Annotated in this window: 47 protein-coding genes, 3 tRNA genes, 1 other RNA gene and 1 pseudogene (1 of these 52 only partly in view); 23 read left to right on the forward strand and 29 right to left on the reverse strand. The window is 48.0% G+C overall.

Annotated features, from left to right (window positions below; all coding sequences use genetic code 11):
• The 12 genes and pseudogenes from mltG to cysK form a co-directional block, all read right to left on the reverse strand.
• Window positions 1-378, reverse strand: the start of a protein-coding gene (gene mltG / locus KRX19_10840) for an endolytic transglycosylase MltG (protein MBV7435519.1). 654 nt of this gene lie to the left of the window's left edge; only the first 378 of its 1,032 coding nucleotides appear in the window; it begins with the start codon at window positions 376-378; its stop codon lies beyond the left edge, outside the window.
• A gap of 9 nt (window positions 379-387) precedes the next feature.
• Complete coding sequence (gene fabF, locus KRX19_10845) at window positions 388-1,650, reverse strand: beta-ketoacyl-ACP synthase II (GenBank protein MBV7435520.1); 1,263 nt, start codon at window positions 1,648-1,650, stop codon at window positions 388-390.
• A 234-nt stretch (window positions 1,651-1,884) separates the two neighbouring features.
• A complete protein-coding gene (gene acpP, locus KRX19_10850) occupies window positions 1,885-2,121 on the reverse strand; it encodes an acyl carrier protein (protein MBV7435521.1) in 237 nt (78 codons plus the stop codon).
• A 98-nt stretch (window positions 2,122-2,219) separates the two neighbouring features.
• On the reverse strand, window positions 2,220-2,957 hold the full coding sequence (fabG, locus tag KRX19_10855) for a 3-oxoacyl-ACP reductase FabG (GenBank protein MBV7435522.1): 738 nt from the start codon (window positions 2,955-2,957) through the stop codon (window positions 2,220-2,222).
• On the reverse strand, window positions 2,954-3,886 hold the full coding sequence (gene fabD, locus KRX19_10860) for an ACP S-malonyltransferase (protein ID MBV7435523.1): 933 nt from the start codon (window positions 3,884-3,886) through the stop codon (window positions 2,954-2,956). The genes fabG and fabD overlap by 4 nt, the downstream gene beginning before the upstream one ends.
• A gap of 221 nt (window positions 3,887-4,107) precedes the next feature.
• Entirely contained in the window at window positions 4,108-5,073 is a 966-nt protein-coding gene (locus KRX19_10865; GenBank protein ID MBV7435524.1) for a ketoacyl-ACP synthase III, read from the reverse strand.
• Window positions 5,074-5,082: 9 nt separating this feature from the next.
• Entirely contained in the window at window positions 5,083-6,144 is a 1,062-nt protein-coding gene (gene plsX, locus KRX19_10870; protein MBV7435525.1) for a phosphate acyltransferase PlsX, read from the reverse strand.
• 9 nt (window positions 6,145-6,153) lie between these two features.
• Window positions 6,154-6,357 (reverse strand): 50S ribosomal protein L32, encoded by a 204-nt coding sequence (gene rpmF, locus KRX19_10875; protein ID MBV7435526.1) that lies wholly within the window; start codon window positions 6,355-6,357, stop codon window positions 6,154-6,156.
• Window positions 6,317-6,887, reverse strand: a pseudogene (locus KRX19_10880) (DUF177 domain-containing protein). The gene rpmF and the pseudogene KRX19_10880 overlap by 41 nt, the downstream one beginning before the upstream one ends.
• A 103-nt stretch (window positions 6,888-6,990) precedes the next feature.
• Window positions 6,991-7,866 carry a class A beta-lactamase-related serine hydrolase gene (locus tag KRX19_10885; protein MBV7435527.1) on the reverse strand — a complete coding sequence of 292 codons (876 nt, stop codon included), beginning with the start codon at window positions 7,864-7,866 and terminating at the stop codon, window positions 6,991-6,993.
• Between the two features lie 61 nt (window positions 7,867-7,927).
• Entirely contained in the window at window positions 7,928-8,506 is a 579-nt protein-coding gene (ampD, locus tag KRX19_10890; protein ID MBV7435528.1) for a 1,6-anhydro-N-acetylmuramyl-L-alanine amidase AmpD, read from the reverse strand.
• Between the two features lie 486 nt (window positions 8,507-8,992).
• On the reverse strand, window positions 8,993-9,940 hold the full coding sequence (cysK, locus tag KRX19_10895) for a cysteine synthase A (GenBank protein ID MBV7435529.1): 948 nt from the start codon (window positions 9,938-9,940) through the stop codon (window positions 8,993-8,995).
• Between the two features lie 272 nt (window positions 9,941-10,212).
• On the opposite strand from cysK, the gene KRX19_10900 reads away from it, so the two are divergent.
• The 4 genes from KRX19_10900 to KRX19_10915 are packed head-to-tail and all read left to right on the forward strand — an operon-like array spanning window position 10,213 to window position 13,805.
• Window positions 10,213-11,181 (forward strand): LysR family transcriptional regulator, encoded by a 969-nt coding sequence (locus tag KRX19_10900; GenBank protein ID MBV7435530.1) that lies wholly within the window; start codon window positions 10,213-10,215, stop codon window positions 11,179-11,181.
• Window positions 11,169-11,783, forward strand: a complete 615-nt coding sequence (locus KRX19_10905; protein ID MBV7435531.1) for a 5-formyltetrahydrofolate cyclo-ligase — start codon at window positions 11,169-11,171, stop codon at window positions 11,781-11,783. Before KRX19_10900 ends, KRX19_10905 begins: the two co-directional genes overlap by 13 nt.
• A 1-nt stretch (window position 11,784) precedes the next feature.
• Window positions 11,785-13,239, forward strand: coding sequence for a pyruvate kinase (gene pyk / locus KRX19_10910; protein ID MBV7435532.1), 1,455 nt, complete (start codon window positions 11,785-11,787; stop codon window positions 13,237-13,239).
• Window positions 13,239-13,805: a hypothetical protein gene (locus KRX19_10915; protein MBV7435533.1), complete on the forward strand. Its 567-nt coding sequence runs from the start codon at window positions 13,239-13,241 to the stop codon at window positions 13,803-13,805. The genes pyk and KRX19_10915 overlap by 1 nt, the downstream gene beginning before the upstream one ends.
• A 107-nt stretch (window positions 13,806-13,912) precedes the next feature.
• Here the strand turns inward: KRX19_10915 and KRX19_10920 are convergent, their stop codons facing one another.
• From KRX19_10920 to coaBC, 7 genes are all read right to left on the reverse strand, one after another.
• The gene (locus KRX19_10920) at window positions 13,913-15,043 is read right to left on the reverse strand and encodes an AFG1 family ATPase (protein ID MBV7435534.1); all 1,131 of its coding nucleotides are present in this window, start codon (window positions 15,041-15,043) and stop codon (window positions 13,913-13,915) included.
• Window positions 15,040-15,699 (reverse strand): YdcF family protein, encoded by a 660-nt coding sequence (locus tag KRX19_10925; GenBank protein MBV7435535.1) that lies wholly within the window; start codon window positions 15,697-15,699, stop codon window positions 15,040-15,042. The genes KRX19_10920 and KRX19_10925 overlap by 4 nt, the downstream gene beginning before the upstream one ends.
• Window positions 15,696-16,604, reverse strand: a complete 909-nt coding sequence (locus tag KRX19_10930; protein MBV7435536.1) for an HAD hydrolase-like protein — start codon at window positions 16,602-16,604, stop codon at window positions 15,696-15,698. Before KRX19_10930 ends, KRX19_10925 begins: the two co-directional genes overlap by 4 nt.
• Window positions 16,605-16,627: 23 nt before the next feature.
• Window positions 16,628-17,401: an acetylglutamate kinase gene (gene argB, locus KRX19_10935; protein ID MBV7435537.1), complete on the reverse strand. Its 774-nt coding sequence runs from the start codon at window positions 17,399-17,401 to the stop codon at window positions 16,628-16,630.
• Entirely contained in the window at window positions 17,401-17,862 is a 462-nt protein-coding gene (gene dut / locus KRX19_10940; protein ID MBV7435538.1) for a dUTP diphosphatase, read from the reverse strand. Before dut ends, argB begins: the two co-directional genes overlap by 1 nt.
• An 85-nt stretch (window positions 17,863-17,947) precedes the next feature.
• Complete coding sequence (locus tag KRX19_10945; GenBank protein ID MBV7435539.1) at window positions 17,948-18,244, reverse strand: hypothetical protein; 297 nt, start codon at window positions 18,242-18,244, stop codon at window positions 17,948-17,950.
• Complete coding sequence (gene coaBC, locus KRX19_10950) at window positions 18,237-19,430, reverse strand: bifunctional phosphopantothenoylcysteine decarboxylase/phosphopantothenate--cysteine ligase CoaBC (GenBank protein MBV7435540.1); 1,194 nt, start codon at window positions 19,428-19,430, stop codon at window positions 18,237-18,239. The genes KRX19_10945 and coaBC overlap by 8 nt, the downstream gene beginning before the upstream one ends.
• 51 nt (window positions 19,431-19,481) lie before the next feature.
• Here coaBC and radC point away from each other — a divergent pair, with 51 nt between their 5' ends.
• From radC to KRX19_10965, 3 genes are read left to right on the forward strand one after another with little or no spacing between them, the layout of a single operon-like run.
• Entirely contained in the window at window positions 19,482-20,165 is a 684-nt protein-coding gene (gene radC, locus KRX19_10955; GenBank protein ID MBV7435541.1) for a DNA repair protein RadC, read from the forward strand.
• 51 nt (window positions 20,166-20,216) lie between these two features.
• The gene (locus KRX19_10960) at window positions 20,217-20,918 is read left to right on the forward strand and encodes a response regulator (GenBank protein MBV7435542.1); all 702 of its coding nucleotides are present in this window, start codon (window positions 20,217-20,219) and stop codon (window positions 20,916-20,918) included.
• A 15-nt stretch (window positions 20,919-20,933) separates the two neighbouring features.
• On the forward strand, window positions 20,934-22,247 hold the full coding sequence (locus KRX19_10965) for a DUF3329 domain-containing protein (protein ID MBV7435543.1): 1,314 nt from the start codon (window positions 20,934-20,936) through the stop codon (window positions 22,245-22,247).
• Window positions 22,248-22,328: 81 nt separating this feature from the next.
• On the opposite strand, the gene KRX19_10970 is transcribed toward KRX19_10965, so the two are convergent.
• A complete protein-coding gene (locus KRX19_10970) occupies window positions 22,329-22,493 on the reverse strand; it encodes a hypothetical protein (protein ID MBV7435544.1) in 165 nt (54 codons plus the stop codon).
• A 313-nt stretch (window positions 22,494-22,806) separates the two neighbouring features.
• Between KRX19_10970 and KRX19_10975 the strand changes: the two genes are divergently transcribed.
• Complete coding sequence (locus tag KRX19_10975; GenBank protein MBV7435545.1) at window positions 22,807-23,007, forward strand: hypothetical protein; 201 nt, start codon at window positions 22,807-22,809, stop codon at window positions 23,005-23,007.
• Window positions 23,008-23,181: 174 nt separating this feature from the next.
• Here KRX19_10975 and KRX19_10980 read toward each other — a convergent pair.
• From KRX19_10980 to KRX19_11000, 5 genes are all read right to left on the reverse strand, one after another.
• Window positions 23,182-23,258, reverse strand: a tRNA-Asp gene (locus KRX19_10980).
• Window positions 23,259-23,337: 79 nt separating this feature from the next.
• Window positions 23,338-23,414 (reverse strand) — tRNA-Asp (locus tag KRX19_10985).
• Between the two features lie 4 nt (window positions 23,415-23,418).
• A tRNA-Val gene (locus tag KRX19_10990) sits at window positions 23,419-23,494 on the reverse strand.
• Window positions 23,495-23,622: 128 nt separating this feature from the next.
• Entirely contained in the window at window positions 23,623-24,957 is a 1,335-nt protein-coding gene (locus KRX19_10995; GenBank protein ID MBV7435546.1) for a HAMP domain-containing protein, read from the reverse strand.
• A gap of 94 nt (window positions 24,958-25,051) precedes the next feature.
• A complete protein-coding gene (locus KRX19_11000; GenBank protein ID MBV7435547.1) occupies window positions 25,052-25,741 on the reverse strand; it encodes a response regulator transcription factor in 690 nt (229 codons plus the stop codon).
• Between the two features lie 107 nt (window positions 25,742-25,848).
• Here KRX19_11000 and KRX19_11005 point away from each other — a divergent pair, with 107 nt between their 5' ends.
• From KRX19_11005 to KRX19_11060, 12 genes are all read left to right on the forward strand, one after another.
• The gene (locus KRX19_11005) at window positions 25,849-27,225 is read left to right on the forward strand and encodes a DegQ family serine endoprotease (protein ID MBV7435548.1); all 1,377 of its coding nucleotides are present in this window, start codon (window positions 25,849-25,851) and stop codon (window positions 27,223-27,225) included.
• A 136-nt stretch (window positions 27,226-27,361) separates the two neighbouring features.
• A complete protein-coding gene (locus KRX19_11010; GenBank protein ID MBV7435549.1) occupies window positions 27,362-28,945 on the forward strand; it encodes an inorganic phosphate transporter in 1,584 nt (527 codons plus the stop codon).
• Window positions 28,946-28,987: 42 nt separating this feature from the next.
• Window positions 28,988-29,168: non-coding RNA, 6S RNA (gene ssrS / locus KRX19_11015), on the forward strand.
• A 238-nt stretch (window positions 29,169-29,406) separates the two neighbouring features.
• The gene (gene rpsF / locus KRX19_11020) at window positions 29,407-29,736 is read left to right on the forward strand and encodes a 30S ribosomal protein S6 (GenBank protein MBV7435550.1); all 330 of its coding nucleotides are present in this window, start codon (window positions 29,407-29,409) and stop codon (window positions 29,734-29,736) included.
• A gap of 10 nt (window positions 29,737-29,746) precedes the next feature.
• Window positions 29,747-29,959 carry a 30S ribosomal protein S18 gene (gene rpsR, locus KRX19_11025; protein MBV7435551.1) on the forward strand — a complete coding sequence of 71 codons (213 nt, stop codon included), beginning with the start codon at window positions 29,747-29,749 and terminating at the stop codon, window positions 29,957-29,959.
• Between the two features lie 12 nt (window positions 29,960-29,971).
• Complete coding sequence (gene rplI, locus KRX19_11030) at window positions 29,972-30,421, forward strand: 50S ribosomal protein L9 (protein ID MBV7435552.1); 450 nt, start codon at window positions 29,972-29,974, stop codon at window positions 30,419-30,421.
• A 219-nt stretch (window positions 30,422-30,640) separates the two neighbouring features.
• Window positions 30,641-32,020 (forward strand): replicative DNA helicase, encoded by a 1,380-nt coding sequence (gene dnaB / locus KRX19_11035; protein MBV7435553.1) that lies wholly within the window; start codon window positions 30,641-30,643, stop codon window positions 32,018-32,020.
• Window positions 32,021-32,022: 2 nt separating this feature from the next.
• A complete protein-coding gene (gene alr, locus KRX19_11040) occupies window positions 32,023-33,096 on the forward strand; it encodes an alanine racemase (protein ID MBV7435554.1) in 1,074 nt (357 codons plus the stop codon).
• Complete coding sequence (radA, locus tag KRX19_11045) at window positions 33,089-34,465, forward strand: DNA repair protein RadA (GenBank protein ID MBV7435555.1); 1,377 nt, start codon at window positions 33,089-33,091, stop codon at window positions 34,463-34,465. Before alr ends, radA begins: the two co-directional genes overlap by 8 nt.
• 17 nt (window positions 34,466-34,482) lie before the next feature.
• On the forward strand, window positions 34,483-35,361 hold the full coding sequence (gene galU, locus KRX19_11050; protein MBV7435556.1) for a UTP--glucose-1-phosphate uridylyltransferase GalU: 879 nt from the start codon (window positions 34,483-34,485) through the stop codon (window positions 35,359-35,361).
• A gap of 3 nt (window positions 35,362-35,364) precedes the next feature.
• Window positions 35,365-37,188, forward strand: a complete 1,824-nt coding sequence (glmS, locus tag KRX19_11055; GenBank protein ID MBV7435557.1) for a glutamine--fructose-6-phosphate transaminase (isomerizing) — start codon at window positions 35,365-35,367, stop codon at window positions 37,186-37,188.
• Between the two features lie 234 nt (window positions 37,189-37,422).
• Window positions 37,423-37,977 carry a ComF family protein gene (locus KRX19_11060; GenBank protein MBV7435558.1) on the forward strand — a complete coding sequence of 185 codons (555 nt, stop codon included), beginning with the start codon at window positions 37,423-37,425 and terminating at the stop codon, window positions 37,975-37,977.
• A gap of 65 nt (window positions 37,978-38,042) precedes the next feature.
• Here KRX19_11060 and KRX19_11065 read toward each other — a convergent pair whose 3' ends face one another.
• The 3 genes from KRX19_11065 to KRX19_11075 form a co-directional block, all read right to left on the reverse strand.
• Window positions 38,043-38,585 carry a YceI family protein gene (locus tag KRX19_11065; GenBank protein ID MBV7435559.1) on the reverse strand — a complete coding sequence of 181 codons (543 nt, stop codon included), beginning with the start codon at window positions 38,583-38,585 and terminating at the stop codon, window positions 38,043-38,045.
• 120 nt (window positions 38,586-38,705) lie between these two features.
• Window positions 38,706-39,194: a cytochrome b gene (locus KRX19_11070; GenBank protein ID MBV7435560.1), complete on the reverse strand. Its 489-nt coding sequence runs from the start codon at window positions 39,192-39,194 to the stop codon at window positions 38,706-38,708.
• Window positions 39,195-39,359: 165 nt separating this feature from the next.
• On the reverse strand, window positions 39,360-41,042 hold the full coding sequence (locus KRX19_11075; GenBank protein MBV7435561.1) for a chloride channel protein: 1,683 nt from the start codon (window positions 41,040-41,042) through the stop codon (window positions 39,360-39,362).
• 157 nt (window positions 41,043-41,199) lie between these two features.
• Between KRX19_11075 and KRX19_11080 the strand changes: the two genes are divergently transcribed.
• The 3 genes from KRX19_11080 (at window position 41,200) to KRX19_11090 (ending at window position 43,459) form a co-directional block, all read left to right on the forward strand.
• The gene (locus tag KRX19_11080) at window positions 41,200-41,769 is read left to right on the forward strand and encodes a copper chaperone PCu(A)C (GenBank protein ID MBV7435562.1); all 570 of its coding nucleotides are present in this window, start codon (window positions 41,200-41,202) and stop codon (window positions 41,767-41,769) included.
• The gene (locus tag KRX19_11085) at window positions 41,769-42,962 is read left to right on the forward strand and encodes a hypothetical protein (GenBank protein ID MBV7435563.1); all 1,194 of its coding nucleotides are present in this window, start codon (window positions 41,769-41,771) and stop codon (window positions 42,960-42,962) included. Before KRX19_11080 ends, KRX19_11085 begins: the two co-directional genes overlap by 1 nt.
• A gap of 113 nt (window positions 42,963-43,075) precedes the next feature.
• Window positions 43,076-43,459 (forward strand): DUF883 family protein, encoded by a 384-nt coding sequence (locus KRX19_11090; GenBank protein MBV7435564.1) that lies wholly within the window; start codon window positions 43,076-43,078, stop codon window positions 43,457-43,459.
• A gap of 42 nt (window positions 43,460-43,501) precedes the next feature.
• Here KRX19_11090 and recD read toward each other — a convergent pair whose 3' ends face one another.
• Window positions 43,502-45,097: an exodeoxyribonuclease V subunit alpha gene (gene recD, locus KRX19_11095; protein MBV7435565.1), complete on the reverse strand. Its 1,596-nt coding sequence runs from the start codon at window positions 45,095-45,097 to the stop codon at window positions 43,502-43,504.
• Window positions 45,098-45,308: the final 211 nt, after the last annotated feature.

Genomic DNA, 45,308 nt, shown 5'->3' on the forward strand with positions numbered 1-45,308 from the left:
GTCGGCATATGTTGTGCCTTCTACGATAGTGATGCTGTGGGTGATGACGTCACCTTCTACCATACTTTGGTACAGCTCAGCAGGGGTATCCTGCATTTTGAGGCGATAGTCGCCAGCTTTTAGCAGCCCAGCATCACCGCGCAGCCGACCGTAAATCCGCAGTGGCCATGCTTGCTGGATAATGCCACGCGACTCAAGCTCATTAGCAATTTGCTTGAGATTGCTGCCGTTAGCCACATGAATAATGGTACCGCCATGTACGCTGGGCGCAAGATGCGCATCCATGACTTGGCAGTATTGCCAGTAACCCAATGCGGCGATACCGATGCCGATAATCAGCAGCAGTATAAATAGGCGGCGAAAGATCTTGCCAAACATCGGCTGTGTTTAAATTGCTTTAAAAACGAGACTGGCGTTCGTGCCACCAAAGCCGAATGAGTTCGACAGTGCTGCACGAATAGGCATTTGCTGCGCTTGATGCGGCACGTAGTTCAAATCGCAATCTTCACTTGGGTTATCAAGGTTGATCGTTGGTGGCGCTACTTGGTCGCGCAAAGCAAGCAGAGTGAAAATGGCTTCCATACCACCTGCGGCACCCAGAGCGTGTCCGGTCATGGATTTGGTGCTGCTGACCGCAAGGCGGTAAGCATGATCGGCGAATGCTTTTTTCATGGCGAGTGTTTCGGCAACGTCACCCGCTGGTGTGGATGTGCCGTGGGCGTTGATGTAGTCAACATCTTCAGGGTTGAGCCCGGCATCTTTTAAAGCTTGGGCCATACAGCGAGCTGCACCACTACCATCTGTTAAAGGAGCAGTCATATGATGTGCATCGGAAGTCATACCAATACCTACCACTTCGCCATAAATATTTGCACCGCGTTTTTTGGCACTTTCAAGTGTTTCCAAAACCACAACACCAGCGCCATCGCCTAGAACAAATCCGTCACGATCTTTATCCCAAGGACGTGATGCCGCTTGTGGGTCGTCGTTGCGGGTTGAAAGTGCTTTAGCCGCAGCAAATCCGGCGATGCCCATCGCATTGCCCGCCATTTCTGCACCACCGGCAATCATGACATCAGCGTCGCCCATTTGGATCATACGCACCGCTTGACCAATACTATGAGTACCAGTAGCACAAGCGGTTGCAGTGGCCAAATTTGCACCTTTGATGCCGTAGCGGATCGAAAGGTTGCCAGAGATCATATTGATGATATTTTTAGGAACGTAAAATGGTGAAACACGCCGCGCACCACGATCGATTAACGTTTGGTAGCCATCGAGCATACCAGGTAAGCCGCCAATGCCTGAGCCAATAATGATGCCTGTACGCTCAGCCAGAGCTTCATCGCTGAAATCCAGACCGCTATCAGTAATTGCATCAATACCTGCGGCCATGCCGTAATGGATGAATACATCCATTTTACGTGCTTCTTTGGCATCGAAATATTGCGTAGAGTCAAAGTCTGTCACTGAGCCACGAAAGCGCACCGGTAGCTCACTGGCGTCATAGTCTGTAATAGGGGTAATGCCACTTTTTCCAGCAAGGATATTTTGCCATGCCTGCGTTAACTTGCAGCCAACCGGACTGATGATGCCCATGCCGGTCACGACGACGCGCGGTACTGAGCGGATGGAATGCGTTTCACTCATAGTTTTTCTCTTCAAAATCTCTGAAAGTTGGTTAACTGCCTCAAAGCTAAGGCATGTGTGTGGTTAGATTTTACATGGGAAAGAAATAGGGTCAATGCCAACGTGTTTTGCGCATGGTCAGCCGTCTATTCTTTGTAAAAGTGTTGCTGTATTGAGCTGTATATCAGTGATGAATCTAAATATAAAAAAAGCCACAGCAGTGGGACTACCGTGGCTTTTTTGACTCAGTCAGTCTCAAGTATTGGATTTGACGTAGTCAATCGCAGTTTGGACAGTCGTGATTTTCTCTGCTTCTTCGTCAGGAATTTCGCAATCGAATTCTTTTTCCAGAGACATAACCAGCTCAACCAGATCAAGCGAGTCAGCGCCGAGGTCGTCAATGAAGTGTGCTTCAGGCTTGACCTGCGACTCGTCAACGCTCAATTGTTCTGCGATGACGCTGATAACGCGTTGTTCAATGTTGTTGCTCATGTGTGTTTTCCTTTGTTGGGTGAAAGCGCTATTTTAAGAGGTTTAAGCAATAATTACCAGTCACTTTTTAATTTGCCCGATAGTTCTGCTTAACTCTATTAAATCATGTACATGCCGCCATTGACGTGCAGTGTCTCACCGGTGACGTATCCGGCTTGGGCGAGAAATACAGCTGCTTGGGCGATATCTTCAGGCTGACCAAGCTTCGCCAAGGGGACTTGCTCGACCAATGCCTGCTTTTGTGCTTCAGGCAATTGTTCCGTCATATCAGTGGCAATGAAGCCAGGGGCAATGGTGTTAACAGTAATTCCGCGAGAGCCTATTTCCCGCGCTAAGGACTTGGAAAATCCAATCACGCCGGCTTTTGTCGCAGCATAGTTTGCTTGACCTGCATTTCCCATAACGCCGACGACTGAGGCGATATTGATGATGCGGCCAAAGCGCGCTTTCATCATATCCCGCATGACGGCTTTGCTCAGGCGGTAAACGCTGGACAAGTTGGTGTCGATGACACTGTCCCACTGCTCAGCTTTCATTCGCATAAGCAGATTGTCGTCAGTAATACCGGCATTGTTAATCAGGATTGAGACCGGGCCAAATGTGTCACGGATGGTTTTGATGGTTGCGTCAATTGCCTCAGCATCATTGACGCTGAGTACCATACCTTGACCTTTCCAGCCATTTTCCGTGATATGGGCGCTGATTTTTTCTGCACCGCTGTCACTGGTTGCAGTGCCGATGACGGTCGCACCTGCTTCGGCAAAGCTATTTAGCACCGCACGGCCTATGCCGCGGCTAGCGCCTGTGACGAGTACGATTTGCTCATTCATCTTCATACAGACTCCAGAGTTTCAATAATAACTGGTAATGCAGAGGGTTGATCGAAAGCTGTGGTTTTGAGTTCTTTGTTAATACGCTTGTTCAGTCCGGTTAAAACTTTGCCTGGGCCGGCTTCGACGCAATAGGTCACGCCTTCAGCAACCAGCTTGTCAATACACTTGACCCACTGAACTGGCTTGTAGAGCTGTGCACCCAAAGCAGATTTGATTCCATCTACGTTGTGACGCTCTTGACCGTCGACATTGTGAATAATGGTTGTATTGGGCATTTTCCAGTGAGCGTGATCCAAAGAAAGGCTCAGCTTGGCTGCAGCGCCTTTCATCAGGCTGCAATGTGAAGGTATGCTGACCGGCAGCTCAATAGCGCGTTTGGCACCATGCTTTTTGGCACTTTCAATTGCTGCGGCAACGCCGGCAACTGTACCTGCAATCACGACCTGACCCGGGGCATTGAAGTTGGCTGCCTGTACGGTCTCATCAACCATGGCGCAAATTTCAATCACGTCCTGATCTTCCAAGCCAAGAATAGCAGCCATACTGCCTTCACCATATGGCACAGCTTCCTGCATCAATTCACCGCGTTGGTGGACGAGGTCGATTGCTTCAGCAAAGGAGATTGCTTGAGCAGCACATAGTGCGGTGTATTCACCAAGAGAGTGGCCAGCCATAAATACTGGATTGATATCAGTTTCGGCCTTGAGAATATCGAAGCAGGCGATACCTGCAGCAAGTAATACTGGTTGGGTAATTGCTGTTTGATTGAGTTCCGCGTTGTTATTTTCTTGTACGATTTGCCAAAGGTCTTTTCCGATGACTTCGGAAGCTTCGTCAAAGCGCTGCTTTACAATCGAAAATTGAGCGGCCATTTCACTCAGCATTTGCTGGCTTTGTGAGCCTTGTCCCGGGAAAATAATTGCTGTCGTCATCCTGTTTCTCCTAGATTATTCTGTTCTCAATACACTCTATTATGCCCAAACTGGAAATGAAATGGGACATGTCGCTAGGACTGATTAATATCGCATTACAGATTATGCTGGAGTTATAAGGCTTCACTCGACGGTGCTATATCTGTATAGACGTGACCTATAGAATCAGTTGTTAACCCGCATGTATAATCTAGGGGCTATACCGATATATCAATCAGAACCTAGAATTTCAGGATGCAGCCGCCCCAAGTGAAACCACCGCCAAATGCTTCGAGCAATAAATTTTGTCCACGTTGTATTTTGCCACTGCGAACGCCGTGGTCAAGCGCCAGTGGAACAGATGCAGCTGAGGTATTGGCGTGTTTGTTGACCGTGACGATAACTTTATCCATCGACATACCTAAATGCTCTGCTGTAGCGCTGATGATGCGTAAGTTGGCTTGATGCGGTACGAGGTAGTCAATGTCGTCGGCTTTGAAATCACAATGTTTAAGCAATTCTCCAACCAGGCTGGACAATGAACGCACTGCAACCTTAAATACTTCACGGCCTTGCATCTGAATGAAACGTTCACGTTCCTTGTAATCATTTGCAGAAGATCCAGGGCCTTGGGGAGCCCATAGTAATTCTTTGAAGTTTCCATCACTGTGTAACACACTGCCATAAATGCCCGGTTCATCACTTGCACCGACAACAACTGCACCAGAACCATCACCGAAGAGAATGGCCGTGGTACGGTCATCCCAGTTGAGGGCGTTGGTGAATAGTTCGGTGCCGACGACGAGGATGTTTTTGTAACCGCCACACTTGATGAATTTATCTGCAGTGCTCAGGGCGTAAATAAAGCCTGAACACACAGCCTGCATGTCAAAAGCGGGGATATTGTTGCATCCCAGGCGTGCTTGCAACTGTGTTGCGTTGCTAGGGAATAGGTGTTCTGGTGTTGAGGTCGCGACGATGATCAGATCAAGCTCAGCTGGCGTTATACCTGCGCTGTCTAATGCGCGTCTTGCCGCTTGCTCGGCCATATCGGTTGAGCTTTCGTTTGGTGCGGCCATGTGTCTTTGCTCTATTCCAGTACGGGCACGAATCCATTCGTCTGTGGTATCCATTTGAACGCTGAGTTCATCATTGCTGACAATGCGTTCGGGCAGGTAGCTGCCAGTACCGAGAATTTTGCTGTAGATCATGGGATATTATTCACTGCTGGTTTGAGGTTGGCTGCGCTGCTCAGTATTTTTCTGATTATGGCTTTCGAGGTGTGTGCGGATTTTCGCGATGACGTGGTTTTTGGTCTCCAGTCGCGCGATGTTAATCGCATTTGCGTAGGCATAGGCGTCAGCATTGCCGTGGCTTTTGATGACGATGCCTTGCAAACCAAGTAAGCTTGCGCCATTGTAATTGCGTGGATCAACACGCTTCTTGAGATTTTTTAAAACAGGGTAGGCAACAACTGCAGCCAGTTTGCTGAGTATATTGCGCTTAAATGCTGCTTCTGTTTGAAGCTGCAAAAATTTTGCGATCCCTTCAACGGTTTTTAATGCAACATTCCCAACAAAGCCATCACAGACAACGACGTCAATTCCTTTTTTAAGGAAGATGTCGTTGCCTTCAACAAAGCCAATATAGTTGAGCTGGCTTTGCTCAAGCAATTTACCGGTTTCTTTGACCGTTTCATTGCCCTTGATCGCTTCTTCGCCAATGTTGAGCAAGCCAACTTGTGGTGCAGATGTACCATCAACCGCACGAGCAAGCTCTGAACCCATAACGGCAAATTGCTCTAGTTGTTCTGGCTTTGCATCGACGTTTGCGCCGAGATCAAGCCAGTGGACATGGCCATGTGCAGTCGGTAGGGTGGCGCAAATCGCTGGTCGTGAAATGCCGGGTAGCATTTTGAGAATATAGCGTGCAGATGCCATCAGTGCGCCAGTATTACCAGCGCTGACGCATGCATCAGCTTTACCTTCTTTGACCAGCGTTATAGCTTGCCACATTGATGAGTCATTCTTGTGGCGTAGTACATTAGCTGGTGCTTCATCCATTTCCACAACTTGTGTGCAGTGGTGAATTTTACTGCGTGTTGCGTCAATTTCACTAAAGCGTTTGTGTGCCCGGATTGTCGCTTCATCACCAACGAGGATGATAGTGAAGTCTGGGCTCTGCGTCAGTGCGTGTGCGGCGGCTGCAAGCGTTGTATCCAGACCAACGTCACCGCCCATTGCATCAATTGCAATGACCGGCATGTGCTCAACAGTCATGGTGATGACTTATTCTTCGTCTTCGAAGTCGACGACTTCAGCAGGACGTACGATGGCTTGGCGGCCACGGTAGAAACCGTCTTTTGAAACGTGGTGACGCAGGTGACGCTCACCGCTTTTGGTTTCAGTTGTGACAGTGGCATAGCCCAATGCGTCGTGAGTACGGCGCTTGTCACGCTTTGATGGGGTTTTTCGGTTTTGCTGAACGGCCATGATTAATGCTCCTTGGATTTCATCATCTCTTTTAGTGCTGCAAATGGGTGTTGTCTATCATCATCGGTTTCTTCTTCCGGTGAGGCGACTAAATCCACTGGCGGCGTGCAATCGTCATGTTTGGCGATCATCGGCATCGCTAACAGGACTTCCTCTTCTAAAAACCATGCCACGTCAAGTTCATCGTCGGCGCAAATCAATGTTTCTACAGGGCCTTCAACGCGGTCTTCGAATTTTTGATCACGAATGACAACGTAATCAAAATCCCGATCAACCGGCATTTCCATTGCCTGTAGGCAACGCTGACATTGCATGTTTAGCAACACACGGACGCGACCATAGACGTGTGTCTGGCCGTGTTCATCTAAATCTCCGCTAAGTTCGCCGTATAGCGTCTCACCGGGTTCAGCCCATTGTTTCAGGGTGTGTGTTGCCACCAGCGGGAGGCTGCCTTCGCAGCTTCGCCGTGACCGGGCATAGGCCCATGGATCAATTTGGCGTGGCAGTGTGTCAATTGGATGGCGCATCATACTCTCAACTATTTGAAGTGTCAAAAATCCTACCATATCTGTACCAGATACAAGCCTTTGTGATGGTGAGATCTGGTGATAGTCTGGTTATCTATTGTCGTTGCTATACAGGCAAACTGTAGCGTTTGGCGAAATACAGGTAGACCTGATCAGAAACATCGCGCATGACATCGCTGCGCTCGCTGATCCAGTTGCCATAATTACTCGCGCGGCGGCTTTTTTCTATTATACCGGTGATGGTGTAGGGTACGGTTCCACCAAATTTATCTTTACAAGCAATGATGCCAGTGTCTCCACAAAGCATGGAGGTTGAGCCGGTTTTGTCGTAAACAGTGGCATTTTTGGAAACGAACTTGGTTGCGCTGCGGATACGGTCGTGATTAGGAATACTCATCATTTTTTTGAGGATATTCGAGCCGGGTAATTCGTTGCGCCATAAGGCAAGCAAGAAACGGTCATAATCAGCAGCAGATGCCTGGTTCTTATAGGTACGGCCATTTTCGGGAATGTATTCGACGATATTGATGTTGCGGAATATGTGTGGCGCTTCTTTTTTCAGCATCCATTGCACACCTTGTGGGCCGCCAAGTCGTTTAATGATGTGGTTGGTGAATTCATTATTAGACTTGACGATCATTCCGCGCATTTCTTCCATAACCCTTGGAGAAAGAGGGTAAAGCTTGCTGTCTTTGGTGAAGTGGCACATCAGGTATGCCTGAATGACCATGTGTTTGACCATGCTTGCACATTGCATGGGGCGATCAGCATTGATCGAAACGATTCTGGCACCTGATTGAATGTCTGTCACCGTCCATGCGGTCCGTTCATCTGCACTGACCCGGCCTTCGCGGCGCATTTGGGTTACTACTTGCTGGATACGTTGTTCGAGCGTGGTGTTTGTACGCGCAAGTAGTGGCGTTGTTGTAAGGCCAGTGGTGGTCAGCGCTAAGGCGCTTTGGAGCAAGGCGCGTCGTTTCATGGGGGTAGTCTGGTCATTGCAAAGCGAGGCATTCTAACAAATCTTACGTCAATGGAAAGGGTTATAAATGATCAAGGCGCTGTATTAGGTGTTTGAAATAACGCATATTGAATGCTGGCCCTGGGTCAGTTTTGCGCTGTGGGGCGATGTGTTGGTGTGTCGTGATGCGTTCGGCATTAATTTGCGGATGACGGATCATAATGGCTTGAGTGAGTAAGGCGAGGGATAAATATTGGCGGTGTGTGTAGGGATGGTGGTCACAACCGTTGAGTTCGATGCCGATTGAAAAATCATTGCAGCCACTTTGTCCCTCGTATTCTGATGCGCCTGCGTGCCATGCGCGGTCACAAGTTGAAACATACTGGGTAATGGCGCCGTCTCTTGTGATCAGGAAGTGGGCGCTTACTTGTAAATCCATGATGCTGTCAATAAATGGGTCTTCTCCTTGGTGCTGAGCGATATTGCCGGCGAAGAGTGCGTCAATATGTGTGGCGCCAAATACTCCGGGTGGCAGGGATATATTGTGCAAGACAAGTAAATTAATTGGCGCTGATGTGGGGCGTTGGTTCTGAAATGGAGAGTGGATATGGCGCGCGTTTAGCAGCCAGCCTTGGGTATCTATCAGCAATGGTTGTTTCATTGTATTGGCTAAGCAATTGGGTGGGATGTTTGACAGTATAGATGATGATTGGCTGTTGGGTTTTTACACATTTATTTATTGACATCGGCGTTTTTTCTCGAATCAGTATAGCTGAGTTATACACAATTGCAGCAGTGGTGCGCATTTGCACAAATGCAAGTTTAAAAATTACTTACAGAACAAATGAATCTGTTAATAGTTTGTTTTTTAAGAATATTTAAATATCTGCTTAAATTCTGGGCAACTTGGTAAGTGACGATTTTTATTGTGAAAAAGAAGTAACGCAGAGGTTATTCACAAAGTTTTCCACAAGGAATGTGGATAAATCATTGGCGGTATTTGAAGGGCTTTTTGCTAGAAATTGATGTGCCATGTATGTCATGTCATTGCTACAAAAAAAAGTGCCACAACCAATGTGACGGTGGCACTTTATTTGACATCATATTACGACCAACGGCAGAGGTTTGGTCGTTGATTCAGTTTGGTTTAAGGCAGCAGATGGTCATCCGAGCCTTCGTTAATACTTTCAAATAGGAAGGTGGACATGTAGCGCTCTGATGTATCTGGCAACATGGCGAGAATGACGGAACCTTCGTCTGCTTTTTGGGCAAATTGCAGGGCCGCATTGAATGTTGCGCCGCCGGAAATGCCGGTCAGGATGCCTTCCTGTGAGGCGAGCGCAAGTGCGGTATCACGCGATTCTTCATCACCAACCGGAATGAGGTGGTCATAGATTTGCTTGTTCATGGTGTCGGCGACGAAGTCTGGTGTCCAACCTTGAATCTTGTGTGGTGTCCAATCTTTGCCGGCAAGCAACTGGGCATTGAGTGGCTCGGTAGCAACGATTTCCAGCCCTGGGCGTGCGGCCTTAAGTACTTCGCCAGTGCCGGAAATAGTACCGCCAGTACCGTAGCCGCTAACGAAGTAGTCCAGTCGTTCACCTGCAAAATCGCGCAGTATTTCTGCTGCTGTGGTTTCGCGGTGGTATTGCGGGTTGGCTGGGTTGGCGAACTGATTGGCGAGGAACCAACCATTTTTTTCCGACAGTTCTTTGGCAACGCGTACCATGCCGAGGCCTTTTTCAGCGGCTGGGGTAAGAATGACAGTACCACCAAGGCTGCGGATCAGCTTACGGCGTTCAATGGAGAACGTCTCAGTCATGACGGCGACAAAAGGATAACCTTTGGCGGCACAAACCATCGCCAATGCGATGCCGGTATTACCTGAAGTTGCCTCAACCACGGTTTGCCCGGGCTTGAGTAGGCCGCGCTTTTCAGCATCAGTGATGACAGCGTATGCCAAACGGTCCTTGACCGAACCACCCGGATTGAAGGATTCGACCTTGACGTACATGTCAACGTGCTTGGGCGCAAGACGATTAATGCGGACAATCGGCGTGTGACCAATGGTGTCAAGAATAGAGTTGTATTTCATGGCTAAGCACTCCTTAAAGTGATCAAAAATTATGTACTCAGTGTAGGGCATGATGATGGATAAATTAAATAACCAATGGTTATAGGAGCATAACCATTACCGAGATTGGCTTGAATTGATGCGCAGATATGTAAATTGTAAATTAAAATCAATATTTTGGTTTTGTGCGATGTAGGTAGTTTACCGGCTTGTTGTTGCGTGATCGTCAGAGGAATTAGCCCACGCAACGGGAGCTTTGCGGTAGAATAGCGCCAAAATTCATTGGGTAGGACATGAAGATCAAGCAATTCCAATGCGTGTTGGCTGTGGTAGAGAGTGGCTACAGCGTTACAGCAGCAGCGGAACGTTTATTTTTGTCTCAACCGGCGGTCAGTAAGCAAATCAAGTTGTTCGAAGAAACCTTGGGTAAACCGATATTTCGTCGTCAAAGTAAGCAGTTTGTGGGTTTGACCGAGATCGGTGAGGCTATTTTGCCAGAACTGAAGCGCATCATGCAGAGTGTCGAGTACCTGCGTTCTTTGGCACACAATCCGTATAGTGGCAGTGCGCCGACCATGACCATCGCTACAACCAATACCCTCGCCACGTACCGCCTCGCACCATCATTGGCTGCGATTCGAGGCACGCACCCACAGTTGCAGCTCAATGTCATTGAAAGTACCAACGCACAGGCATTGCAGATGGTGCAGGAATATGAGGCTGATTATGCGTGGTTCTCAGCGACTGATTTGGCACCGTATGCAACGGCTATGCGTGGCTTGATGTCGGTCAGTGGTGCGCCTTGGTCGCCAGTATTGGTTGTGCCCAAAGATCACGAGTTCAATAAACGCTCTTTTGATCACATTGGGCTATTGGCAAATTATCCGTTGGTAACGTATGTGACTTCTCATAAAGGGCTTTCCGGCCTTGCATCGGCGATGGAAAAATATGGCTGCCATGCCAATGTCGTACTGACTGCGCGCAATGCCGACTTGATCAAAAGCTATGTCCGCCAAGGTATCGGCCTCGGCGTGATTGCTGATATGGCATATGACGAAGTGATGGATAAGGATTTGGTGCGTTATCCACTAGAAGAGTGGATGCCCGTTTTTAATACTTATTTGGTGTGGCAAACAGAGCGCCATTTGCGTAATCACGATTATGATTTTATCGCAACCTTGATGCCTTCAGTTGATGCGAAATCAGTGCGCGCGCAAATTGCTCAGCAGCGGGCGCAGGAGGAGGGTATGTGGACGATTTAAATCTCAGCTATAGCGCAAGATTGCGCCAGACACTGCGCGAACAGCGCCGTGCTGTGGCAGACAGTGAACGAGAGGCAGCCTCGATACTGGCGGCTAAACATGCTTATGATTGGTTAAAAGACAGGCTTGGCAATATGTCTAAACGGCGTGTTGGGGTCTTTTTGTCTTTACCCGAAGAGCTGAATACGCAGCCATTGATTTTGCGTTTGTGGCCGGCTGGAACAAAAGTGTATTTGCCAGTTGTTCACGCGAAGCAGGCGCCGCTGCATTGGCAACCCTACGACCCGGATACCCTGCTTACTTACGATACCTTGGGCATTGCTTCCCCTCAAGACCATCAGGCAACGCGCTTGTCCGGTATGGCGCTTGACGCAGTGGTCGTGCCGTTGGTTGGCTGGGATCGCTATGGCTACCGTATCGGTATGGGCGGTGGATTTTATGACCGTACCTTTGCCGCTAAAATAGCGGGTAAGTCCCCGAATTTATTGGGCTATGCCTATGCATGCCAAGAAGTACCGCAAGGCATTGCCCCCCAATCATGGGACGTTCGCCTCGATGGCGTGGTGAGCGAACTTGAATCTTTATCTTTTACAGGAGTTTAACATGGCAAAACATCGTGATCTAACCCGAGTCTGTCACCACACAAAAATTGTTGCGACTTTGGGTCCGGCAAGTAATGATGTCGAAATGCTGGAGCACATGATTCGCGTCGGTTTGAATGTCGTGCGCCTGAACTTTAGCCACGGTACACCAGAAGTACACGAAGAAAATGCCAAGCGTGTGCGCGAGGCATCTCAGCGTGCCGGCCGTGAAGTAGCAATTATCGCTGACTTGCAAGGCCCTAAAATTCGCGTAGGCAAAATCAAAGATGGCAAAATCAGCCTCAAAGAAGGCGATGCATTGATCCTTGATGCCGGGCTGGAGGAAGAAGGCAATCAGGAGCGTATCGGCCTTGATTACCGCGACCTGCCAAAAGACGTCACTAAGGGCGATGTCTTGCTGCTCGACGATGGCTTACTGACTTTGGTCGTTACCCGCGTTGATGGTGATGAGATTCACACAGAAGTGCAAAATGATGCTGTGCTGAAAAGCAACAAAGGCATCAACAAGCAGGGCGGTGGATTATCAGCCGCTGCATTGACCGATAAAGACCATCGTGACCTCAAGACTGCGATCGCTATTGGCGCGGATTACTTGGCGATCAGCTTTGTTAAATCAGCTGCTGACATGGAATTGGCACGCCAGCTTGCGGCACAGGCTGCGAATGGTAACCACCGCCCAGGTCTGATTGCTAAAATCGAGCGTACTGAAGCGATCACCAACCTTGAAGAAATCCTCAAAGCCAGTGATGGCGTGATGGTCGCGCGTGGTGACTTGGCGGTCGAAGTTGGGAACCCGGCAGTACCGGCGCTGCAAAAGCGTATCATCAAGAAAGCGCGTGAAATGCGCCGCTTTACCATCACTGCGACTCAAATGATGGAGAGCATGATCACCAATCCGGTGCCGACTCGTGCAGAGGTTAGTGACGTCGCTAACGCAGTACTCGATGGCAGTGACGCAGTTATGCTTAGCGCGGAAACGGCTGTTGGTGCTTACCCATTTGAAACCATTCACACCATGGCACAGGTTTGTGCGGCTGCAGAAAATGCCCAAGACCCACTGACCAGTGCTGATATTCATATTCAGCATTCGAGCCGAATTGATCACACCATCGCCAGTGGCGCAGTCTTTACAGCGCGTCAGCTGGATGCGAAGGCAATTGTTGCCCTGACTGAAAGTGGCTCGACTGCATTCCAGATCAGCCGATTTGGCATCAATATTCCGATCTATGCGTTGACCAGTGACCAGCTCGTACAGCGTAAGATGTGTATCTATCGTGGTGTTCAGCCGTTGATGGTCGGTACCAGTAGTGATCACAACACGGCTATTCAGGAAGCAGAAGCACACCTGCAATGGCGTGGTGTGGTTAGTAGCGGCGATCTCTACGTTATTACCAGCGGTATGAACATGGGGCAGCCGGGCTCGACCAATACCTTGCAAATCAGTCGTGCCAAATAATGAATTTGCTGTTCTATAAGCAGCGCTTTGCTAAAGGCGCTGCTTTAATCATTGGCATGATGGCGGTGAACTCGATAATGGCACAAGATACGACAAGTAATACAGCAGCGCCTCAAGCTACTGACCAAGCATCGCAACAGGCGATGCTCGACATGCAGTACGCTGATGAACTGGGCTGCTTTATTATTCATGGTGATGAAGTACGCCCGGTAATGCCTTTGCTGGTTTCCAGTGATGGTTTGCCGGATGTGGCGCATGACCACGTTATTGCGGCGCTTGATGATGCGCTTGCGCGAGGCTGTGATATCAATCAGCCGGACTTGAATGGCCTGTCGCCACTGAATACCGCTATTTTACAAAGCAATGTTGCACTGGTCGCTTATCTTATAGAGCATGGTGCGGATGCTGCTGCGCCAATCAGTAGCACGAGCGAAGAAATTGATGGTCTGGATAGTCTGGGGCTGCTGGACATACTCTCCGAACGTGCACCTGAGCAAGAGGCCATTTGGCAGCAGATACGCGATATTCTCGACGCTGATAGCGCTGGGCATTTGGGTACAGCTTAATTACAGGTATTGATAACAGCCTGATATGCTGGCAGAAAAAATACTTTGGCTAAACATAAACCCCGCATTTTGCGGGGTTTATTTGTATGGATTATTGATTCGCTTGCTTAGAGCAGATGAGGTTCTTGCCAGTAATTTTGGCTTTGCATCTCGAACAGGCGGCTTTGCAGTCGTTCGAATTCAAAGGTGAGGCGTTTGCCTTGGTAGAGCTCGCTGACTGGCTGCTCCGTGGTCAACATCAGCTTGACGCGGCGATCGTAAAACTCATCGATCAGGACGAGGAATCGACGTGCCGCATCTTCTGAGTATTCATCGAGAACAGGAACGCCAACGATACCGACATGCGGGAAGCGTTTGCCGATGGTGATGTAGTCTTTCTGTGAGTAATTACCACCGCATAGGACGTTAAAATCAAAGATCACTGCATGTTCGTTGCGGTGCAGCAGGGGAATTTCACGGCTGCCAGCGCGTAGTGGTAGTGGTGTGTGGCCGTTGTCTATGGTTTCGCCGGTGATGTTGGCGAGGTCTGTACACATGGCGGCACGATTTTCTGCATTATCCGGGTTGCGGAATACGGTTTCTTGGCTGAAATGGCGATGGCGATAGTCTTCACCATCGTCAATGTGGTGAATGACGAGGTTTTCCTTGATCCACGCGATGGCTGGCAGGAATTGCTCGCGTTGTAGGCCTTTTTTGTAAAGATCGTCTGGCGGGATATTTGAGGTGGTGACGATGGTGATGTTGTGGTCTTTCATGGCGCGCAGCAGACGCGAGAGCAACATGGCATCGGTAATATCTGAGACAAAAAATTCATCGAGGCAGATGATGTCGATGTCTTTTTTCATATTGGCGACAATGGTGTCAATCGGGTCTTCAATCTTACCGGCTTCATTGAGTTTATCGTGAAGCTCGAGCATGAAGCGGTGGAAGTGGCGGCGTAATTTGCGTTCATTTGGCAGGCAGTCGACGAATAAATCCATCATGAATGTTTTGCCGCGCCCTACGCCACCCCAGCAGTAAAGACCTTGTATCCAGTGTTCTTCCGTTTGCGTTTCTTCATTGCCTCCAAATAGTTTGGAGAAAAAGCCTTTGCTTTCTTTTGGTGCTTTGGTGGCCTGCGGGGTATTTTGCAGGGCTTCAGCAATGCGCTGCATTTCAGCGATGACGCGGAGTTGTGCTGGGTCTGATTGATAGCCTTTGGCAGCGAGGGCTTGTTGGTAGCGTTCAGTGAAGTTCATGGCGTGTCCTGTGTGCTGTGCGGCGGGAAGGGAATAGGGTCGCCGTAGTATTTGGCTTCCTTGTCGGTGATGTGCAGATCGAGCAGCGCTTTCAGGCGCGCACCAAATTCACGGATGCGGGTCTTGATGCTGCTTTTTAATGACACATCGCCAGCGTTGTACGCGACGACATCATGCCCTTGATGGCGGGCGATATAAACGGCGCGGGCATTATGGAAAGGTTGTGAGACGATGGTGTAGCGGGTTTGCCCGAAGATGTGCTCTGCGCGCAAAATGGAATCAAGCGTACGCAACCCTGCATAGTCCGGCTGGATACGTTCGGCGGGTATGCCGGCGGCGATTAGGTCCGCTTTCATTTGTGCGGGCTCGTTGTAGCTGCGGCTGGGGTTGGCACCGCTGACGATGATGTAGCGGACTTTGCCAGCGTGATAGAGCTCAGCGGCTGCTTTGATGCGTGAAGTATAGAATAGGTTGGTTCTACCGCCAGCGAGATACTTGGCAGTACCGAGCACAATTGCAACGTCGCGTTCTGGGATATCGGCTGTCTGGTCATAGAGATAGTCACGACTTTGCAGCTCTATCCATAAATATGCGCTGATCGGGATGATGATCAGCGCGAGTAAGGCGAGGACGAGTAGAATCATCAAGCGCTTCATAGCTGGGGCAGGATGAAGTCCGGCACAATAGCACTTTCGTCGATATATGGTTGTGGGTCCAGGCCGCGGAAAAATCCGTGATCGGTGACTAAGCCTGTGGCGATACCGTATGCATTTCCGCCCAGGATATCGGTGTGTAAGGTATCTCCGAGCATGAGAGTACGTGCGTGATTGAGTGGTTTGCCGAGTTTAGCTAGGCGTTTTGCTGCAATGTCGTAGATGCTGTGGTAGGGCTTGCCAAAGACTTTAGCGTGGTCAAAGAGGTGATCCTCAAGCAAGAGAACGTAGCTACCCGGTTCGGTGGAGCTATGCCCGCCCATTGGGGCGATGAGGTCTGGGTTGCCGAGCAGGATTGGCCGAGGGCGATGATGTAATGCTTCGACGAAAGCCTTTTGGCGTTGGTCATCCCACGCGATGCTGGATAAAAACAGGAAGCCGTCGGCGTCGTGGAAGCCTGGCCGATCTTGAAAGGTGATATTGAGGCCGAGCGCTTCTAGGTCACTTTGTCCTTCTTCACTGGCGACGACGCCCCAGTGCATGTTGTCAGGATATTCGTGCAGGCCTGCAAGTAACGTGTCGCGGCTGGTGACGATTTCATCACCACTAAAATCGAAGCCAAAGCGGCGGAATTTTTCAATGACGACGCTTTTTTCATAGCTGGCGGCATTGGATACGATCATCACATTTTTGCCCAGCTTGCGTAGCTTCGTTACTTGGTCAACAGCATTAGGAATAGCCTGCTGACCGACGTTGAGTACGCCAAATGCATCAAAGAAGAAAGTGTCATAGTGCTCTGCAACTGCCATGATGTCGGGTATATGGCGCGGTTGATGGTTGCATAACGGCGATACCGGTAAGCGATGGCGGAGATTTTGGTAGTGGTTGAAAGCAGCTATTGCAGGCATGGTTATTCCTTTGATTCGTTGAGTCAGGCAGTGATTAGTGTGCCGATGGTGCCGGGATTGGTCGTCGCATGGGCGAGATTGGCTGGGTGAGTGCCGTCGATGATACTGGCATGTTTACAGCCACCACGCAAAGCGACCAGTGCGCAATCGACCTTAGGCAGCATCCCGCCGTAAATTGTGCCTTGTGCGATGAGAGTGTCGATGTCTTCTGCGCTGGCAGTGGCGATACGTTTGCCGTCAGCATCGAGTAGCCCGGCAACGTTGGTCATCAGGATAAAGTCGTCGGCATTAAGGGCAGCCGCAATATGTGCTGCGCTGTAATCGGCATTGATGTTGAGCACGTTGTGCGCATTGTCGCAGCCGAGTGGCGCGATGACTGGTGTGTAGCCGTTGCTGAGCAGGGTATGCAGTAGCGCTGGTTCGACATGCTCAATGATACCGACAGCCCCCAGATCAGGGTTGGCTGTAGCGTGGATCAGATTAGCGTCCTCACCACTAATACCAACGCTGTTTAGGCCTACACGTTGTAATGCACGTACGATGGCTTTGTTGACATGGCCGCAAAGTGCCATTTCGACGACATCAAGCGCAGCTTGGTCCGTAAAGCGCTGGCCGTTGACGAAATGGCTGGTGGTGTTGGTTTTATCCAGCCAATGATTGATTTGTGGGCCACCACCGTGCACGACAACTGGCGCAATATTTTGCGCTTTGAGCTCGGCGATCGCTGCGGCAAAATCTTCAAGTGCGTGAATGTCAGCGATGGCGTTGCCGCCGTACTTGATAACAGCGAGACGCATCAGCGTGTGCCTGTGTGACCGAAGCCGCCATCGCCGCGCAGGCTGGTGTCGCTGAAGTCATCGACACGATTGAGCTGCGGGCGCAGTACCGGGGTGATCATCATTTGCGCAATGCGTTCGCCGAGTGTGATTGTGTAGGGTTTGTCGCTGCGGTTCCAGCAAGGAATTTTCAGTTCACCCTGATAATCGCTGTCGATTAGCCCGACGAGGTTACCGAGCACGATGCCGTGCTTGTACCCCAGCCCCGAACGGGGTAGGACCAGAGCGCAGTAATTTGGGTCGCCAATGTGGAAGGCAAGGCCGGTTCCGATCAGAATGCAATCACCAGGATTGAGGGTTATTTCATCGGCGTCGAATACGGCGCGCAGGTCCATAGCGGCACTGCCATCAGTGGCGTAGGTTGGTAATTCGATACTGTCGCCGACACGTGGGTCGAGAATTTTGTAATTGAGAATATGCATATTGGCTCTATTGGTTTGTTTTGCTGCTCAAATGGGCGCTTATTGTATCAAAGGCAGGTGATAGTGGTAGTTTGCCGCCGCGCGCTTATTGCTTGTTGATCAATGTAATGACAAGTAGGGTTTCACAGTCAAATTCACCGCTGATGTGGTGTTCACCGTCAAAAATCAGGACGTCTCCACTGTGTAGGTCGTGATTTTCGCTGTCATCAAGGCGTAGTTGCGCATGGCCGTGCACGACGGTAAGTACAATTTGCTGGCCGGGGTGATTGTGGCGGTTCATTGGGCGTTCAGGTGAAAATGTGCGGCGCACGATCATCGCATTTTCGTTGCTGTGTAGTTTGCCTTCACCAGTGGGGACGGTGCCAATAGTTTGTTTAGTCATGGAGTTTTCCTTGGGTCCGGGATTGCAAAATATGGTCGAGTAACTGGTCGGCGAGCGCAGCCTTACTCGTTTCGGGCAGTGGTGTTTCGCCTTGTGCGCTGATAATGGTGACGCGGTTGTGATCGCTCCCAAAGACGCCTTCGCTAACATCGTTAGCTATGATTAGATCGAGGTTTTTGCGCGCGCGTTTAGCTCTGGCGTGCTCAAGTAAATGCTCAGTCTCAGCGGCAAAGCCGACGGTAAACGGGCGCTTGTCAGCTGGTAGGGCTGCGACACCGGCGACGATGTCGGGATTTTCGATCAGTGATAAGTTGAGCTCACCGTGGACGGTTTTTTTGTGCTTTTGCGCATGTGGTTGGGCAATGCGATAGTCACTAACGGCTGCTGCAGCAATAAATACGTCACTTTGTGGCGCGTATTTTTGTGCAGCGTGGTGCATTTCTTCTGCACTGACAACGTCGATACGAGTTACGTGTGGTGGCGTTGGTAAGTTGGTCGGGCCGCTAATGAGGGTGACTTTTGCACCGCGTTTGGCAGCAGCATCGGCAAGTGCGTAGCCCATTTTTCCTGAGCTGTGGTTACTCAGGTAACGCACCGGATCGATGGCCTCGCGGGTAGGTCCGGCTGTAATGGTGAGGTGTGTGCCCTTATAATCGAGCTTGGGCAGGAGCTGCGCAGCTATGTCGGCTGGTTCCAGTAAGCGCCCGGGGCCTGTTTCACCACAGGCTTGCAATCCTTCAGTAACGGGCAAGATGCGGTGCCGGGTGCGGTTCTTTAATATGTCGAGATTGCTGCAGGTCGCTGGGTGTTGCCACATCAACCTGTTCATGGCTGGAGCTATGACGATGTCTGCATCGGTGGCGAGATAAAGGGTGGTGAGCAAGTCATCGGCAATGCCATGTGCGAGCTTGGCGATCGTATTGGCTGTGGCCGGGCAAACCAGTAATACATCAGCCCAGCGCGCCAGCTCAATATGGCCCATAGCGGCTTCTGCTGCGCTGTCAAACAACTCACTGCGTACCGGTTCGCCGGAAAGTGCTTGCAAGGTCAGTGGTGTGACGAATGCCTGCGCGGATTCAGAGAGGACGAAACGGATTTTATGGCCTTGTTTTTGCAGAAGACGTGCAACTTCGATGCTTTTGTAAGCGGCGATACCACCGCTGATGCCGATGAGAATGTGTTTCATGCTAAAGTGTCGGAAAAAGGCTAGTTTAGCGTGACATAGAGGAGTAAGCCAATGGCCGAAGCAGGATTATCGCCGAACAGGCAAGATATGCCGCGTGAGCGCATGCAGCGTCTTGGAGCTGAGGCGTTGGCAGATTACGAACTATTGGCCTTGCTGTTGCGCACGGGCAACCGTGGAGAGGACGTTGTGGCATTTGCGCGGCGAGTATTGGATGAAAGTGGTGGCTTGGTCGGGCTGCTCAATCACGATCATGAGCGCTTGCTTGCGATACGTGGGCTGGGTCAGGCAAAAGTTGCCGAATTACTTGCGGTAACAGAAATGGCACGCCGCTATGTTCGTGCGACGGTTGAGTCCTCAGCGTGGTCTTTTATTTCACCGGATGATGTCCGTGATTTTTTGTTGATGCACTATAAAGGGCTGGGTTATGAGCAGATGGGCATTTTATTGCTTGATCAGCAGCATAAACTATTGGCCTATACAGCACTGGCGCGAGGTAGTGCCGGGCACGTTAATGTGCCGCTACGTCAGTTGTTAAACAGGGTTCTTTCGTCACATGCTGCTGCGGTCATTTTGGTTCATAATCATCCTGCACATAGCATAGAGCCCTCTGTAGCAGATAAGGTCGTGACGCGTAAAATTGATGATGCTCTAGAGCTGATCGATGTTCGGTTATTGGACCATTTCATCGTTGCAGGAAATGAACTGGTTTCTATGCGTGAAGTTGGTGGGTGGTGATACACTAGCACGATATTAATAATGTACTGGCTTGATAAAGGTAACCACGATATGCAAACAGCTTTGATCGTTGATGACTCTGCTCTGGCGCGTTTAACCCTGAAACGCTTTCTGATGAAACATGGTTTGGAGGTCTTTGAGGGTGAATGCGTATCTGATTGTCGTTATTGGCTACGCCACAATCAGCTACCTGATGTCATTTTCATGGACATCACTATGCCAGAAGAGGATGGGTTTGAGGCGCTGGCTGAAATTCGTGCGAAGCCTGAGACAAAGCACTTGCCTGTAATTATGTATTCTGGTGATGCCAGTGCTGAATCCAAACAAAAGGCACGCGATGGCAAAGCGACGGGTTTTTTGCGCAAGCCGGTCAATGAAGAGCAGCTGGCTGCTTTACTCGAAAAACTTAAGGAACGTTACCCGTCATCACCTGTGGTGCCAGCTGCATCTGTGGCTGCTTCTGGTGATGAATCTTTGCATCCTCACACTACCTCTACTGGTGAGCCTGAGCCGATACCAGTGAAAGAGGTGCGTGAATTGCGCCACGAAGTTGGTAAGGTTTATGTCAAATTTGAACGCCAACAGGAATCACTGACTTCATTAAAAAATATGCTTCAGAGGCAGGCCAATGATTTGGCGCATTTGCAAAATAATCTCCAGCAAAATGAAAGATCCATGAAAAAGCTTTCGCTTCTGGCTGCTGGTGCAGCTGCAATTGCATTGGTTTGTATCGTTCTATTTTTTGTTACTTGATAATGCTGGATAGCGATGGCTATATTTGCGATCTATATCATTCTGCCCGGGCTATTTTGGCTGTTTGGTGCGCTGTTTGATTTGCCATATTGGGGACTTGTTGCAGGGCTCATCGTGACGTTAATTTGGCAGCATTGTCAGCAGATGAAATTGGTCAAGTGGGTACGAGAGGGCGCTAAACGAGCGCCCCCAGAGATGTTTGCGCCACTCGATGAGGTCGCCAGTTTTCTGATTAAGCGGCGTAAGCAATCGCGTAAGCGTAAGCGTAAATTGCAGGATTTGCTCAGTAGGCTCAATGAATTGGCCAAAGCGGTGCCTGATGCAGCGATGATCGTCGATGCGCAGGGGCGTCTGCTCAATTTTAACCATGCTGCGCAACGCCTTTTGGGCTTGACGCCAGCTATGGATAAAGGAACGCGCATTGATCACTTGATTCGCGGTGAGTCATTTGCCAAATTTTGGCACGATGAGGAAAGTAGCGGCGCAGTCACGATCCGTTTACCGGGTGATTTGGCGATTTATATCGAGCTGAGCCGTGTGCCGTTGTCGCAAGGCAACAAGTTATTAATCGCCAGAGACGTTACCAATCTTGTGCTGCTCAATCAGAAGCGCAAGGCTTTTACTGATAATGCGTCACATGAATTGAAAACACCACTGACCGTGATTAGTGGTTTTCTTGAAGTGATGGAGAGCCATCCTGACCTCGCGCCATCTTTGGCGATGCCGGTTAAGGAGATGCGCAGTCATGCGGAGCGAATGCGCGAGTTGATTAAGGATATGCTGCAGCTGGCGAGTCTGGAGCAGCAACAAGTGCCACTGAAGGAATCTCTGGTTTCTGTCGATGACTTGTTCGCTGAATTGCAGCGCTCAGCAAATCAGCGCTTTAGCAATGGTGTCGGCGTGGTTTACCGTTCAGCACCATTTCATATGTGGGTTGATGAGCAGTTGATTTATTCGGCGCTCAACAATCTGATTACCAATGCGTTGCTCCATGCGCATAGTCGGCATAGTATCGTCCTGGATGCGATGGTGAGTAGTGATGGCATTGAGTTGACTGTCAGTGATGATGGTATTGGTATGGCAGCTGAGCATTTGCCGCGCATTACTGAGCGCTTTTACCGCATTGATGGGCAACGGGGTGCGGTGAGTGGTTCAGGACTGGGTTTGGCTATTGTGCGCCATGCTGTTGAGGCATTGGGTGGTACTTTGACGGTGCACTCAGTGGAAGAACAGGGTTCAACGTTTTGTATTCAGCTGCCGTATTCACGTTATCGCAGCCAGGCTGATATTGATGAAGCCTCTTTGAAAAAAGAAGAGCTATCATCGTAACGTCTTAAGACCTGTATGAGAAAAAGGGGCTATGCTATTTATGGCGTAGCCCCTTTTTAGGATTGTGATCAGTTGTCTTACTTAGTCGTGCTGATTGCTTCTATCGCGTACTGGCCTAGGGTTGTTGCCATTTTCTTGTGAAGGCCAACCTTCGCGCTGGCGTGCACGGTCGCCGTCGTGCTCATCTGTTTGGTCGTGCCAGAGGTGAACATGGGGTGGGGTAAGGGAAGTCGATACCAGCGGCATTAAGCTTTTTATACACAGCTTGTAATACTTCGCCTTTGACGTGAATTTGTGTACTGCGGTCGGATTTAGTCCACCAACGCAGGCGAATGATATTGGCAAAATCGCCGAGCTCTACCGGGATGGTTTCCGGCTTGGGGTCGGCTTCAACACCTTGTATGGATTGGCAAGCTTCGTATGGATTGGCAAGCTTTGATCATCAGTGCCGTACTTTGTCCCAGTCGTCATTGCAGCCTATGCCGATATCGTATTCTCGGTGTACACTTGACTCGCATGATTGATGGTTTTGTCACAGTTGGCCCTAGCAGTACTGGCAATGGCACGCGAAGGCTATTGTAAGACGGATATTGATTTGCGTGAACTGTGGTCGATGCTGATGCATAGTGGTGTGCGTAAAGTGCTCAAAAATAACCTGCGCCATGGCTTGAAGGAGCAGGGCAATTCATTGTGCAAGTCGTTTCCTGGAATTAGATTGTCACTGGATGAAATTTATGATGTTTGGCCGGAACTACACTGATGTATGTCATCAAATTGATAGGGTGCTAGAGCAAATTTAACTCAGTAAAATAGCGTTGGACAACGAGGTACTTTTAATATAGAAAATACGCATGAATAGCATTCAAATACTGTGTATTACAGTATGAGTTCTGTATTTTGAGGAATTTTCTTGTTGGAATATCAAGAGAGAAAATGGCGGAACGGACGGGACTCGAACCCGCGACCCCCGGCGTGACAGGCCGGTATTCTAACCAACTGAACTACCGCTCCGCAGCGGAATCGGAAACTACAAAATAGTTTGCCGTTAAAAAAAGCACTTAGAAAGTGCTTGGTTCGATGCAGAAATAAATGGCGGAACGGACGGGACTCGAACCCGCGACCCCCGGCGTGACAGGCCGGTATTCTAACCAACTGAACTACCGCTCCGCAGTGGTGGGTGCTAAAGGACTCGAACCTTTGACCCTCGCCTTGTAAGGGCGATGCTCTACCAACTGAGCTAAGCACCCTGCATCGTTGTGAGGCGTGCATTATAGGGGTTTTTGCAAGAGTCGCAAATATTTTTTTGCTTTATTTGCGACTTTTTTATTAATGCTATGTTTTTATAAATGCTTTTATCCTGACTTTTAGGGCAGAATTAGCGTTTATGGTTGTTGTCTCGCTCTTGATGCTTGCGATAAATGTTCACGTCGGGCAAACGCAATTCAATTTTGAGCCCCGGGTTATTGTCCAGCAAGTTAAGTGTGCCGCCATGGAGTGCAACGATGGCACTGACCAAAGATAAGCCTAATCCGTTTCCTGGTGTGCTGCGTGCACTGTCGAGGCGTACAAAGCGCTTGATGACTTCTTCACGCTGCTGATCAGGAATGCCTTCACCATCATCACTGACGGAGATCACGACTTGTCGGTTGAGCTTTTTCGCGGTTAGATTAATGTGCCCGCCTTGAGGGGTATATTTCACCGCGTTGTCGAGCAGATTAATGATCGCTTGCGCCAATAGTTGGCGGTTACCCATGATCGTGAGCTGGTGCTCAATATCAGAACTGAAGCTGTGTTCGCCTTCTTCGGTGAGCACTTCGTAAAGCTCCGCAAGATCTTCTCCAATTGCTGTGACGCTGATTTCTTCAAAGTCGTCTTTCGCGCGTGCCTCAACTTGAGCAATATTGAGTAGAGCATTGAAGGTTTTGAGTAGGTTTTCGGCATCTTGTACAGAATCTGCAATGACGTCTCGCAGCTCATCGCAAGTGACATTTTTATCCAGCAGCGCCACTTCCATGCGGTTGCGCAAGCGGTTGAGGGGGCTGCGTAAGTCGTGGGCAATGTTGTTTGTGACTTGGCGCTGACTGCTGATCAAGCCTTCTATGCGGTCAAGCATATGGTTGAGGTCATTGGCTAGCAGGTTGAGCTCGTCTGAGTCATTTTCTGTGGTTTTGATCCGGTCGGCAAAGTCACCATCGACGATATGGCGTGCCGTTTTACTGATACGCGCGATGGAGTTGGTGATATTGCGGCTGATCATAAATGAGCCAATGAAAGAGGCAATCAGAAGCAAACCTGTGACCATATAGACGATGTTGAGCATACTGGTCAGAAGGCGTTGCTGGGTGCGGATATCAAAGCCTGTGATGAGGACGTAGCTGTCATCAATTGGCGAGACGATGATACGCATTGAGCCAACCCTGCCGGCATGCGTTGTGTGCAAATCACATAGATCGCTGAAATTGCTGTCAACAAAAAGGAAATTTTGGGTTGAGCCGGGGAGGTAGTTAGGGTCAAGTGAATTTGCTCTGACCATACAGTAGGACATTGACGGCTCTGTCGGAATTCTTTCAGTCACACCGACTAATGGCGTGCGCATGTCCATGGTACGGCGATATGCCAAGACGCGCTTTAATCGTGCTGATTCACTGAAAAGGTGAGAGTCAATTTGCTGAGAAATTTCCTGCTCGGCTGTTTGGTAGATCATCACCATGGAGATGCCAGTCAAAATACTGAATGCCACAGTGAATAGTAAAGAGTAGCGAAAAGCTGTTGTTCTCGCTACTCTTTTGAGATCTTTTAAGAATTTAATTGTGTGCTGACGGATCATATAGGCTGTAACCAGCGCCTCGTTCAGTGTGGATTAATGGGGTATCGAAATCTTTGTCGATTTTGCTGCGCAGACGTGAGATATGTACGTCGATGACGTTGGTCTGTGGGTCAAAGTGATATTCCCAGACTTTTTCTAGCAGCATGGTACGAGTAACGACTTGTCCTGCATTGCTCATGAGGTACTCAAGCAAACGGAATTCGCGTGGTTGTAGATTGATCTTTTGCCCGCCGCGCGTCACTTTGCGCTTCAAACGATCAAGCTTGAGGTCTGCGACTTCGAGGATCATCTGGTCTTGGATATCACTGCTGCGGCGGCGAGTGAGTGCTTGAACACGAGCCAAGAGCTCGGAGAAAGCATACGGCTTGACCAGATAATCATCGCCACCGGCTGCAAGGCCTTCGACGCGATCATCGACTTCGCCCAATGCTGAGAGAATCAGCACTGGTGTGGTGATGCCATCTTTGCGTAGTTGCGAGATGACTTCGAGCCCTTCGAGCTCGGGTAGCATCCGGTCAACGATAAAAATATCATATTGCCCATTTTGCCCCATGCTAAGGCCTTCAGTGCCTGTATGGGCTACATCGGCCACATAGCCACTTTCGCTAAGTCCTTTTGCGATGTAGGCTGCGACATCTTTGTCATCTTCAATTATCAATACATGCATACTTTCTCCTTTTACGCGACTGGATGTTTTTTAATATGCTATCCAGCAAAGCGCATAACTGGTTGACGTAAAATTCAGCCTCTATATTAAAACAAGTGGAGATTTTTATGAATAAAAGCTTAGTAACGATTGCTTTGGCAGGATTATGGAGTGTAGCAGCACATGCTGAACCAGCGCCGGATTTTAGTGCGCTGTTTGAGCAAACTAAGGACAGTGTGGTGAGTGTCGAAGTAGAGGCAACAGTGCCTCGTAATGCGTATCAGCAACAGATTCCCCCGGGATTTCCACCTGAATTATTCGAGCATTTTTTTGGTCGCCCACTCCCCTATGGGGAACAAGCACCAGAGCGTCGCCAGTCTGGGCAAGGCTCCGGTTTTATTATTGATGGTGATGGCTATATTTTGACTAATGCTCATGTGGTTGAAGGTGCGGATAAGGTCACTGTGCAACTGATTGACCGTCATGAATATGATGCTGAGGTGATTGGGGTAGATCAGCGTACCGATGTTGCATTGCTAAAAATTGATGGTCAGGATTTACCTGTTGCGGCGCTGGGCAACTCGGATGATGTGAAAGTTGGTGACTGGGTGCTCGCTATTGGCTCGCCATTCGGCTTTACACATACAGCGACTAAAGGCATCGTTAGTGCAGTATCACGCAGCCTGCCCAACGGTGCATATGTACCTTTTATTCAGACTGATGCCGCAGTTAATCCAGGAAATTCTGGTGGACCACTGTTTAACAGTAAAGGTGAGGTAATCGGTATCAACTCACAAATTTATAGCCGCAGTGGCGCATTCAATGGTTTGGCATTTTCTATTCCGATTAATGTCGCTAAAAATGTTGCTGATCAACTTAAAGAGGGGGGCGAGGTTTCTCGTGGCTGGCTTGGTGTGAGCATTCAGGGTATTGATCAGGCGTTGGCTAAGTCATTTGGTATGGATCATCCGCAAGGAGCATTGATCACCGGTATTATGCCTGATAGCCCCGCCAAGGCTGCTGGGTTAAAACCGGGTGATGTGGTGCTTAGTTATAACGGTAAGCAGATCAATAAATCTTCAGACTTGCCGCCAATGGTTGCTTTGACCCCGATCGGTGATGAGGCCGAGCTGGAAGTGTTGCGTAATGGCAAGAAGGAAACCGTAATCGTGACCATCGGCAACCTCGAAAGTATGTCTACCGAAACGGCAACCTCAGCGAAAACAATACTTGGGTTAAGCCTGCGCAATTTGGATGAGAATGAGCGTAAAGAGCTGGGGCTGGAAGATCAGGGTGTGTTAGTCAGCTCGGTCAAGCGTGACTCAGCGGCTGCCAAAGCTGGTTTGCGTGCAAATGATATTCTGCTTGCAGTTGGTAGCCGTACCGTTGATAGCGTTAAAGCCGCATCAGCTGCATTGCAGGATGCTGAAAAGCGTGGCGGTGTGGCGCTGTTGATCCGCCGCGGTGAGCAAACAGTCTATTTACCTCTCGATATCCAGCAATAATATGATGACATGCATCGCACTTTTGGGTGATGCATGATTAATTGACCTTGATTTAGTCAGCACCCACTTTTGTGGGTGTTGTCACATTACCGACATATTCGCCTTGCAAAATGAAGTTTTTAATTTAGGAAAAATTATGACTTCACTTCCTCGTACAGGCTTTTTAGGGGTTTCTAGCCTCAGTTGGCTATTTGCGATCTTACTTTTAGGATCTGTTGGGTATTTTATGTGGTGGGGTATGGCTTATACCGAATACCATCACGTCGCAATATTTATTATTGCAGCCTTGTTTGGCATTTTTATGGCATTCAATATTGGCGGTAATGACGTCGCTAACTCATTTGGTACTAGTGTCGGTGCTGGTACTTTATCAATCACTCAGGCGCTGATGGTAGCCGCTGTCTTTGAAGTTAGTGGTGCTGTGATTGCTGGCGGTGAGGTAACAGATACGATCCGTAAGGGCATTGTTGATTTGAGTAGTGTAGCGCTTGAGCCAATGCAGTTTGTGTATATCATGATGTCATCTTTAATGGCCGCTGCGTTTTGGTTACTGTTTGCGACGAAAAAAGGCTGGCCTGTTTCAACCACGCATTCAATTATTGGTGGTATCGTCGGTGCTTCGCTTACGCTTGGCGTGATTTTGCCTGAAGTACATGCGACGAGCTTGGTACAGTGGGGTGAAATTGGCTCTATTGCGATATCTTGGGTGTTATCACCAGCACTGGGCGGGTTGATGTCCTATATTTTGTTCGGGTTGATTAAGAAGCATATTCTCAATTTTAATGATGCTGCCGAAGACCGCCTGAAAGATATCAAGAAGCAGAAAAAAGCCCTCAAAAAGAAGAACAAAAAAGCTTTTGAACGGCTTTCTGAGTTGCAGCAAATTGCCTATACCAGTGCCATGGCGCGAGACGCACGTGCTTATCGTGATGATGATTATGATGCCGAAGACCTTGAGTCTGACTATTATCGTGAGCTAGAGCGCATTGAAGCGCAGAAAGAAGATGTGAATGCACATCATGCATTGGAGCACTGGGTGCCGCTATTGGCTGCCGGGGGCGCTATGATTATATCCGCAATGATGCTGTTTAAAGGACTCAAACACCTTGAATTGGGGCTGAGTTCGTTGAGCAACTATCTGATTATGGGTATGATCGGTGCGACGGTTTGGATGGCGACGTTCATTTATGCCAAAACACTCAAGACTGAAAATCTGGGTAAAGCTACCTTCCTCGTATTTAGCTGGATGCAGGTATTTACCGCCTCTGGTTTTGCATTCAGTCATGGTTCGAATGATATCGCTAACGCGATTGGTCCATTTGCTGCGATTCTCGATGTGCTGAAAACCAACAATATAGCTTCACAAGCACCAGTGCCGTTAGTGGCGATGGTGGTATTTGGCATTGCGCTAATTGCAGGCTTGTGGTTTATCGGTAAGGAAGTTATTCAGACGGTTGGTACCAACTTGGCCAAAATGCATCCGTCTTCCGGGTTTGCGGCTGAGCTGTCAGCTGCGTCAGTCGTAATGATTGCCTCAATATTGGGTTTACCCGTTTCAAGTACGCATATTTTGGTTGGCGCGGTACTTGGTATTGGCTTGGTCAACCACAATGCAAATTGGAAATTAATGCGACCAATTGCGATGGCTTGGGTTATTACACTACCTGCTGCTGGTATCATCGCGAGTATTGCATTTTTGTTATTGAATAAGCTTGCCTGACCCTTTGACAAGCAAAATATCCTGGCGTATAGTTTGCTCATAGCATGGCTGCAGGGTTCGCGTTTCCTACAGACCCCTTGACCCTAATTACTTAGTGCCCGGGAGTCAGACGCGGTCGGGCGAGCAAGCTCACCTTGAGTGAGAAGCCCGAAGACCTGCTGAGACACCCACTTGAACCTCTCGGTTCAAGGGCAGATGGTTAAGCGGCCCAGGTGGTCATGCTCTATATTCCAGCCCGATGTATTGCATCGGGCTTTTTATTTGCGTTCGAGATAGACTGCGGAATCCTAATCTACAACTCGACACTCAATCAGAAGTAACTGATCATTTCTCGAAGTTGCGGTTTTCTCTTGATTTTGTTATAGTTCGCGCCCTTGCTACGGACTGTGGATATAGTCTGTGGCATCTCCTTGCTGCTTGGAGTTATGCAAGTGGCTGTTTTTAATCCATAAGGAGCAATTATGCGTCATTATGAAATCGTTTTTCTGGTTCATCCCGACCAGAGCGAACAGGTCAATGGTATGGTTGAGCGTTACCGCTCAATGATCGAAAGCAAGGGTGGCAGCGTGCACCGTTTCGAAGATTGGGGTCGCCGTGTATTGGCATATCCAATCCAGAAGCTGGTCAAGGCTCACTACATTCTCATGAACATCGAGTGTGATGCCGATACGCTGGAAGAGCTTGAAAGCAACTTCCGTTTCAACGACGCGGTTCTGCGTCACATGACCATCCGTCGCGAAGAAGCCATCACTGATGCTTCTCCGATGATGCAAGAAAGCAACAAGAAATAAGGAGTAGATTATGGCTCGTCGCAGAATGTGTCGTTTCACAGCCGATGGCGTGAAAGAAATCGATTATAAAGATCTCGATACCTTGAAGTCTTACATTACTGAAGTAGGCAAAATTGTTCCAGCACGTATTACTGGTACTAATGCTTACTATCAGCGTCAGTTGGCCACAGCGGTCAAGCGCGCGCGTTTCCTCGCGTTGTTGCCTTACTCTGACCAGCACTAAGGAGGCAATTTAATGGATATTATTTTGTTAGATCGCGTTGTAGGTCTTGGTGAACTGGGCGACACCGTTTCAGTTAAATCCGGCTATGCACGCAACTATTTGATCCCAACTGGCAAGGCTACTGAAGCTACTAAAGCCAATTTGGAAAAATTTGAAGCGCGCCGCGCAGAGCTTGAAAAGCAATTGGCTGAGCGCCTTGCTGACTCACAGCGCCGTGCTGAAGCACTTAATGGTAAAGTGCTGACTATCTTTTCTAAAGCTGGTGATGAAGGCAAACTGTTTGGTTCAGTTGGCACACAGCAAATTGCTGAAGCCGCTGAGCAACAAGGTTTGGAAGTTGAGCGTCAGGAAATTCTGATGCCTAATGGTACCATCCGTGAATTGGGCGAATATGAAGTTGATTTACAGCTTTATGGTGATATCGCCGCTCAAGTATTGGTACGTGTCGTCGTCAGCGAGTAATTGCTGACAGTCAAATAATGAACATGCTATATCAGACACACGGTTGTTTTGTGTGGCAGAATAATTGTTTGGCTTAGATATACCGAAACAAAAAAGCCCGCACATGGTTGCGGGCTTTTTGTTTTTTAGACCGCAACACTATAATGCATACTCGCCAGTGTGTCTGGGTGATTGGTGGGGATATCGGGTTCGGTATTAGGGATAAATGGAAGGGTGAACATGGCAGAATATGATGAAGAAGCACGGGTCAAAGAGTCTCCAAAATCGCGGGAAGCAGAACAGGCGGTTATTGGCGGACTGTTGATTGATAACAATGCATGGGAGCGGGTGGCTGACCGTGTTCAGGCAAGTGATTTCTTCTATCAAAATCACCGTGTAATTTTTCAGTCTTTGGTTACGCTGGCGGATAAGTCGCAGCCGTTTGATGTGGTGACGATTGCTGAATTGCTGCGTAATCGCGAAGAGCTGGAAGAAGCTGGCGGGATTGAATACTTGCGCCAGTTAGGTATGGAAACACCAAGTGCGGTTAACGTAGTTGCGTATGCTGATATTGTGCGCGAGAGAGCAGTATTGCGTCAGTTAATTGCAACTTCGGGCGAAATCGCCAATAGCGCCTATTTCCCCGAAGGGCGTGATGTTAAATCATTGCTTGATAGTGCGGAACAGCGTGTGTTTGCCATCGCCAATCAATATCAAAAGAATGAGCGTGAAGGTTTCCAACAGGTTAAAAATGTTGCGGCTGATGCGGTTGAATATATTAAAGAGCTGGCACGGCGTGACAGTAATATCACTGGTTTTCCAACCGGGTTTACCGATCTTGATGATAAAACTGCCGGCTTGCAACCTGGTGATTTGATTATCGTGGCCGGGCGTCCGTCGATGGGTAAGACCACTTTTTCGATGAATATTGCCGAGCATATCGCTTTGGCGACGAACCAGCCTGTGGCCGTGTTTTCTTTGGAAATGCCAGCGCGATCTTTAGTCATGCGTATGATTGCTTCTTTGGGGCGGGTTGAGTCCGAGCAGTTGCGGACGGGTAAGCTGGATAAGCACAATCTGGGCAAAATGACGATGGCGGTTAATCAGCTGACCGGCGCCCCTATTTTTATTGATGATAGCTCTAGCCTTAGTCCAACTGAGCTGCGTGCTCGCGCACGGCGCTTACAGCGTGAAGAGGGGCAGCTGGCGTTGATTCTGATCGATTATTTGCAGTTGATGCAGTTACCTGATTCTAACGAAAACCGCGCGACACAGATTTCCGATATATCTCGCTCGTTAAAGCTATTGGCAAAAGAGCTCAATGTGCCGGTGATTGCGCTGTCGCAATTAAACCGTTCGCTTGAATCTCGACCGGATAAGCGACCAGTAATGTCTGATATTCGTGAATCGGGTGCGATTGAGCAGGATGCGGATGTGATTATGTTTGTTTACCGCGATGAGGTCTATAACGAGAACAGTGATGATGCAGGCATTGCGGAGATTATTATTGGTAAGCAGCGTAATGGTCCGATCGGTAAGGTCAAGCTGGCCTTTCTTGGTAAATACACCAAGTTTGATAATTTGTCTGCAGGGTATATCGACCCGGATGAGGGAGAGTAGCGATGCGCCCATTACGAGCTGAGATTGATCTTGCAGCACTACGCCATAATTTACGTGAATTGAGTAAGCGTGCAGAGCCAGCTTCAGTGATTGCAGTGGTAAAAGCCAATGCGTATGGGCATGGTGTGGAGCATGTGCTACCGGCATTGAGTGAAGCACCACAATTGGCTGTGGCTTGTATTGAGGAGGCTGTTACTTTACGCAAATTGGGCGCAGCTCAGCCGGTTGTTTTGCTGGAAGGGATCTTTGCGGCTGATGAAATTGCCTTGTGTGCCCGGGAAGATTTTATCCCGGTAATTCATGATTTGCGCCAGCTTGAATGGCTACGCATGCAATCTATGTATCCACTCAAGGCATGGCTTAAGGTTGATAGTGGTATGCATCGCCTAGGTTTTCAGCCTACAGATATGAAGGAAAGTATTGTTGCTGCTAAGCAACTGGCGCATATCGAGTGGCTTGGGATTGTCAGTCATTTTGCTTGTGCTGATGAGATTGATCACAGCCATGCATTAATGCAATTAAGACGTTTGGATGATTTGGTCTTGCCTGAAGGTTGGATGCGCTGTCTTGCCAACTCTGCAGCGTTACTGCAGCTGGATGATGTATGTGCGGACTGGGTACGGCCAGGCTTGGCGTTGTATGGTATGTCGCCCATTGCGGATACAACGGCGGCAGATTTTGGTTTGCATCCGGTCATGCGCTTGCGTACAGAAGTCTTGGCAGTACGTTTGTTGCAAGCAGGTGAGAGCGCTGGTTACGGGCAAGGATTTGTTGCACCATCTCATGGACAGTTAGCGACGATTGCACTGGGCTATGGTGATGGTTTCTCCCGTACGATTCCCAGTGGCAAAGTCATGGTACGTATTGATGATAAGTCCTATCCACTGGTTGGGTGTATTGCCATGGATATGGCATTGGTATGGCTGGGTGATGATCGTGTATCACCCGGTGATGAAGTAGTGCTATGGGGTGATGGGCACGCTGTAGAGCTGGTGGCTGAAGCGGCGCAGACTATTCCTTATACACTGACGACTATGTTAACTGCCCGGGTGCATCGTGAGGTGGTCAATGGCTAAGGCTAAATCGCGTTTTGTCTGTCAGCACTGCGCTGCGGACTATCCCAAATGGCAGGGACAGTGCCACGAATGTGGGCAATGGAACTGCCTTGAGGAAGAGGCGGTAGTCGCTGCACCACCATCAGGTGCTAAAAGTGGGGCGCGTAGTGGCTATGCTGGTGTTGCTGCTGGCCAGGTGCAGCGGCTTAATGAAATAGAATTGTTTGAAGAAACGCTGACACCGTGTGGCATTAGCGAGTTTGATCGTGTGCTCGGTGGAGGTTTAGTCAAGGGTAGCGTAGTGCTGATCGGTGGTGATCCGGGCATTGGTAAATCGACGTTGCTGCTGCAAACAGTAGCGCACTTGGCTAAATCGCACGCTTGTCTTTATGTCAGTGGCGAAGAATCACCGCGCCAGATTGGCCTACGCGCTGAGCGCTTGGGGCTGTCACGCGATGATATCGTCCTGTTTAGCGAAACACAGGTGGAAAAGATTTTGGCCACTGCTGTTGAACACAAGCCACAAGTTTTGGTAGTTGATTCGATCCAGACGCTATATAGCGATGCTCTTAGTGCCGCACCCGGTGCGGTAAGTCAATTGCGTGAGTCTGCCGCACAGCTGGTACGGTTTGCAAAAAGTAGCGGTACGACAGTATTCATTATTGGCCACGTGACTAAAGAAGGTGCTATTGCCGGGCCTCGAGTACTGGAGCATATGGTGGATACGGTACTGTATTTTGAGAGTGAGGCGGGCAGTCGGTTCCGGATGTTACGTGCAGTGAAGAACCGCTTTGGACCTGTCAATGAACTGGGTATGTTTGCGATGCTCGAAGGCGGCTTGAAGCCAGTGAATAATCCATCTGCTATCTTTTTGTCTCGCCCTGATGGTCAGCAGCCGGGTAGTGTGGTTGTGCCTGTATGGGAAGGGAGCCGTGCATTGTTGGTTGAGGTGCAGGCGCTGGTTGATACGACGGGTGGCAGTTATGCACGACGGGTGACGCTAGGATTAGATGGCGGTCGCTTGGCAATGCTGCTCGCGGTTATGAATCGTCATGCAGGTGTCGCAACCCATGATATGGATGTGTTTGCCAATGTGGTTGGTGGTTTGAAAGTGAGTGAGACGGCAACAGACCTGGCGGTCATAGCTGCGGTTTGCTCTAGTTTACGTGACCGCGTGATCGCAACGCATACGGTGGTATTTGGGGAGGTGGGGCTATCTGGTGAGCTGCGCCCTGTAGCCAATGGAGAAGCGCGGCTAAAAGCTGCGAAGCAGCACGGATTCAAACGCGTGATTGTCCCGCAGGCAAATGCGCCACATGCTAAGATAGCTGGTTTGACTGTAGAAGCGGTTGCGACAGTGGATGATGCCCTGCAACTGTTATTTGATTAATCATTAGGAGTGCAATTATGACACAAGCGATTAATATCGCCGTTTTCCCTGTTGCTGGGTTTGGTACACGCTTTTTACCGGCGACCAAGGCGAGTCCGAAGGAAATGTTGCCAGTGGTTGATAAGCCACTGATCCAATATGCGGTTGATGAAGCTTATGCTGCAGGTATCCGTACGATGGTTTTTGTCACCGGACGTAATAAGTGGTCGATCACAGAGCATTATGACGTGGCTTATGAGCTTGAAAGTGAGTTGGAACAACGCAATAAGCAAGAGTTCCTTAAGATCGTACGTGAGATCAAACCTGATGATATGCGCGTGGTATATATCCGCCAGGAATTGGCTCTTGGTTTAGGGCATGCTGTATTGTGTGCACGTCCTATCGTTCGTGATCGTCCTTTTGCCGTGTTACTTGCCGATGATCTGCTTTATAACGATGGTAAGCCAGTAATGCAGCAAATGGTTGAGGTTTACGATAAGCATCAGCAGGGTGTTCTGGGTGTGCAAGAAGTGCCTCAAGAGCATACTAAGCGTTATGGCATCATTACAGAAGGTGCGCGCATCAATGAGCAAGTTTGTACAGTTGAGGCAATTGTTGAAAAGCCGGATCCAGCTGATGCACCTTCGAGACAAGCGGTCATCGGTCGCTATATCCTGCCAGGCAGAATTATGGATATTCTCGCTGAGACGAAACCAGGTGCTGGAGGTGAAATTCAATTGACAGATGCTATTGAACAACTGATCAAGGAAAAAACAGTACTTGCTTATCAATATGACGGTGTGCGTTATGACTGTGGTGACAAGTTGGGATATTTAAAAGCAAACGTTGAAATGGGCTTGCGTCACGCAGAGCTCGGTGAAGGTTTTGCTGAATTTTTGAAGAAATTAGAGGTGTAAGTGATGTGTGGAATCATTGGCGCGGTTGCTGAACGCAACGTGGTCCCTATCTTAATTGAAGGACTAAAAAGGCTGGAATACCGCGGTTATGATTCTGCCGGGTTGGTTGTCTGTGGTGATCAGGGTTTTGAGCGCTGCCGTGCGCTGGGTAAAGTGGCTGAGTTGGCTGAAAAGGCTAAAGCTGAAACCCTGACTGGCTTTACTGGGATGGCGCACACGCGCTGGGCGACGCATGGTGTACCCAGTGAAGCAAATGCTCACCCACATGTAAGTTGTAATAAAATTGCTGTTGTTCACAACGGTATCATTGAAAATCACCAATATTTTCGTTCGTTGTTGCAAGAAAAAGGCTATACCTTTACTTCTCAGACAGATAGCGAAGTGATTGCACATTTGATCCATCAGCATTATCAAGATAATGGCGGAGATTTATTACAAGCGGTGCAGGTTGTCAGCCGAGATTTGGATGGTGCTTATGCCTTGGTGGTCAGTGCAGCTGATCGCCCTGATGAGTTGGTCATCACACGTAGTGGCTGCCCAATGGTGATTGGTGTGGGGCTCGGTGAGCACTTTATTGCTTCTGATACGTATGCTTTATTACCGGTGACACGGCGTTTTGTCTACCTTGGTGAAGATGATGTTGCTGTGATCCGTCGTGAGGGGTATACCATTTATAATGCTCATAGAGAGCAAGTGACGCGGCCAGAAGAAGAAAGTGATCAAAGTGCAGCAATTTCTGGCAAGAATGGCTATAAGCACTTTATGCAGAAGGAAATGTTTGAGCAGCCTTCGGTCATTGCTGAAACCCTTGAAGGGCGTCTACTCAATGGTCAGCTCAATACTGCGTCATTTGACCCTGCTTTGCTCGATATGCTGGCAAAGGTCAAACAGATTCATATTATCGCTTGCGGTACCAGCTATCATGCAGGTTTAGTGATTAAGTACCATTTGGAACGTAGTGGCATTGCTACTCAGGTTGAAGTGGCCAGTGAATATCTTTATCGCGATGTTGCGGTGCAGGATGGTACGTTATTTGTCGCTATTTCGCAGTCAGGTGAAACTGCGGATACATTGGCTGCGTTGAGAAAAGCAAAGCAACAAGGATATTGTGGTTATATTGCTGTATGTAATGTGCCGGGTAGTGCGTTGGTACGTGCCTCGGAGCATGTATTACTGACACGTGCAGGTCGTGAAATCGGTGTTGCATCGACAAAAGCCTTTGTTACCCAGCTGGTAGCATTGCATCTATTGAACATACTTTTGCGCCAGGCAAATAATAAACCGGTTGCTGCTGATGTGATTGAGGCGCTTAGTCATTTGCCAACACATGCAGAAGCGCTGCTACAACTTGATGAGGAAATAGGGCGAGCTGCAAAATTACTTGAGGGCAAGCATGGCTGCTTGTTCCTTGGTCGTGGTGAGTGCTATCCAATTGCGATGGAAGGCGCATTGAAGCTCAAAGAATTATCCTATATTCATGCAGAGGCCTATCCTTCTGGAGAGCTAAAGCATGGGCCACTGGCGCTGGTCGATGAGCATATGCCAGTTATTGCGGTAGTTAAAGCTGATGCTGTTGCTGAAAAGGTCTTGAGCAATTTGCAAGAAGTGCAGGCGCGTGGTGGACGACTATTGATTTTTGCCGACAAACGGATTGACACCTCAGCTTTGCCTGATGCCCTTGTTATTTCTTTGGGTGAACTCGATGATGTAACAGCCAGCGTTGCAGCGGTCATTCCTTTGCAATTGCTGGCTTATCACGTCGCACTTCAGAGGGGTACTGATGTTGATCAGCCACGAAACTTGGCTAAATCAGTCACAGTTGAATAGTTGGATTTACTATAAAAAGCCGGATGATTTATCCGGCTTTTTATATACGCTACGGCCCAGCAGAAAATGGGCTAGATAAATTTTTTGGTGTCTGTGTCACTACCTTGAGCATAAAAATAGGTCTTTCCTGTGTTTGGTCGATATAGGTATTGTATTGTCTGCTCTCAGCCTTCCGAGCATGAGGGGCTTTGTGGTAATTGCCATAGAAAAGTGCAATCTATCGGGGTACATTGTGTGACTTGTGCACAGCCTATTGCTGATTCATCAATCCCTTGTGGACGATGTCTTGCTCAACCGCGCCCGTTTAAAGCCGTTTATATTGCACACCGTTATCGAGGTATCGTTCGTGATGTACTGCTGCAAGTAAAGTACGGTAAATCACGTTTGGCGATTAAAGTGCTACAAAATTGGGTTGCCGAATTGGCATCATCCATTACAGATCAATTTGATTTGGTTGTCCCTATGCCGATGTCATACTCACGGCTTATTCAGCGGGGGTTTAATCAGACGCATTATTTGGGAAATGCTGCAGCGACGGCATTGAATATTCCTTGCGTAAAGTCTGCTTTGTATAAGGCTAGGCGTTCTCCTCAGTCATTACTGTTGTCTGATACTGATCGGCAGCGCAATATTGCCGGTGCTTTTCAGTCTGGCCGTCAGCAGGTTTTTGGCCGTGTTTTGTTGGTTGATGATGTATTCACTTCCGGAGCCACCGCGAGCGAAGCCTCCAGAATACTATTGGCCGGTGGTGCTGAAAAAGTTAGTGTATTGGTTGTTGCTGCGCGTTAAAGGTTTTTATCATAAAAAATAAAAAGCCACCCTGAAAAGAGTGGCCTTGAGGGAATAGAGGAATCTTATTGCTTAACGCCTTCACCAGCAACATAGATTTCAGCGGACTTAGCAACCTTGTCGGGGATACCGTAGTCGTTAAAGTCCAGATCAAAGCTTGTTTCAAAGCCTGTACGGTAATTGCCCCATGGATCTTCGCCTTCACCTATTTTTGTGATTGGTAAAGTGATTTCCTGAGTTTCACCATTTACAGTCAATTCACCGCTCAGTTGTCCATCAGCCCAACCAGTAGACTTGAATGTCGCTGTAGCATTTGCCGAGGTGTTCAAAAAGTCTTTACCACGTAAGTGCTTATTGCGTTCACCATGGTCTGTATCTAGTGACTCAGTGTTGACAGTGACATCGACGTTGCTTATTTCACCAGTGTCGCTGTCGTAAGTATATGTTCCCTGTAGATCGTTAAAAGTACCGATGACGTAGCTATAGCCAAGGTGAGGAACTTTAAATTGAATCACAAAGTGGCCTGGGTCAATTTCATATTGCTCAGGTGCAGCTTGTGCTTGTAGAGCAAATAATGCTGTACCAATTGTCAGTGCCAATTTTTTCATTATAGAAGGTCTCCTTAGTTAAAAGCATTAACTATAATAATGATGCTCGATTCTCTTTCAAGTATAAAGTTGTTACCAAAGTTAAACATTTTCAGCTGATTAGCGCGGATTTATGCTTATCTATGGCTTGGGTAGTAACATACGCTTCAGGGTCGTATCACGATCAATCAATGCATGTTTAATCGCGCCTAAGGCATGCAAGCTGACGAGTACAATCAAGCTCCAAGCAGCATAGAGATGTATTGTCCCGAGGAGGGTTGCCTGATTATCTGCATTGATAATAGGTGGTAGTTCTATCCAACCAAAAACATTTATTTGGCTGCCCTTGGCTGTGGCAATCAAATATCCGGTGATAACCAGCGTTAGCAGTAGCAAGTACATCAGGCCATGTGTCGTATGAGCCATCGCGACTTCCCAACGTGTATGATTGGGTAAAGGGTAGGGCTTAGGGTGGATAATGATCCACAGAATGCGTAGGATCAATAATGTAAGCAGTACAATGCCAAATGACTTATGCCACTGTGGCCATGCGTTATATCCGGCATCGTAATATCCAAGGGTGACCATATATAGGCCGCTGGTAAAGAGGAATATGACAATGGCCGCCATACTCCAGTGCAACAATATATGCACTAATCCATAGTGTGTTGGTTTATTTGCAATCATGATGAAGATTATAGGGTTGTATTTTTGCTCGCATTATAACGACGAAGTTTTATCAACCCAATGAATGCTGTGTAACCCAAATGATGGGAATAGGTTGAGTGGGTTAGATCAGTTATGCTGCTCTCTGCGCCGTAGCTGCTGAATATCGCTGAGATAAGCCTTAATCAGTCGGGACTCATAAAGTGCGCCGAGTAATTTAGGGTTTTCAGGGCTTTCAAGTACCGGGATATGAGTACCATCAAATTGCCCCATCAGCTCGACAGCTTCCCAAATAGAGCTTAATCGGTACAGGCACTGACCATCTTGCATTGCAAATTCACTGGCAAGCTTGTCAGTATTCTCTGCTTGGCGCAGTTGCGCCCGGACTTCAAGTAGCGTCAAGCGGCCGATATAGTGGCCTTCATCATCGACAAGATAGGTTGTTGTTTGGCGACGCTCTAGGAGTTGTATCTCTACGTCTTTAAGTGCTGTATTACCACTGATATATGGAAATTCAGTATCAACCAGAGGCATGATTCTACGACGCTCTAAATACAGCATATCTCGCCCGATCGACATATTGATACCACGGGCCTTAAGTTGAGCATCAAAGTAGGAATTAACCCCTAGAACGCGGTAAGCAAGAATATTGGATAGAACAACACCAAGCATGACTGCGGATGTGACGCCGAAGTTCCCCGTGATTTCAAGGCAGATCAATATCATGGATATGGGTGCACCCATGATCGCTCCAGCCATGGCTGACATAGTCGTTATGATTAGCAGACCGCTATCGTGAAACTCTACAGGTAGATAAATTGTCGATAATTCCGAAATAATTGCACCAAGTACAGCTCCAAGAAACAGGGCTGGTGAGAATACGCCACCGGGGACGCCAAGCCCTACTGTGCAAATGGTGATTGCCAGTTTTGCAACAAATACAATGAGTAGTAGAGTCAGGGTTATCTGATAATTATTGATGATGCTGTGTAGAAAGTAGGAGCTAACACCCATAACTTCCGGGATATAGTAGGCCGTGAGAGCCATTAATATAGCGGCCAGTGATATTTTTTTTGCAACACTGGTTTTACGTCGGGCGAGTACAACCTGAGTGGTAATTGTACTCTTGATAAAAATTGTACCAACAATACCAGCAAGCACAGCGCTAATGGCGACGGATATATGTGTGGCTGGTGTTGTGATATATGTATTGTCATTACCTAAAAAGGTCGAAATATGGAATACTTCACTGGCAAAAATGTAGCTAGTTACAGCACTGATTGTGATAGGAGCAACAGCGCGAACTGAGAAAAATCGGAAGATAACCTCATGAGTAAAGACGACGGCTGCGATTGGGGCATGGAAAATGGCAGCAATAGCTGCTGCGACGCCTGCACCGATACATACATGCATGTAATGGTCTTTAAAAACGGCAAATTTATTGGAAAGGTAGCCTAAGCTTGCGCCAAATTGTACAGTAGGTCCATATTGGCCTACGGAATATCCACTTCCGAGTGAGACTAAAGCGCCGGCTACAGAATAAAATGATGAACGTAGGCTAAAGCGATCTTGGTTAATATGGATACTTTCGATAATATCTGTTTGGCTATGCTGGCGCTTATCTGGGATTTGATGCAGGATGTAAATGAGGAAGGGTGCACCAATAATAGGGACTAATGCTCGTATCCATGCCTCATTGATATCAAGAATGAAGGCTAGCTGATTACTTTGCCATGACATGCTAAGAAAGCGAACCATCTGGTTAAAAATACCAGTCGCCATAGCAACAAGTATTCCAATGATGACAGGCATCAAGTAACTGATGAGTATGGTGAAAATCCGAGTCATTATTTGATAAAACAAAAAATTGTATGGATAATTGTTAAAGTATATTATAGGTGATACCGCATAGATCCGTTAGGTATATAGCGCATTTTTGTGGTATCAATTTTAAGTAAGGGAGAAACATATGCGTACACTCATGATAACACTGGGTTTAGTCAGTGGCTTGGCATTTGCCGATGATGTTGATGTTAATGATTGTATCATTCAGGAAGTGCTGCCTGGAAAGCACATGACAGGTGCTTTTGTTACTTTTGATAATGAGACAGAACAGCCAGTAGTCTTAGAAAAAGCCGCTATTGCATCGCTGAGTGATCATGTTGAGTTGCATGAAATGGCTCATCAAGATGGTGTGATGAAAATGCAGGAGATTAAACAACTTGAACTGCAGCCGGGTGAGACAGCTTTTAAAAAGGGTGGTTATCACGTCATGGTCATGGATATTGCCAAAGCTCCTGAAATTGGTAGTGAATATGAAATGACTTTTACCTTTGCCAACGGCAAGACAGCATCATGTGAAGCAGAAGTACTAAGCGTTGATGATGTGATGGAGCACTTTGGTGGTAAGCATGGCGATATGGATCACAATCATGAGCATAGTGATATGGATCATAGCCATAAGCATGGAGATATGGAACACAGTCACGAGCATCATCACGATGACGCTGATCACAAAGGTCATAAGCACGAGTCATAATGCTCACGTACTTTAGGCAATTTCGCCGTATCAGCTTGCCAATTTTTGCGATTATTGGCATAGCTGGTGCGGTTTGGTTTATGAGGTCTTTTTCAGCGGTCACTCCAGAGCAAGTGATGAGCTCTTTATTTGACGTCAGCGCGCCTACCCGCTATGCATTCGTTAGTGATAAAAATAAAGCAAGTGTTGCTGTTGTCGATTTACTTGAGCATAGGCAGGTATCGACATTAACACTGCAGGCGCCCCCTTATTTTTGGGCACTGAGCGCAACGCAGGGGAAATTGTTCTATAGCGCTTATGATGACACTGTCGTCCATATACATGATGTTGCTAATCACAACGAGCAGCAACTTAACCTTCCGCATAGAATACAGGCATGGCAATACAGCGATGCTCATCACTGGCTTTTTGTATGGGGTGATGGTTTCGTGAGTAGAGTTGATATTATTTCAAATGATATCGAGACAGTCGATGCTGGTGTAGCAGTGTTGGATGGCATGTTATATGACGCGTTTTTACAAAAATTATGGTTAATTGATGGCGAGCATAATCAATTAACTGCGTGGGCATTGACCGAAGCAGAGCAAAACCCAACTTTATACCACTATCCTTTATCTGTAGGTGCACATGATTTTGCACCATTGACCAGTACTCCAGATGGCTTATACCTTCTTATAGGCTTTGCCGATGAGAATAATCAATATCAGCTTAAACTATGGGATATGACAATAGCTGCTTGGGTCGAAAAACCATTTTTGCTACATCAATCGCCATTAGTGCGACCTTATGCTGGTGCTCGAGGTCGTTATCTTTGGGTCTTTGCGCAGGATGGCCAGGGCTTGCGTATAGACGTTGCATCCCCTCATTTAACTGAGGTAGTTAAAACGTCGGTTGCTGGGGTGAAACATATTGCTACTGGTTGGCTCGATCAAAGATTATTGGTCGCAGGTGAGTCAAACGCAGAAATTTATGAGGCGGGGTCATTAAATCGTGTGGCTCAGATTGCATTACCGTCCACAGTGCAAGAGGTTTTTATTACAGCAGACAGTAAAACAGCCTTGCTGACGGTGGATGGCACACCATTTCTGTATGCAATTGAGCTGAAGGGAGGCGGTTTTTCCGAGCTTGAACTCGGTGGCATTGCAAATCCAGATAAGGTCATTATGGGGGCTTCTGCAACACTCTGCCACTAATGCAGGTTAATCTATGATAATAAATAGATCTGATCGTTTTTATTTTTTATCGCGTATACTCTAAGTGTCATTATTTGACGATATCAATGCAAAATCACAACTAGGAGTAGAGCATGAGTACTGAACAACGAATTGAGAAACTTGAAGCTGAATTCAAAGAATTACAAGGTTTTGCCAAAGAAGCTCGTTCTTCTATTGATAAGATCGCTGCTGATCTGAAAGATCGTGCTGAAGAAGGCTACGAAGATTTCAAAGACAGCGCGGAAGATGCGTGGGATGAAGCACAATCTCAAGGTCGTGCATTGCTGAGCAAAACTCGCCGTAATGCCAAAAAGGTATATTACAATACCCTTGATTACACTCAAGAGCACCCATGGCGCGTAACTTCATCAGCACTGGCTTTGATCGGTGTTGTAGGTTTGGTTTGCTACTTGGTTAGCGAGCGCTCGAACAACCAGCTGGACAACCTGCGTCGCCGTTACCGCGATCTGTTCTAAACCTGATAATTTAAAACATTAGGTTGGTCAAAAGCGTCTGCCTTAGGCAGGCGCTTTTTTGTTAAGCAGTACACCAAGGCCGGTAGAGCGTTTAATCGGGTTCATGAGTGCACCGTTGAGTACCGTCTCGCTCGCATAAATACTTAAGCGCTTCTTGGCTCTTGTGATGCCTGTATAAAGTAGCTCTTTGCTGCATAAGTGTTGGCTTTTATTTAGTGCAATGGCGACATGTTCGTACTCTGATCCCTGTGACTTATGGATGGTAAATGCATACGCAGGCAGCCATTTTGCAGGATTGATTTGTGCAAGAGGTATTGGATCAGCCATGCCAGGGAAAAAAACAGCCAATTCTTGGCCTTTTTGTAAGCACAGGCCGATATCTCCATTAAAAATATTTTGTCGATAATCATTTGCTGTAATCATAATGGGCATACCGTGAAATACGTTTGCATCCAGCGGTTCGTGTTGTATTTTTTTATGTAATTGCATCATCGCACGATTAATCTGCTTTGCGCCGAGTGGGCCGTGATGGCTAGCGCATAAAATGCGGTATTGATCAAATATCCTTAGTAATGCTTGGGCATCTCGCTCTTTTTCTAATGCGTTTATATAGTTGGCATATGGTTCAAACAGATCCTGATAAATATGCTGTTCAAACTCAGAGATCCATTTGATATCCGGTGAAGTATTCAGTGTCTCAAAAAAAGGAGCTGGTAAGTCTTCTGGTAAAGTGGCCTGCTGTAACAAAGTTGAAATTTTTCCAATACCTGCTTCGGCATTAAAGCGTGATGATCGCTGCAAGGTTATCAGTGAATTTTGCATAACTGGGTGATGTGTTAAATCGTGTAACACCGCCCCGGGGTCAACGGCAGCTAATTGATCTGCATCACCAAGTAATATTAACTTGGCTTGTGGTGAGACTGCTGCAAACAGCATAAATGCCATGTCCAAAGAAAGCATCGAAGCCTCATCAATGATGACAACGTCGAATGGTAAATGATGGCTTTGGTGATAAAAAGGCGTGCCGTCTGTGCCGATACCTAATAATCTATGTAAGGTTTGTGCGGTGAGGGGAGGAGTAGTCTCTGCTGAGCTTGCTATACTTGCCCGTAGAGACTCTTCCATTCTTTTGGCCGCTTTTCCAGTCGGTGCGGCAAGCGCAATCTTTGTATCCGGTGATGATGAATGTATTAACTGCACAAGCCTTGCTACCGTAAAAGTCTTACCTGTACCTGGTCCACCATTGATTAATGTTAAATGATTGCAAGCAGCATGCCGTACAGCAGCTGCCTGTTCCGGGAACAGCTTGTCAGTAAAAGTATCGATATTAGAGGGGAGAGGATTTGAAGGAAGTGCAATTCTGGCTTTGATAAGGCTAGCCAGCTGGTACTCGGCTGACCAGCTGCGATAAAGCCAAGCCATACCGTCGTCATATACAACTGGAGCGAAAGCCCCTGACTCGGCTCGTTTAGTATCTATTACGAGATACATATCTTTAGAGAGGCGATTATCAAAAATTGCCGTATCACCATTAGCTAGAGAATCAAAAAGCTGTTCTATAGTGAAAATGAATGAAGAGCGCCGTGCTTCATCCTCAATATTCAGCCTATCCAGCCAGTATGTTGCTAATGCCTTCATTTTTACTATCGTGATATTGAAAAGAGCATTCTAAAATAACGCCGAAATGAGTGCATCACTATTCATAAAAACGCTGGATAGGATGTGTTTCGAAATAAAATTGCAACAGAAACATGGTGTAATGTAAGTTTTGATATTTTTTTGTGTGAAGGGCTTGCGTAGGCATGAGAAATGTCTATAATACGCCTCTCGCTTCACGGGGCGGCCACTA

Source organism: Cardiobacteriaceae bacterium TAE3-ERU3 (assembly GCA_019218315.1).
In the GTDB taxonomy this organism is placed as follows: Bacteria; Pseudomonadota; Gammaproteobacteria; order Cardiobacteriales; family Cardiobacteriaceae; genus JAHUUI01.

Coding starts and splice junctions, on each gene's coding strand:
- fabF (MBV7435520.1), bottom strand. CDS start 1,650: ATGAGTGAAACGCATTCCATCCGCTCAGTACCGCGCGTCGTCGTGACC.
- acpP (MBV7435521.1), bottom strand. CDS start 2,121: ATGAGCAACAACATTGAACAACGCGTTATCAGCGTCATCGCAGAACAA.
- fabG (MBV7435522.1), bottom strand. CDS start 2,957: ATGAAGATGAATGAGCAAATCGTACTCGTCACAGGCGCTAGCCGCGGC.
- fabD (MBV7435523.1), bottom strand. CDS start 3,886: ATGACGACAGCAATTATTTTCCCGGGACAAGGCTCACAAAGCCAGCAA.
- plsX (MBV7435525.1), bottom strand. CDS start 6,144: ATGACTGTTGAGCACATGCCGGTCATTGCAATTGATGCAATGGGCGGT.
- rpmF (MBV7435526.1), bottom strand. CDS start 6,357: ATGGCCGTTCAGCAAAACCGAAAAACCCCATCAAAGCGTGACAAGCGC.
- KRX19_10885 (MBV7435527.1), bottom strand. CDS start 7,866: ATGAAACGACGCGCCTTGCTCCAAAGCGCCTTAGCGCTGACCACCACT.
- ampD (MBV7435528.1), bottom strand. CDS start 8,506: ATGAAACAACCATTGCTGATAGATACCCAAGGCTGGCTGCTAAACGCG.
- cysK (MBV7435529.1), bottom strand. CDS start 9,940: ATGAAATACAACTCTATTCTTGACACCATTGGTCACACGCCGATTGTC.
- KRX19_10900 (MBV7435530.1), top strand. CDS start 10,213: ATGAAGATCAAGCAATTCCAATGCGTGTTGGCTGTGGTAGAGAGTGGC.
- pyk (MBV7435532.1), top strand. CDS start 11,785: ATGGCAAAACATCGTGATCTAACCCGAGTCTGTCACCACACAAAAATT.
- KRX19_10915 (MBV7435533.1), top strand. CDS start 13,239: ATGAATTTGCTGTTCTATAAGCAGCGCTTTGCTAAAGGCGCTGCTTTA.
- KRX19_10920 (MBV7435534.1), bottom strand. CDS start 15,043: ATGAACTTCACTGAACGCTACCAACAAGCCCTCGCTGCCAAAGGCTAT.
- KRX19_10925 (MBV7435535.1), bottom strand. CDS start 15,699: ATGAAGCGCTTGATGATTCTACTCGTCCTCGCCTTACTCGCGCTGATC.
- KRX19_10930 (MBV7435536.1), bottom strand. CDS start 16,604: ATGCCTGCAATAGCTGCTTTCAACCACTACCAAAATCTCCGCCATCGC.
- argB (MBV7435537.1), bottom strand. CDS start 17,401: ATGCGTCTCGCTGTTATCAAGTACGGCGGCAACGCCATCGCTGACATT.
- dut (MBV7435538.1), bottom strand. CDS start 17,862: ATGCATATTCTCAATTACAAAATTCTCGACCCACGTGTCGGCGACAGT.
- KRX19_10945 (MBV7435539.1), bottom strand. CDS start 18,244: ATGACTAAACAAACTATTGGCACCGTCCCCACTGGTGAAGGCAAACTA.
- coaBC (MBV7435540.1), bottom strand. CDS start 19,430: ATGAAACACATTCTCATCGGCATCAGCGGTGGTATCGCCGCTTACAAA.
- radC (MBV7435541.1), top strand. CDS start 19,482: ATGGCCGAAGCAGGATTATCGCCGAACAGGCAAGATATGCCGCGTGAG.
- KRX19_10960 (MBV7435542.1), top strand. CDS start 20,217: ATGCAAACAGCTTTGATCGTTGATGACTCTGCTCTGGCGCGTTTAACC.
- KRX19_10965 (MBV7435543.1), top strand. CDS start 20,934: ATGGCTATATTTGCGATCTATATCATTCTGCCCGGGCTATTTTGGCTG.
- KRX19_10970 (MBV7435544.1), bottom strand. CDS start 22,493: ATGCCGCTGGTATCGACTTCCCTTACCCCACCCCATGTTCACCTCTGG.
- KRX19_10975 (MBV7435545.1), top strand. CDS start 22,807: ATGGCACGCGAAGGCTATTGTAAGACGGATATTGATTTGCGTGAACTG.
- KRX19_10995 (MBV7435546.1), bottom strand. CDS start 24,957: ATGGTGATGATCTACCAAACAGCCGAGCAGGAAATTTCTCAGCAAATT.
- KRX19_11000 (MBV7435547.1), bottom strand. CDS start 25,741: ATGCATGTATTGATAATTGAAGATGACAAAGATGTCGCAGCCTACATC.
- KRX19_11005 (MBV7435548.1), top strand. CDS start 25,849: ATGAATAAAAGCTTAGTAACGATTGCTTTGGCAGGATTATGGAGTGTA.
- KRX19_11010 (MBV7435549.1), top strand. CDS start 27,362: ATGACTTCACTTCCTCGTACAGGCTTTTTAGGGGTTTCTAGCCTCAGT.
- rpsF (MBV7435550.1), top strand. CDS start 29,407: ATGCGTCATTATGAAATCGTTTTTCTGGTTCATCCCGACCAGAGCGAA.
- rpsR (MBV7435551.1), top strand. CDS start 29,747: ATGGCTCGTCGCAGAATGTGTCGTTTCACAGCCGATGGCGTGAAAGAA.
- rplI (MBV7435552.1), top strand. CDS start 29,972: ATGGATATTATTTTGTTAGATCGCGTTGTAGGTCTTGGTGAACTGGGC.
- dnaB (MBV7435553.1), top strand. CDS start 30,641: ATGGCAGAATATGATGAAGAAGCACGGGTCAAAGAGTCTCCAAAATCG.
- alr (MBV7435554.1), top strand. CDS start 32,023: ATGCGCCCATTACGAGCTGAGATTGATCTTGCAGCACTACGCCATAAT.
- radA (MBV7435555.1), top strand. CDS start 33,089: ATGGCTAAGGCTAAATCGCGTTTTGTCTGTCAGCACTGCGCTGCGGAC.
- galU (MBV7435556.1), top strand. CDS start 34,483: ATGACACAAGCGATTAATATCGCCGTTTTCCCTGTTGCTGGGTTTGGT.
- glmS (MBV7435557.1), top strand. CDS start 35,365: ATGTGTGGAATCATTGGCGCGGTTGCTGAACGCAACGTGGTCCCTATC.
- KRX19_11065 (MBV7435559.1), bottom strand. CDS start 38,585: ATGAAAAAATTGGCACTGACAATTGGTACAGCATTATTTGCTCTACAA.
- KRX19_11070 (MBV7435560.1), bottom strand. CDS start 39,194: ATGGCGGCCATTGTCATATTCCTCTTTACCAGCGGCCTATATATGGTC.
- KRX19_11075 (MBV7435561.1), bottom strand. CDS start 41,042: ATGCCTGTCATCATTGGAATACTTGTTGCTATGGCGACTGGTATTTTT.
- KRX19_11080 (MBV7435562.1), top strand. CDS start 41,200: ATGCGTACACTCATGATAACACTGGGTTTAGTCAGTGGCTTGGCATTT.
- KRX19_11085 (MBV7435563.1), top strand. CDS start 41,769: ATGCTCACGTACTTTAGGCAATTTCGCCGTATCAGCTTGCCAATTTTT.
- KRX19_11090 (MBV7435564.1), top strand. CDS start 43,076: ATGAGTACTGAACAACGAATTGAGAAACTTGAAGCTGAATTCAAAGAA.
- recD (MBV7435565.1), bottom strand. CDS start 45,097: ATGAAGGCATTAGCAACATACTGGCTGGATAGGCTGAATATTGAGGAT.